58 protein-coding genes and 4 tRNA genes (1 of these 62 cut by a window edge) are annotated in these 53800 nt (G+C 66.9%); 44 read left to right on the top strand and 18 right to left on the bottom strand.

Going from position 1 to position 53800, the window contains the following annotated elements:
• The 7 genes from ACFPME_RS09455 to ACFPME_RS09425 all read left to right on the top strand — a co-directional run.
• Nucleotides 1–54 carry the 3' end of a protein phosphatase CheZ gene (locus tag ACFPME_RS09455; protein WP_377304530.1) on the top strand. 588 nt of this gene lie to the left of the window's left edge, so only the last 54 of its 642 coding nucleotides appear in the window; its start codon lies off the left edge, out of view; it ends in the stop codon at nt 52–54.
• A 276-nt stretch (nt 55–330) separates the two neighbouring features.
• Nucleotides 331–2202: a chemotaxis protein CheA gene (locus tag ACFPME_RS09450; RefSeq protein ID WP_377304528.1), complete on the top strand. Its 1872-nt coding sequence runs from the start codon at nt 331–333 to the stop codon at nt 2200–2202.
• An 8-nt stretch (nt 2203–2210) separates the two neighbouring features.
• Entirely contained in the window at nt 2211–2951 is a 741-nt protein-coding gene (locus tag ACFPME_RS09445) for a flagellar motor protein (protein WP_377304526.1), read from the top strand.
• Nucleotides 2948–3952 (top strand): flagellar motor protein MotD, encoded by a 1005-nt coding sequence (gene motD / locus ACFPME_RS09440; protein ID WP_377304524.1) that lies wholly within the window; start codon nt 2948–2950, stop codon nt 3950–3952. The genes ACFPME_RS09445 and motD overlap by 4 nt, the downstream gene beginning before the upstream one ends.
• Nucleotides 3953–3991: 39 nt before the next feature.
• The gene (locus ACFPME_RS09435) at nt 3992–4468 is read left to right on the top strand and encodes a chemotaxis protein CheW (protein ID WP_377304522.1); all 477 of its coding nucleotides are present in this window, start codon (nt 3992–3994) and stop codon (nt 4466–4468) included.
• The gene (locus ACFPME_RS09430; RefSeq protein ID WP_377304520.1) at nt 4461–4811 is read left to right on the top strand and encodes a DUF2802 domain-containing protein; all 351 of its coding nucleotides are present in this window, start codon (nt 4461–4463) and stop codon (nt 4809–4811) included. The genes ACFPME_RS09435 and ACFPME_RS09430 overlap by 8 nt, the downstream gene beginning before the upstream one ends.
• Nucleotides 4812–5109: 298 nt before the next feature.
• The gene (locus tag ACFPME_RS09425) at nt 5110–6231 is read left to right on the top strand and encodes a sugar-transfer associated ATP-grasp domain-containing protein (RefSeq protein WP_377304518.1); all 1122 of its coding nucleotides are present in this window, start codon (nt 5110–5112) and stop codon (nt 6229–6231) included.
• Nucleotides 6232–6266: 35 nt separating this feature from the next.
• Here the strand turns inward: ACFPME_RS09425 and ACFPME_RS09420 are convergent, their stop codons facing one another.
• A complete protein-coding gene (locus ACFPME_RS09420; protein ID WP_377304516.1) occupies nt 6267–6521 on the bottom strand; it encodes a flagellar biosynthesis protein in 255 nt (84 codons plus the stop codon).
• A complete protein-coding gene (gene fliK / locus ACFPME_RS09415; RefSeq protein WP_377304514.1) occupies nt 6518–7660 on the bottom strand; it encodes a flagellar hook-length control protein FliK in 1143 nt (380 codons plus the stop codon). Before fliK ends, ACFPME_RS09420 begins: the two co-directional genes overlap by 4 nt.
• A gap of 230 nt (nt 7661–7890) precedes the next feature.
• Between fliK and ACFPME_RS09410 the strand changes: the two genes are divergently transcribed.
• From ACFPME_RS09410 to ACFPME_RS09360, 11 genes are all read left to right on the top strand, one after another.
• On the top strand, nt 7891–8259 hold the full coding sequence (locus ACFPME_RS09410; RefSeq protein ID WP_377304512.1) for an STAS domain-containing protein: 369 nt from the start codon (nt 7891–7893) through the stop codon (nt 8257–8259).
• 13 nt (nt 8260–8272) lie between these two features.
• A complete protein-coding gene (locus tag ACFPME_RS09405; RefSeq protein ID WP_377304510.1) occupies nt 8273–8635 on the top strand; it encodes a response regulator in 363 nt (120 codons plus the stop codon).
• A gap of 8 nt (nt 8636–8643) precedes the next feature.
• Nucleotides 8644–10638, top strand: a complete 1995-nt coding sequence (locus ACFPME_RS09400; RefSeq protein WP_377304508.1) for a chemotaxis protein CheA — start codon at nt 8644–8646, stop codon at nt 10636–10638.
• A gap of 49 nt (nt 10639–10687) precedes the next feature.
• Nucleotides 10688–12397 (top strand): methyl-accepting chemotaxis protein, encoded by a 1710-nt coding sequence (locus ACFPME_RS09395; RefSeq protein WP_377304505.1) that lies wholly within the window; start codon nt 10688–10690, stop codon nt 12395–12397.
• Between the two features lie 217 nt (nt 12398–12614).
• On the top strand, nt 12615–13118 hold the full coding sequence (locus ACFPME_RS09390) for a chemotaxis protein CheW (RefSeq protein ID WP_377304503.1): 504 nt from the start codon (nt 12615–12617) through the stop codon (nt 13116–13118).
• A 13-nt stretch (nt 13119–13131) separates the two neighbouring features.
• The gene (locus tag ACFPME_RS09385; protein ID WP_377304501.1) at nt 13132–14874 is read left to right on the top strand and encodes a methyl-accepting chemotaxis protein; all 1743 of its coding nucleotides are present in this window, start codon (nt 13132–13134) and stop codon (nt 14872–14874) included.
• A 1-nt stretch (nt 14875) separates the two neighbouring features.
• Nucleotides 14876–15760, top strand: coding sequence for a CheR family methyltransferase (locus ACFPME_RS09380; protein ID WP_377304498.1), 885 nt, complete (start codon nt 14876–14878; stop codon nt 15758–15760).
• Complete coding sequence (gene cheD, locus ACFPME_RS09375) at nt 15757–16407, top strand: chemoreceptor glutamine deamidase CheD (RefSeq protein WP_377304496.1); 651 nt, start codon at nt 15757–15759, stop codon at nt 16405–16407. The genes ACFPME_RS09380 and cheD overlap by 4 nt, the downstream gene beginning before the upstream one ends.
• An 81-nt stretch (nt 16408–16488) precedes the next feature.
• The gene (locus ACFPME_RS09370; RefSeq protein ID WP_377304494.1) at nt 16489–17580 is read left to right on the top strand and encodes a protein-glutamate methylesterase/protein-glutamine glutaminase; all 1092 of its coding nucleotides are present in this window, start codon (nt 16489–16491) and stop codon (nt 17578–17580) included.
• Between the two features lie 16 nt (nt 17581–17596).
• On the top strand, nt 17597–18784 hold the full coding sequence (locus tag ACFPME_RS09365; RefSeq protein WP_377304492.1) for a methyl-accepting chemotaxis protein: 1188 nt from the start codon (nt 17597–17599) through the stop codon (nt 18782–18784).
• Nucleotides 18785–18794: 10 nt separating this feature from the next.
• Entirely contained in the window at nt 18795–19094 is a 300-nt protein-coding gene (locus tag ACFPME_RS09360; RefSeq protein ID WP_377304490.1) for an STAS domain-containing protein, read from the top strand.
• A gap of 234 nt (nt 19095–19328) precedes the next feature.
• On the opposite strand, the gene ACFPME_RS09355 is transcribed toward ACFPME_RS09360, so the two are convergent.
• The 4 genes from ACFPME_RS09355 to ACFPME_RS09340 all read right to left on the bottom strand — a co-directional run bounded on the left by ACFPME_RS09355 (nt 19329) and on the right by ACFPME_RS09340 (nt 22015).
• The gene (locus ACFPME_RS09355; RefSeq protein ID WP_377304488.1) at nt 19329–19691 is read right to left on the bottom strand and encodes a hypothetical protein; all 363 of its coding nucleotides are present in this window, start codon (nt 19689–19691) and stop codon (nt 19329–19331) included.
• Nucleotides 19692–19851: 160 nt separating this feature from the next.
• Nucleotides 19852–20430, bottom strand: coding sequence for an NUDIX hydrolase (locus tag ACFPME_RS09350; protein WP_377304486.1), 579 nt, complete (start codon nt 20428–20430; stop codon nt 19852–19854).
• A 113-nt stretch (nt 20431–20543) separates the two neighbouring features.
• The gene (locus ACFPME_RS09345; protein WP_377304484.1) at nt 20544–21449 is read right to left on the bottom strand and encodes a 5'-3' exonuclease; all 906 of its coding nucleotides are present in this window, start codon (nt 21447–21449) and stop codon (nt 20544–20546) included.
• Nucleotides 21446–22015, bottom strand: coding sequence for a nitroreductase family protein (locus tag ACFPME_RS09340; RefSeq protein WP_377304482.1), 570 nt, complete (start codon nt 22013–22015; stop codon nt 21446–21448). Before ACFPME_RS09340 ends, ACFPME_RS09345 begins: the two co-directional genes overlap by 4 nt.
• Before the next feature lie 133 nt (nt 22016–22148).
• Here ACFPME_RS09340 and ACFPME_RS09335 point away from each other — a divergent pair, with 133 nt between their 5' ends.
• Nucleotides 22149–23084 (top strand): alpha/beta fold hydrolase, encoded by a 936-nt coding sequence (locus ACFPME_RS09335; RefSeq protein WP_377304480.1) that lies wholly within the window; start codon nt 22149–22151, stop codon nt 23082–23084.
• Here ACFPME_RS09335 and cdd read toward each other — a convergent pair.
• A complete protein-coding gene (cdd, locus tag ACFPME_RS09330) occupies nt 23079–23483 on the bottom strand; it encodes a cytidine deaminase (RefSeq protein WP_377304478.1) in 405 nt (134 codons plus the stop codon). The genes ACFPME_RS09335 and cdd overlap by 6 nt on opposite strands.
• Nucleotides 23484–23617: 134 nt before the next feature.
• On the opposite strand from cdd, the gene ACFPME_RS09325 reads away from it, so the two are divergent.
• Nucleotides 23618–24718, top strand: coding sequence for an NAD(P) transhydrogenase subunit alpha (locus tag ACFPME_RS09325; protein ID WP_377304476.1), 1101 nt, complete (start codon nt 23618–23620; stop codon nt 24716–24718).
• A gap of 30 nt (nt 24719–24748) precedes the next feature.
• On the opposite strand, the gene ACFPME_RS09320 is transcribed toward ACFPME_RS09325, so the two are convergent.
• Genes ACFPME_RS09320 through ACFPME_RS09310 form a run of 3 tightly spaced genes read right to left on the bottom strand, consistent with a single transcriptional unit; the run spans nt 24749 to nt 26226 of the window.
• Nucleotides 24749–25246: a DUF3106 domain-containing protein gene (locus ACFPME_RS09320; RefSeq protein ID WP_377304474.1), complete on the bottom strand. Its 498-nt coding sequence runs from the start codon at nt 25244–25246 to the stop codon at nt 24749–24751.
• A 3-nt stretch (nt 25247–25249) separates the two neighbouring features.
• Nucleotides 25250–25645, bottom strand: a complete 396-nt coding sequence (locus ACFPME_RS09315) for a hypothetical protein (protein ID WP_377304472.1) — start codon at nt 25643–25645, stop codon at nt 25250–25252.
• Entirely contained in the window at nt 25642–26226 is a 585-nt protein-coding gene (locus ACFPME_RS09310; RefSeq protein WP_377304469.1) for an RNA polymerase sigma factor, read from the bottom strand. The genes ACFPME_RS09315 and ACFPME_RS09310 overlap by 4 nt, the downstream gene beginning before the upstream one ends.
• 204 nt (nt 26227–26430) lie before the next feature.
• Between ACFPME_RS09310 and ACFPME_RS09305 the strand changes: the two genes are divergently transcribed.
• Nucleotides 26431–26751, top strand: coding sequence for an NAD(P) transhydrogenase subunit alpha part 2 (locus ACFPME_RS09305; RefSeq protein ID WP_377304467.1), 321 nt, complete (start codon nt 26431–26433; stop codon nt 26749–26751).
• Nucleotides 26751–28208 carry an NAD(P)(+) transhydrogenase (Re/Si-specific) subunit beta gene (locus ACFPME_RS09300; RefSeq protein ID WP_377304465.1) on the top strand — a complete coding sequence of 486 codons (1458 nt, stop codon included), beginning with the start codon at nt 26751–26753 and terminating at the stop codon, nt 28206–28208. The genes ACFPME_RS09305 and ACFPME_RS09300 overlap by 1 nt, the downstream gene beginning before the upstream one ends.
• A 34-nt stretch (nt 28209–28242) precedes the next feature.
• On the opposite strand, the gene ACFPME_RS09295 is transcribed toward ACFPME_RS09300, so the two are convergent.
• Nucleotides 28243–28671 carry a hypothetical protein gene (locus ACFPME_RS09295; protein WP_377304463.1) on the bottom strand — a complete coding sequence of 143 codons (429 nt, stop codon included), beginning with the start codon at nt 28669–28671 and terminating at the stop codon, nt 28243–28245.
• A gap of 224 nt (nt 28672–28895) precedes the next feature.
• Between ACFPME_RS09295 and sufT the strand changes: the two genes are divergently transcribed.
• Both sufT and ACFPME_RS09285 read left to right on the top strand, forming a co-directional pair.
• The gene (sufT, locus tag ACFPME_RS09290; protein ID WP_377304461.1) at nt 28896–29453 is read left to right on the top strand and encodes a putative Fe-S cluster assembly protein SufT; all 558 of its coding nucleotides are present in this window, start codon (nt 28896–28898) and stop codon (nt 29451–29453) included.
• 465 nt (nt 29454–29918) lie between these two features.
• Nucleotides 29919–32066 carry a M4 family metallopeptidase gene (locus ACFPME_RS09285; protein WP_377304459.1) on the top strand — a complete coding sequence of 716 codons (2148 nt, stop codon included), beginning with the start codon at nt 29919–29921 and terminating at the stop codon, nt 32064–32066.
• Nucleotides 32067–32184: 118 nt separating this feature from the next.
• Here the strand turns inward: ACFPME_RS09285 and ACFPME_RS09280 are convergent, their stop codons facing one another.
• Together ACFPME_RS09280 and ACFPME_RS09275 are read right to left on the bottom strand one after the other, a co-directional pair.
• Nucleotides 32185–32676: an asparaginase domain-containing protein gene (locus ACFPME_RS09280; RefSeq protein ID WP_377304457.1), complete on the bottom strand. Its 492-nt coding sequence runs from the start codon at nt 32674–32676 to the stop codon at nt 32185–32187.
• Between the two features lie 137 nt (nt 32677–32813).
• A complete protein-coding gene (locus ACFPME_RS09275) occupies nt 32814–34457 on the bottom strand; it encodes an acyl-CoA dehydrogenase family protein (protein ID WP_377304455.1) in 1644 nt (547 codons plus the stop codon).
• Nucleotides 34458–34559: 102 nt separating this feature from the next.
• Here ACFPME_RS09275 and ACFPME_RS09270 point away from each other — a divergent pair, with 102 nt between their 5' ends.
• From ACFPME_RS09270 to ACFPME_RS09255, 4 genes are all read left to right on the top strand, one after another.
• Complete coding sequence (locus tag ACFPME_RS09270) at nt 34560–35345, top strand: acyl-CoA thioesterase (RefSeq protein ID WP_377304453.1); 786 nt, start codon at nt 34560–34562, stop codon at nt 35343–35345.
• Between the two features lie 470 nt (nt 35346–35815).
• A complete protein-coding gene (locus ACFPME_RS09265; RefSeq protein ID WP_377304451.1) occupies nt 35816–36574 on the top strand; it encodes a hypothetical protein in 759 nt (252 codons plus the stop codon).
• A 204-nt stretch (nt 36575–36778) separates the two neighbouring features.
• Nucleotides 36779–37264: a hypothetical protein gene (locus ACFPME_RS09260; RefSeq protein ID WP_377304448.1), complete on the top strand. Its 486-nt coding sequence runs from the start codon at nt 36779–36781 to the stop codon at nt 37262–37264.
• A 446-nt stretch (nt 37265–37710) separates the two neighbouring features.
• A complete protein-coding gene (locus tag ACFPME_RS09255) occupies nt 37711–37953 on the top strand; it encodes a hypothetical protein (RefSeq protein ID WP_377304446.1) in 243 nt (80 codons plus the stop codon).
• 39 nt (nt 37954–37992) lie between these two features.
• Here ACFPME_RS09255 and ACFPME_RS09250 read toward each other — a convergent pair whose 3' ends face one another.
• Together ACFPME_RS09250 and wrbA are read right to left on the bottom strand one after the other, a co-directional pair.
• A complete protein-coding gene (locus ACFPME_RS09250) occupies nt 37993–38367 on the bottom strand; it encodes a DUF2069 domain-containing protein (protein WP_377304444.1) in 375 nt (124 codons plus the stop codon).
• A complete protein-coding gene (wrbA, locus tag ACFPME_RS09245) occupies nt 38364–38966 on the bottom strand; it encodes an NAD(P)H:quinone oxidoreductase (RefSeq protein ID WP_377304442.1) in 603 nt (200 codons plus the stop codon). The genes ACFPME_RS09250 and wrbA overlap by 4 nt, the downstream gene beginning before the upstream one ends.
• Before the next feature lie 104 nt (nt 38967–39070).
• Between wrbA and ACFPME_RS09240 the strand changes: the two genes are divergently transcribed.
• Genes ACFPME_RS09240 through ACFPME_RS09230 form a run of 3 tightly spaced genes read left to right on the top strand, consistent with a single transcriptional unit; the run spans nt 39071 to nt 41104 of the window.
• Nucleotides 39071–40348 (top strand): YihY family inner membrane protein, encoded by a 1278-nt coding sequence (locus ACFPME_RS09240; RefSeq protein ID WP_377304440.1) that lies wholly within the window; start codon nt 39071–39073, stop codon nt 40346–40348.
• Complete coding sequence (locus tag ACFPME_RS09235) at nt 40345–40824, top strand: TlpA family protein disulfide reductase (protein WP_377304438.1); 480 nt, start codon at nt 40345–40347, stop codon at nt 40822–40824. The genes ACFPME_RS09240 and ACFPME_RS09235 overlap by 4 nt, the downstream gene beginning before the upstream one ends.
• Nucleotides 40825–40837: 13 nt before the next feature.
• Nucleotides 40838–41104, top strand: a complete 267-nt coding sequence (locus tag ACFPME_RS09230) for an acylphosphatase (protein ID WP_377304436.1) — start codon at nt 40838–40840, stop codon at nt 41102–41104.
• 3 nt (nt 41105–41107) lie between these two features.
• On the opposite strand, the gene ppk2 is transcribed toward ACFPME_RS09230, so the two are convergent.
• From ppk2 to hemA, 3 genes are all read right to left on the bottom strand, one after another.
• Nucleotides 41108–41872, bottom strand: coding sequence for a polyphosphate kinase 2 (gene ppk2 / locus ACFPME_RS09225; RefSeq protein ID WP_377304433.1), 765 nt, complete (start codon nt 41870–41872; stop codon nt 41108–41110).
• Nucleotides 41873–41974: 102 nt separating this feature from the next.
• The gene (prfA, locus tag ACFPME_RS09220; protein WP_377304431.1) at nt 41975–43054 is read right to left on the bottom strand and encodes a peptide chain release factor 1; all 1080 of its coding nucleotides are present in this window, start codon (nt 43052–43054) and stop codon (nt 41975–41977) included.
• A gap of 92 nt (nt 43055–43146) precedes the next feature.
• On the bottom strand, nt 43147–44421 hold the full coding sequence (hemA, locus tag ACFPME_RS09215; RefSeq protein WP_377304429.1) for a glutamyl-tRNA reductase: 1275 nt from the start codon (nt 44419–44421) through the stop codon (nt 43147–43149).
• A gap of 96 nt (nt 44422–44517) precedes the next feature.
• Here hemA and ACFPME_RS09210 point away from each other — a divergent pair, with 96 nt between their 5' ends.
• The 13 genes from ACFPME_RS09210 to ACFPME_RS09150 all read left to right on the top strand — a co-directional run.
• Nucleotides 44518–46269, top strand: coding sequence for a tetratricopeptide repeat protein (locus tag ACFPME_RS09210; protein ID WP_377304427.1), 1752 nt, complete (start codon nt 44518–44520; stop codon nt 46267–46269).
• A complete protein-coding gene (lolB, locus tag ACFPME_RS09205; protein WP_377304425.1) occupies nt 46266–46868 on the top strand; it encodes a lipoprotein insertase outer membrane protein LolB in 603 nt (200 codons plus the stop codon). Before ACFPME_RS09210 ends, lolB begins: the two co-directional genes overlap by 4 nt.
• A gap of 71 nt (nt 46869–46939) precedes the next feature.
• A complete protein-coding gene (ispE, locus tag ACFPME_RS09200) occupies nt 46940–48340 on the top strand; it encodes a 4-(cytidine 5'-diphospho)-2-C-methyl-D-erythritol kinase (RefSeq protein WP_377304423.1) in 1401 nt (466 codons plus the stop codon).
• A 56-nt stretch (nt 48341–48396) separates the two neighbouring features.
• Nucleotides 48397–48473, top strand: a tRNA-Gln gene (locus ACFPME_RS09195).
• A 51-nt stretch (nt 48474–48524) separates the two neighbouring features.
• The gene (locus ACFPME_RS09190; RefSeq protein ID WP_377305403.1) at nt 48525–49466 is read left to right on the top strand and encodes a ribose-phosphate diphosphokinase; all 942 of its coding nucleotides are present in this window, start codon (nt 48525–48527) and stop codon (nt 49464–49466) included.
• A 114-nt stretch (nt 49467–49580) separates the two neighbouring features.
• Nucleotides 49581–50276 carry a 50S ribosomal protein L25/general stress protein Ctc gene (locus tag ACFPME_RS09185; protein ID WP_377304421.1) on the top strand — a complete coding sequence of 232 codons (696 nt, stop codon included), beginning with the start codon at nt 49581–49583 and terminating at the stop codon, nt 50274–50276.
• A 53-nt stretch (nt 50277–50329) separates the two neighbouring features.
• Nucleotides 50330–50932 (top strand): aminoacyl-tRNA hydrolase, encoded by a 603-nt coding sequence (gene pth / locus ACFPME_RS09180; protein WP_377304419.1) that lies wholly within the window; start codon nt 50330–50332, stop codon nt 50930–50932.
• A gap of 91 nt (nt 50933–51023) precedes the next feature.
• Nucleotides 51024–52112, top strand: a complete 1089-nt coding sequence (ychF, locus tag ACFPME_RS09175) for a redox-regulated ATPase YchF (protein WP_377304417.1) — start codon at nt 51024–51026, stop codon at nt 52110–52112.
• A gap of 527 nt (nt 52113–52639) precedes the next feature.
• On the top strand, nt 52640–53128 hold the full coding sequence (locus ACFPME_RS09170) for an acyl-CoA thioesterase (protein WP_377304415.1): 489 nt from the start codon (nt 52640–52642) through the stop codon (nt 53126–53128).
• Between the two features lie 93 nt (nt 53129–53221).
• Nucleotides 53222–53307 (top strand) — tRNA-Tyr (locus ACFPME_RS09165).
• A gap of 18 nt (nt 53308–53325) precedes the next feature.
• A tRNA-Gly gene (locus ACFPME_RS09160) sits at nt 53326–53399 on the top strand.
• 121 nt (nt 53400–53520) lie between these two features.
• Nucleotides 53521–53596: transfer RNA gene (locus ACFPME_RS09155), tRNA-Thr, on the top strand.
• Nucleotides 53597–53674: 78 nt separating this feature from the next.
• On the top strand, nt 53675–53800 hold a 126-nt coding region (locus ACFPME_RS09150), incomplete at its 3' end, for a GTP-binding protein (protein WP_229730253.1).

Genomic DNA, 53800 nt, shown 5'->3' with positions numbered 1-53800 from the left:
AAGGTATCCAGCCAGGAAGATGCCGATCGCCTGCTCAGCGAATTCGGGTTTTGACGAGAGCCTGGTCATGGTCCCCAAGCCCCCCGCGTTGTCATCGAGTGGACGTCAGGTGGTAGTGCGTGGCGCAACGCCTGACTGGCCGTCGGGTCGAGCCGCGCGCTGCCGCATGGCAGCCACCCGATGGCGACCCGAAGGGCCGGGTCGATTTGCGCGCGGGCCGGCGTCATTACTCCGTCGTGGACCGACGTCGGCTCCTTCGTTCTTCCCTGGCCTGCGCGCGGACAGCTCGCGGCGCAGGGTGCCTGGGGAGCATAACCAGGCTCTGGCCCGATGAATGCGGAATTCGATCTGGAGCTTCGCCAGGATTTCCTTGTCGAGGCGGGCGAACTGCTGCAGCGCCTTGGCGAGCAGCTCGTCGGGCTGGAAACGGCGCCGCGCGACAGTGAGCTGCTGAATGCCGTGTTCCGCGCGTTTCACACCGTCAAGGGCGGCGCCGGATTCCTGGCGCTGGAGCCGATGGTTGTGCTGTGCCATCACGCCGAGGATCTGCTCAACGAGGCCCGCAACGGCAACGTGCTAATCGGCGCCAGCCATATGGACGCCTTGCTTGAGGCGCTCGACCTGCTCAACGCCATGATGGCCGCGGTGAGCGCCGATGCGCCGCTGAGCGTGCCGCCGGCGGCCTTGCTGGCCTCGCTGTTGCCACGGACCACACCTGTTCCGGCCCCGACGGCTCCCGCGGTGGCCGCCATGCCCGCCGCCGAAGGCGCTCCGATCGACGACAGCGAATTCGAAGCCTTGCTGGACAGCATGTACGGCACGGCCGCGCCAGGCACCGTCGCGCCGGCGTCGGTGCCCGCGGCAGCCCCGGCGACGGGCATCGACGACGACGAATTCGAAGCCTTGCTCGATGCCTTGCACGGCAAGGCCGGCCAGCCTGCCGCCGCGCCCGCGCCCGCTGCCGTCCCGCCCCCGGTCGGGGCCACGCCGGAAGCTGCAGCCGCCCCGACGGCGCGTCATGCCGTCCCGGTGGAGAACACCGTGCGCGTGGATACCGCCCGGCTCGACGTGCTGGTCAACCACGCCGGCGAACTGGTGCTGGTGCGCAACCGCCTGTTGAGCCTCGCGGCGCGCGACGGCAGCGAAGCGCTGGTCACCGCCGCCGGCGAGCTCGACCGGATCGCCGATGAACTGCAAACCGCGGTGATGGGCATGCGCATGCAGCCGGTGGGACGCCTGTTTCAGCGCTTTCCCCGCATCGTGCGCGATCTGGCCCGCCAGCTGGGCAAGGACGTGGAGCTGGTGCTGGAAGGCGAAGGGACCGACCTCGACCGCGGCTTGGTCGAGGCGCTGGCCGACCCGCTGGTGCACCTGCTGCGCAACGCGCTCGACCACGGCGTGGAAATGCCCGCCGATCGCGAGCTCGCCGGCAAGCCGCGCAAGGGTCGGATCTGCCTGTCGGCCAGCCAGCGCGGCGAACGCATCGTCATCTCGGTGAGCGACGACGGCCGCGGCATGGACCCTGAAGTCCTGCGTCGCAAGGCGGTGGAGAAGGGTGTGATCGATGCGGGGCAGGCGGCGCGGCTCACCGAAAGCGATTGCTACGAACTGATTTTCCGCCCCGGTTTCAGCACCGCCGCGACGGTCTCGGACATCTCCGGCCGCGGCGTCGGCATGGACGTGGTGAAGACGCGCGTGGCCGAACTGGGCGGCACCTTGCAGGTGCGTTCCCGCCGCGGCCATGGCAGCGAGCTGGAATTGACCGTGCCGCTGACCCTGGCAGTGCTGCGCGTGCTGATGGTGCGTGTGGAGACGCGTCTGCTGGCGCTGCCGCTGGGCAATGTGGAAGAGGTCTTTGAACTCGCCGACGGCCAGGACCGCCTGCTCGATGGCCGCCTGGTCGCCCAGCATCGCGGCCGCGCGCTGCCGCTGGCCGATCTCGCCGGCTGGGTCGGCGCCTCCGCGTCGGCGGGTCGCCACGTGGTGGTGCTGCACATCGGTCATCAGCGGCTGGGCTGCCTGGTGCACGACGTGATCGGCCGCGAGGACGTCATCGTCAAGCCGCTCGGTCCGCTGTTCGCCGATGTCTCCGGCATCGCCGGCGCCACTGTCACCGGCGATGGCCGGCTGGCGCTGGTGATGGATCTGGCGGGCCTGGCCGGCGGCGCCGGGCAACTGTTCGCTTCGCTGCAACCGGGTTGACTCATCGCATGGACATGATAAGCATCATCGGCACGATCCTGGGTTTCCTGGTGATCATCCTCGGCACCGTGCTGAAGGGGTCCACGGTCGGCGCGCTGTGGAATCCGGCAGCGTTCGTCATCGTGTTCTTCGGCACGCTTGCTGCCTTGCTGGTGCAGAACCAGGGCAGGGTGCTCAAGCATGCGCTGTCGATGATGAGGATGGTCTACCGGCCGCCGCAGCACCGCCCCAGCGACCTGATCAGCCGCATCGTCGGCTGGAGCGAGATCTCCCGGCGGCAGGGTCTGCTGGGGCTGGAGCCGCAGATCGAGGCGGAAACCGATCCGTTCGTCAGCAAGGGTCTGCAGCTGCTGGTCGATGGCGGCGAACCTGACGCCATCCGCAGCGTGCTGGAGGTCGACCTCGACACGCGCGAGGCGATCGACCTGGCCGGCGCCAAGGTCTACGAGAACGCCGGCATCTACTCGCCCACACTGGGCATCATCGGCGCGGTGATGGGCTTGATGGCGGTGATGCAGAACCTTGCCGATCCGAGCAAGCTCGGCCACGGCATCGCCGCCGCCTTCGTGGCTACCATCTACGGCGTCGCGCTGGCCAACCTGTTCATGCTGCCGATGGCGGCGCGGCTGAAAGGCTTGATAAGCAAGCAGTCGCAGATGCGCGAAATCCTGATCGAGGGCCTGGTGTCGATTGCACAGGGTGACAACCCGCGGCAGATCGAATCGCGCCTGCAGGGCTACGTCGAATGAGGAAACACAAGCACGAGGAGCACACCAATCACGAGGCGTGGGCGATCCCCTATGCCGACCTGATGACCTTGCTGCTCGCGTTTTTCGTGGTGATGTATGCCGTGTCGGTGGTCAACGAAGGCAAGTTCCGGGTCATGTCCGAATCGCTGATCGAGGCGTTCAACGGCTCCAGCCATGCGATTGCGCCGCTGCCTCCGACGCAGGTACGGCCGCACAACATCAGCCCGTCGATCGCCGCGCCGGCCGGCCAGCCCGGTTCGTCGATCGTGCCGATCGCGGTGCCGATCCCGCCGCACCCGGTGCCGAGGGACGGCGGCAAGGGCCGCGATGCCGGCCATCCGCCGAACCCGCAGGAAAACCTGGGACGCATCGAAGATCAGGTGCGCAAGGCGCTGCAGCCGCTGATCGATCGCAAGCAGGTGATCGTGCGGCTCCAGCCGGACTGGCTGGAAATCGAGATCCGCACCGACATCCTGTTTCCCAGCGGCGTGGCACAGCTGTCGGCGCCCGCCAACGCGGTGCTGCGTGATCTGGCGACGATCCTGGCGCGCTTCCCCAATCCCTTGCGGGTGGAAGGTTTCACCGACGACGTGCCGATCAATACCCCGCAGTATCCATCGAACTGGGAACTGTCGGCGGCCCGTGCCGCCAGCGTAGCGCGCCTGTTCGCCCTGAGCGGCGTCGTGGCGGACCGGCTGGGCATCATCGGCTGGGGCGAAGTGCGGCCCAAGGCCGACAACGCCACCGTCGATGGTCGCAACCAGAACCGGCGTGTGCTGGTGGTGGTGATGAGCAATCGCACGACGCCGAAACGCGAGCAGGCCGATCCCCGGCACGCCGCCGAAATCGCGACGCTGGAAAGGCCGCCATCACCGGCGGTCGACATGCTGCCCACCATGCGCGTGCAGGGCATCGCGCCGCCGGTCCGCGTCGGGTCGGCGCCGACCACGAAAGCACCTGCTTCCGAAAGAAACGCCGACACCGCCGCCGCGCCACTTTGACCGGGCCTGTTCGATGATCCCTTCAGCTGGAAACCGCACATGAGCGCCATGGCCTCCGCGACTGATCAAGGCGGTCAGCATTGGCTGACCTTCCGCATCGCCACGCAGCTGTATGCGGCGCCGCTGATCGACGTGAGCGAAGTCATCCGCGATGGCGACATCACGCCCGTGCCCGGTGCAGCCGACGACCTGCTGGGCGTGCGCCACCTGCGCGGACGGATCGTGCCGGTGCTGGATGGCCGCCAGCGGCTGGGATTGCCGGCCTTGCCGCCGAGCGACCCGGCACTGGTGCGCATCGTGATGCTGGCGCAGGCCGGCCAGCGCGTCGGCGTGCGGGTGGATGCGGTAGGCGAATTGCTGTGCAGCGATGGCATCGATATCGCACCGCCGCCGCCCGGCCGGGCCAGCCGCCGCGATGATCCGGTCAGCGGCGTGCTCTCCTGGCAGGGCGGCTTCGTGGCCTTGCTCGACGTGCGCCGGCTGTGCCGGCTGGGTGGAGAAGACGATCATGCTTGAAGCCGGCCTGGTGGTCCTGCTGCTGCTGAGCCTGGCGCAATCGGCCGTGCTGTTCTTCTCGTGGCGGCAGTCGCGCCGGTTGCAGCAGCGCATCGACGCGCTGGCGCATGGCGCGCTGCACGCGTACACCGATGTGCCGACCTCGATGCTGGTGGCGGCGCTGGGCCGGCTGGAGCGGCAGATGGGCCAGATCGAACAGCAGCCGCCGCCGACGCGACAGTCGTACGAACTGGCCCAGCAACTCGCCCGCGAAGGCGCCGATGTCGAACAGTTGATCATCCGCTGCGGGTTGTCCCGCGACGAGGCGAAACTGGTGCTGCAGATGCACCCGGCCAATCCGTAGGGCGGCGGCTCGGCGAACGCCGCCGCCAGCGAATCCTTCGCCCTGCCATCGCCAGGCGTACCCGATGGTTTCACGAATCATTGATTGGTGACGGCGTATCTCCACGCAGGACCGGCGGAGCTTGGCGCTGCCGTGGGGGGAGGTTTTCACGATGCTGCGGAGCCGGATCGACTTCGGCTGCGCACCCGGGAGACCACCGCCTGCACACGGCAACTCCATGGCTAGCGCGTGCCGGCTCACATCGGTGCCGGTTGCGCGCCACCGATCTGCGCCAAGCCCGTCACCGCCAGCGGCACGCATGCCGCGGCAACCGGGAGTAACTGCCATTCCACCACGGAGCGCCGCCATGAGCCTGTCAGCAGAATCACTGAAGAACGTCACCACCGCAGCGGGATCGCGAGTCTACAGCGAGCTGCGTCAGGTGAGCTCCAACTACCGGGCGAGGTCGGTGCTGCGGTCGATAGAAAGCCAGCAGGGTCCGACCGACCGGAAGCTGTTCAGGCTCGCCAACGAGTACTCGCAGGAAGTACTTGGCAGCGCCAAGTACGCACCATGGATGCACGTCTATACCGCCATCAGCGGCGGGTTCAAGGAGGGCTGGATCCCGGACAACTACTACGGACTGGTCGTCGAACCCCTGAAATCCGGCGGAGCGGCCAAGGTGGTGAACCTGAAATCCTTCACCAACCGGATTCTCCATACCGAAGCCCTGCCGGATCTCGCCTATGTCATCGACGGCATCTACTACGACAGGGACTTCAAGCCGATAAGCGAAACGAATCTGATCGAGCTCCTGTTCGCCCAGGACGGGCGCGTTTTCTTCAAGAGCGACAACTCCTGCCAGGGGCGGGACGTGGTGATCATGACTCGCGAGGACTTCCCCCGGGCTGGCCATGACCGGCTTGTCGACGGCGTCTTTCAGGCGCCGATAAAGCAGCATGAATTCTTCGCGGCCATCAGCGCCGGATCCACCGCCACCGTGCGCATAACCACGGCGAGGGAACTCGATGGCACCGTGGCGGTAAAGGCGGCCTATCTCAGGGTGGGGCGGGCGGCCGACGAGATCGTGCGCTGCCGCAGCCACGTGAGGGTCGCCGCCGACATCCGGACAGGCGCGCTGAATGACACCGCGTACCTGCACAACTGGCGCCGGACCGAGGAACACCCGGATACGCAGTTTCGTTTCGCCGGGCATGCCATCCCCCATTTCAGCGCTGCCGCGGAGTTGTGCCGATCCTTGCACGCCAGCTGCCCGCACATGCCTTGCGTCGGCTGGGATGTCTGCATCGATCAGGACAACCAGACCAAGATCATGGAGTGGAACGCCAGATACAACGACATCAAGTTCTCGGAGGCGACCGCGGGCCCGTGCTTTCGCGGGCTGGGCTGGGAAAGCCTGTGGAAACGCGCAGCGGCGTGAGCGTCGCGCATTTCGCCTTTCGATGATCTGGCCGTCTATTCCTCCGCCGCGTCATAGACTGCGGCAAGCACCGAGGCGGCGGCTGCATAGAGCAGCACAGGCACGTCGTCGCGCAGCCGCAGCGCGGCCAGCAGGGCGGCAATCTGGGGATCATGATGCAGCGGAACACCGAGTGCCTGCGCGCGTGCCAGCAGGGTCTCCAGTGATTCGGGCGGCATCGCGGCCACCTCGCCGCTGCCGCTGGCCAGTCGCAGACTGACCCGGCGCAACGCTGCCGGTGGCGTATTCATGCGGTAGCCTGCAGCAGCACGGCGCTGTGCCGGCCAGGCGCCTGCGGCAGGCCGACCTGGCAGCTCAGCTGGTCGAGCAGCACGCCGCACGCGGCCAGTCGCTGGCGCAACGGAGTGAACTGGCGTTCGAGCCGCTGGGCGGTATCGGCCCGCTCGGCCCACAGGCGCACCGACAGCCGCGGCTCGCGCAATTGCAGCTCGCCCTGCACCGGGCCCAGTGCCGGCAAGTCCAAGGCGAAACCCAGCGTCCAGCCGTGGCCACCCTCGGCCGCCTCGCTGAGGTATTCCAACTGCACCTGCAACACGTCGCGGCCGCCGTCGCCTTGCAGCGGAATCTCGATGATCCAGGCCGACAGCTGGCTGGCGCTGGCTTCCAGCTGGGCCACTTCCACCCGCGCCAGCGCAGCCTTCACGTCACCATGCAGCCGGTCCAGCAGAAGCTCCACGCCGTCCTCGGCCAGAACGGGCGGCAACGGCATGCGCGGTTGCGCCTGCAGGCCGCGCTGCAGCAGCGGGGGTTCGGTGTCGCTGCGGTTCGGGGGCGCCGGCGCGGCGGCGCGCCGATCGAGCAACCCGGCCAGACGCAGCAATGCACCCTTCCAGTCGTCACCGGTCAGCGCAAGCGTGTTGGCATGCGGGCTGAGCAGCTTGGACTCGAAGAACAGGCCGCTGCGGCTGATCGCCTCGCGCAGGCCCTCGCCCCGGGTGATCTCCGCGGGTGTGCGCAGGGATTGTTCCAGCAAGGCCAACGTCGTGCGCAGCTCCGGCGGCAGCTGACGCAACACCGGCCGCTGGGCGAGTGCACCCAGCGTGGCCAGCAAGGGCGCGTAGCCGTTCTGCTGCGGCAGCCGCTCGCGCAGGACGCGCTGGAAGGTCGGGTCGGCCGGGTGCGACAGTATCTCCAGCTGCGGTTGCGCGCCCAGGCTCAGTACCCGCACCTGGAACTGCGCCGGCAGCTGGCCTTGTGCAACATCCGCCTCGACGGTCAGCGCGCCGATCTGCAGTATCAGCAGACCCAGCGGGTTCACTCCCAGCGGCCGTGCCGACAGCACGCTGCCGATACGCCAGCTCTGGGCGGTGGTGCCGGAGGCGGCGCCGGCCCAGGTAAGCGCAGCAAGGCTGATCGGTTGGATGTTCACGTGGATTCCTGCGCCGGGCGCGGGTGCCGGCAGGGGTCGTCCTGAAGGACATCGGCGGCGCGCGGACAAACTTGAGGGGTTTGTCCAGCGCAAACCCGTCGCGTTGCCGTGCAACAGCGTCAAATGCCCGGCGACGTCCTGCGGCGGCCGATCCGTCACGCCACTAAAGCGATCGCCCGGCTGGCCGATAAGGCCTACGTCAGCGCATACAGCGCGGTTGGAGTCGTGACATGGCCGGCAAACCTGCGGCGAGGCACCAAGGCAAGAACGCACCGCCGGCAAAGGCATCCGCCGCCATGCCGGCGAATGCCGGCGAGGCGGCACACCTGCTGCTTCCGGCGGATTGCCGCATGGCAGCCCAGGCTGCCCTGAAGGCGGAGCTGCTGGGTGCGCTGGGAGCGCACGCCATCGTGCTGGATGGCGGCCAGGTGGAGCGTGTCGATACCGCCGCGTTGCAATTGCTGGTGCTTTTCCGGCGCGAGCTGGACGCACGCGGTGGCACGCTGGGCTGGCATGGCACGAGTGATGCTCTGAACGAAGCAGCCGGCCTGCTCGGGCTGGCGCAGTTATTGAACCTGCCGGCGGCAGCGCTGGCCTGAACGAGGTGGTGGCATGGCAAAGATTCTTGCGGTAGACGACTCGGCTTCGATGCGCGGCATGGTGGCGTTCACCCTGCGCGGCGCCGGCCATGAAGTGACCGAGGCCGAGAACGGACAGCTGGCGCTGGATGCGGCGCGCGGCGGCGCCTTCGAGCTGGTGCTGGCCGACGTCAACATGCCGGTGATGGACGGCATCGCAATGGTGCGCCAGTTGCGCGCGATGGATGCGTACAAAGGCGTGCCGATCCTGATGCTGACCACCGAGTCGCACACCGAGAAGAAGATGGAAGGCAAGGCCGCCGGCGCCACCGGCTGGCTGGTCAAGCCGTTCGATCCGGAACAGTTGCTGGCCACCGTCAAGCGCGTGCTGGGTTAAGGAATACCATGAGTGCGGTCGACCTGACTCAGTTCCACAAGACCTTCTTCGAGGAAAGCCGGGAAGGGCTCGATGCGATGGAGGCGGCATTGCTGGCGCTGGATTCGGGTTCGACCGACCACGAGCTGGTGCACACCATCTTCCGCGCCGCGCATTCCATCAAGGGCGGCGCCGCGACATTCGGGTTCGCCGACGTGGCCGCGTTCACCCATGTCGCCGAGTCGCTGCTGGAAGAAGTGCGCAGCGAGCGGCGTGCAGTGGACGCCGGACTGATCGAGGTGTTGCTGCGCTCGGTCGACTGCATGCGCGCGATGCTGGAGCGATCGAGCCAGGGTCGGCCGGTGGCCGACGCCGAGAGCGAGGCGCTGCGCGTCGAGCTGGTGCAGCTGGTCAGCGGCGAAGTTGTCGCGCAGGCAGCGGCTGCCGCGTCGATGGTTGCACCGGTGAGCGGGTGGAACATTGCGTTCACCGCGTTGCCGCACCTGCTGCAGACCGGCAACGATCCCTTGCGGCTGTTCCGCGAACTGCAGCAACTGGGTCGCCTGGAGGTCATCCGCGCGTCCATCACCGACGGCGCGCCGGCACAGCTGGCCGAGCTCGACCCGAGCCAGTGTTATCTGGGCTGGGATTTGCGCCTGCATGGCGCCGTGGCGCGTGCCGACATCGATGCGGTATTCGACTGGCTCGATGGCGACTGCGAGCTGACCATCGCGCCGCTGGCCGAAGTGGCCGCTGCCGACGCCGCGGCACAGACAGCGGGTGACTCGTCGCCGGTGGCCGCGGCCGCGCCGCGCCCGATACGCGAGACGGCCGCCGCGTCCGGCGAGGGCAGCTCGATCCGCGTGGGTATCGACAAGGTCGACGCGCTGATCAACATGATGGGCGAACTGGTGATCACCCAGTCCATGCTCAGCGACATCGGCGAGAAATTCGAACTGTCCCAGCTGGGCCGGCTGCGCGACGGGCTGGTGCAGCTCGAACGCGCCACGCGCGAGTTGCAGGAAAGCGTCATGCGCATCCGCATGCTGCCGATCGCCTCCGTGTTCAACCGCTTTCCGCGCCTGGTGCACGACCTGGAGCGCAAGCTCGACAAGCGGGTCAGGCTGGAGCTGCACGGCGAGCACACCGAGCTGGACAAGACGGTGCTGGAGAAGATCGGCGACCCGCTGGTGCACCTGGTGCGCAACGCGATCGACCATGGGCTGGAGTCGCCGGCGCAGCGCAAGGCCGCGGGCAAATCCGAAACCGGCACGCTCAAGCTCAACGCATACCACGAGGGCGGCAACATCGTGGTGCAGATCAGCGACGACGGCGCCGGCCTCAACCATGCCGCGATCGTGGCCAAGGCGCAGCAGCGCGGCCTGATCGCCGCGGGGCAGGAGCTCAGCGACGCCGAGGTGGCCGAGCTGATCTTCCAGCCGGGCTTTTCCACCGCGGCGCAGGCCACCGACCTTTCCGGCCGCGGCGTGGGCATGGACGTCGTGCGCCGCAATGTGCGCGACCTGGGCGGCAGCGTCGGCGTGCGCAGCGTATCCGGCAAGGGCAGCACGTTCACAATCACCTTGCCGCTGACCCTGGCGATCATCGACGGGCTGGTCACGGCGGTGGGCAGCGAACGCTACATCGTGCCGCTGACCTCGATCGTCGAGTCGCTGCGGCTGCGCGCCGATGCGGTGCGCAAGATCGCCGGTGGCGGCGAAGTGTTCCACTTCCGCGACGAATACCTGCCGGTCATGCGGCTGCATCGAGCCTTCAACTGCAGCGATGCGGTCACCGACATCGAACGCGGCATCGTGGTGGTGATCGAGGAAGACGGCCGGCGTGTGGGCCTGCTGGTCGACGACCTGCTCGGCCAGCAGCAGGCCGTCGTCAAGTCGCTGGAAGCGCACTACCAGCGCGTGCAGGGCATCTCCGGCGCCACCATTCTCAGCGACGGTTCGGTCGCGCTGATCGTCGATGTGGGTGGCGTGGTGCGGCTGGGTCAGCGCAGCAAGGCAGCGTGAAATCCTGTGTGATGCACACCCATTGAGTTTCTCATTTCGAGGTTGAAAGATGTTGTCGTTGAGGAGTTTTTCGCTGAGTCGCCTGAGCCTGAATGCGCGGGTGGCATGGGTGGTCGTGGTGGTGATCGCGGGCCTCGCAAGCCTCACCGTGATGAACGCATTCGAGAGCAGAGCCAGGCAGATGCAGGGGCTGGAGAGCACCCTGCGCAGCGCGATCGAGTCGGCGATATCGGTGGCAGGTGGCTTCCACGAGCGTGCAGTCAAGGGCGAGTTCAGCGAGCCCGAAGCGCAGAAGCTTGCGTTGGCGCAGATTCACGGCATGCAGTGGGACGGCGGCGCCGGTTACATCTTCGCGTTCGACAACGATTACGTGCTGGCCATGCATCCTGTATGGCGGGCCAAACTGGGCAAGAGCGTGCGCGATGAAACGGATCAGCGCGGCAAACTGCTGTTCCAGTCCATGCACGACACCGACGTAAAGGACGGCCACGGCCTGACTTACTACGATTGGCTCAAGCCCGGCACCAAGGCCATCGTGGGCAAGGTCACCTACACCCAGCTTTTCAAGCCGTGGGGATTGCACTTCGGCGCCGGCGCCTATTTCGACGATATCGACGCGCAGTTCCAGCACTCGCTGATGGTGAACCTGGCCAAGGCCGGCCTGGTCGGCCTGCTGGTAATCCTGATGGTGTGGCTTTCGATGCGCAGCATTCGCCGCAGCATCGGTGGCGAGCCGGACTTTGCGGTGGCGATGGCCACGCGCATCGCCAACGGTGACCTGAGCGGCGATGACGGCGGCAGGACGTTCGTCAGCGGCAGCCTGCTGGATGAACTGATGCGCATGCGCGAACGCCTCACCGGCATCGTGGGCCAGGTACAGCACGGTTCGCAGGCGGTCAGTACCGCGGCAAGCCAGATCGCCAAGGGCAACGACGACCTTAGCCAGCGCACACAGGAGCAGGCGTCGAGCCTGGAGGAAACCGCTGCGTCGATGGAGCAGATGACCTCCACCGTCAAGCAGAACGCCGAGAACGCCAGCGAGGCCAGCCAGCTTGCCCTTGGCGCGCGCGAGCAGGCCGAACGCGGCGGTGCGGTGGCTGCGAGGGCGGTGGCGGCGATGGGCGAGATCAACGCTTCGAGCCGGAAGATTGCCGACATTGTGGGGCTGATCGACGAGATCGCGTTCCAGACCAACCTGCTGTCGCTGAATGCTGCCGTGGAAGCTGCGCGCGCCGGCGAGCAAGGGCGCGGCTTTGCCGTGGTCGCCAGCGAAGTACGCAGCCTGTCCCAGCGCAGCGCGGCGGCGGCGAAGGAGATCAAGGCGCTCATCAACGAGAGCGTCGCGCGGGTGCAGGCCGGTAGCGCGCTGGTGGACGAATCCGGCTCGGCGCTGGCCGACATCGTCGACAGTGTGAAGAAGGTCACCGACATCGTGGCCGAGATCGCCGCGGCCAGCCAGGAGCAGTCCAGCGGCATCGATCAGGTGAACCACGCGGTGATGCAGATGGACGAGGTCACCCAGCAGAACGCAGCGCTGGTCGAGGAGGCTTCCGCGGCAGCGCGCGCGATGCAGGAGCAGGCCAACGAACTGCAGAGCCAGATGACGTTTTTCCATCTGAAGCCCAGCAACACCATACCCGCGCCGGCCGTGGCAGCCGCCAACGCGGCGCGCGCCGCAACGCCGCCGCGTCCGCCCGTTGCCCTGTCGCGGACGCAGCGCACCGTGGCCGCGACCGGCGGAGCGTGGACCGAGTTCTGAGGCGATGAAGCGCAATGGCTTGCGGCGCGAGGGCGACGAGCGGCGCAGCGGCAGCGCGTCGGGCGGCTGCAGCGAGTTCGCATTCTGATCGACATCCACCGTTTTGCGGGCGGCGGCCGGGTGCTCAAGTTCCCGCCGCGCGGGCCGACACAGTCAAGGCAGAAGGACGCTCGCAGACGTCCGTTACGAGGTTACCGCTCCCATGTACGAAGACCCCATGCACGAAGACAGACGGGCCACGGCGCCGTCGCAGCAGCTCACTTTCAGCCTGGCCGACGAAGAGTATGGCGTGGACATCCTGGCCGTGCGCGAGATCCGCAGCTGGACGCGTGTCACCCGCATCCCGCAGACGCCGGACTACGTACTGGGCGTGCTGAACCTGCGTGGCGCGATCGTGCCGATCGCGGATCTGCGCCTGCGCTTCGGCCTGCTGCGCGAAAGCTACGGCGACGACACCGTGGTGATCATCGTGGCGATTGCCGAACGCCTGTTCGGCATCGTGGTGGATGCGGTGTCCGACGTGGTCGATATCGATCCGGCGGCGATCAAGCCGGTACCGGACATGGGTGCGGTGGTCGATACGCGTTACCTGAAAGGGCTGGCGACGTATGCCGAACGCATGGTGATGCTGCTGGATGTGGAAAAACTGATGCGTCCGGAAGACGTGGAATCGCTGGACGCCGCGCTGCCGGCCGTCCAGGAAGTTGAAGTTGCCGCCTGACCCGGGAATCGAGATGAAGATGAATAGTCTGCTGGCGCGCCTGTCCCGCCTGACCACGTTGACCGTCAAGGCCCGTCTCATCGGTGTGCTTGGCCTGCTGTGCACCATGTTGCTGGTGGGCGCCTGGATCGGGCTCGGCGGCATGGCCCGGGCGAATGAGAGCGCGCGCATGATCTACCAGGAGGAGCTGATACCGCTGACCAGCATCAACGAGGTGGCGCGCGGCTCGCTGAACAGCTTCATTTCCCTGAGCGAGGCGGCCTTCCACAAGGACGACAAGGCGATCGTCAAGCAGAAGCTCGACGACGTGGCCAAGACCCAGGTCGCCGATGCGGTGCTGCTGAAGAAGCTGGGCGCGACCACGATGTCGCCCGCGGTCAAGAAGCAATGGAGCGCGTTCGAAAGTGCCCGCGGCGACGTCGCCTCGTCGATGTCCGAGATCACCGATGCGCTGAATCAGGCCGACGACGGCGCCAACGCGCTGCTGTATTCGGACGTGCTGCCGAACGTGGCGATCATGGGTTCGGAAATGAACAAGCTGATCGCGATGCAGGTCGACGAAAGCCGCCAGCATTACGAATCCGCGCTGGCCAGCTACCAGCGCATCCGCCTGATGACGTTTGCGGCACTCGGTGGCGGCATGGTGCTGGCGGTACTGATGGCGTTCTTCCTGATCCGCTCCATCGTGGGCACGCTCAACCGGGCCGTGTGGGTGGCCAATGCCATCTCGCAGGGCCAGCTGGGCCACCACATCGTCACCCGTCGCAAGGACGAGCTGGGACGCCTGCTGGAAGCGTTCCGGATGATGGATGACCGGCTCACCCTCACCGTCGGCGAAGTGCGTCGCGGCTCCGATGCGGTCAGTACGGCGGCGCAGCAGATCGCGCACGGCAACGACGACCTCAGCCAGCGCACCCAGGAGCAGGCCTCCAGCCTGGAAGAAACCGCCTCGTCGATGGAGCAGATGACTTCCACCGTCAAGCAGAACGCCGAGAACGCCAGCCACGCCAACCAGCTTGCCCGCGGTGCCCGCGAGCAGGCCGAGCGGGGTGGCGAGGTGGCCGGTCGGGCGATCATCGCGATGAGCGAGATCAACGCCTCCAGCGGCAAAATCGCCGACATCGTGGGCTTGATCCAGGAGATCGCCTTCCAGACCAACCTGCTTGCGCTGAACGCGGCCGTGGAGGCCGCCCGTGCCGGCGAGCAGGGCCGCGGCTTTGCCGTGGTGGCCACCGAAGTGCGCAGCCTGGCGCAGCGAAGCGCCGGCGCGGCGAAAGAGATCAAGGCCCTCATCAACGACAGCGCGGACAAGGTGCGCAGCGGCTCCGAGCTGGTGAACCAGTCGGGCAAGGCGCTGGCCGAAATCGTCGACAGCGTGAAGAAGGTCACCGACATCGTGGCCGAGATCGCCGCCGCCAGCCAGGAGCAGTCGGCCGGCATCGACCAGGTCAACAATGCCGTGATGCAGATGGACGAGATGACCCAGCAGAATGCCGCGCTGGTCGAGGAGGCTGCCGCTGCGGCACGCGCCATGCACGAGCAGGCCGGCGAGCTGACCCGCCAGGTAGGCTTCTTCCAGCTCATCGACGATGGCGCGCCGTCCGTTGCACCGCCCGCGTCGGCGCGGGCGCAGAGCGTGGCGGCAGAAGCCGAGGCGGTGTTCGCCGCCGTGCGCAACACGGCGCCAGCCGCCGCCCGCCCGGTGCGCGCGCCGGCCGAGCCTGCCAGCGCAACTGGTGTGTGGAAGGAGTTCTGAAGTGAATGCGGTGTCTGGCGTGGCCGACGACTACACCCATGCCACGGCCACGCCCGGCCCGCTGCTGGGAAACGCCGAGTTCGAGTACCTTCGGGCGTTCGTGCTGGAGCATTGCGGCATCGCGCTGGGCGAGCAAAAGCATCAGCTGGTGCAGGGCCGTCTGCTGCGCCGGCTGCGTGCGCTGGGCCTGCCGGACTTCGCCAGCTACTGCGAACTGCTGCGCAGCGATCCGTACAGCGAACTGGGCGAACTGGCCAGCGCCATCAGCACCAACGTGACGGCGTTTTTCCGCGAGGTGCACCATTACGACCTGCTGGTCGATGAACTGCTGCCGCGCTGGCTGCAGGAGAAGCGGCGCGAGGGCGATCGACTGCGGATCTGGTCGGCGGGCTGTTCCACCGGCGAGGAGCCTTATGCACTGGCGATGGTGCTGGCCGAGGCGATCGACCAGGGCGGCAGCAAGGTGGATGCAAGAATCCTGGCCACCGACCTGTCGCCACAGGCGCTGGAAACCGCACGAAAGGGTGTGTATCCGCTGGAGCGCCTGGCCGGCATCAGCGCCGAGCGTTGCCGGCGCTGGATGCTGCGCGGCGAGGGTGAGTATGACGGGCTGGCCTGCGTGCACCCGCGCCTGCGCGAGCTGGTCACCATCGAGCCGCTGAACCTGCTGCATCCCTGGCCGATGCGCGGTCCGTTCGACGCGATCTTCTGCCGCAACGTGGTGATCTACTTCGACCAGCCGACCAAGCAGCGGCTCTTTCGCCGCTACGCCGAGCTGCTGCCACCGGGTGGCTACCTGTTTCTCGGCCACTCCGAATCGCTGCACGGCGTCAACGACCAGTTCGAGCTCATCGGTCGCACCGTCTACCGGAAGATCGGCCGATGACCCTGCTGGCCGACCGCCGCGCCAATCCGGCAAGCCACGCTGCGGTGCTGCCGGGCTTCGAGCACCTGCGCCGCTACTGGGACCCGGCGCAGGCCTGCATGACGGTGAAGGTGCTGCCCGGCGAGTTCTACGTCAGCACGCAGGAAGAGCTGATCACCACCGTGCTCGGCTCGTGCGTATCGGCATGCATCCATGATGCGCGCCGCGGCATCGGCGGCATGAACCATTTCATGCTGCCGGAGCCGCGCGGCGAGCGCGACGGCTGGACCGCCACCGTGGGCCGCGCGGCGCGCTACGGCAGCGACGCGATGGAGCAGCTCATCAACGCGATCCTCATTGCCGGCGGCCAGCGCGGCGACCTGCAGGTGAAGATATTCGGCGGCGGCCGCGTACTGGCACAGCTGACCGATATCGGCCAGCGCAACATCGATTTCGTGCAGCACTACATCGCCACCGAAAGGCTGAACCTGCGCGCGTCGGATCTCGGCGACGTATACCCGCGGCAGGTGCAGTTCTTCCCAAGCAGTGGCCGCGCACGGGTGCGGCTGTTGCGCCGGCACGACGACGTGCAACTGGTCGCCGACGAGCCCGGCTACCTCAAGCGTTTGGCAAATGACCCGATAAAGGGTGAGGTCGAGCTTTTCTAGCGGCGGCTTCATCGCAATCACCGGCGAGGTCGCCGGCAATGGCGACGCGGCCTGAGCTTCATGGCAACGAGATGGATGGCAATGGAAAGAGTGCGTGTTCTGGTGGTCGACGATTCGGCGTTGGTTCGCAAGCTGATGACGACGATGCTTGCCTGCGATCCGGAGATCGAGGTGGTCGGCACCGCGGCCGATCCGCTGATCGCCCGCGAAAAGATCAAGCTGCTCAATCCGGACGTCCTGACGCTGGATGTGGAGATGCCGCACATGGACGGCCTGACGTTTCTGGAAAACCTGATGCGGTTGCGGCCGATGCCGGTGGTGATGGTGTCGTCGCTGACGGTGCAGGGTGCCGAAGTGACCCTGCGCGCGCTGGAGCTTGGCGCGGTGGATTTTCTGGCCAAGCCGAGCAGCGACCTGGCCAACAGCTTTGGCCAGAGCGCGCAGGAGATCTGCGCCAAGGTGAAGCAGGCCGCCACGGCCCGGCCGCGCGCGCGGACCGCGGTGCGCAAGCTGGAGGTGCCGCCGCGCCTGTCCGCCGATGCGGTGTTGCCGCGCGTGCAGACCTCGGGCACCCGCGGCGGCAGCCCGATCATCGTCATCGGCGCCTCGACCGGCGGGACCGAGGCCGTGCGTGTGGTCCTCGAATCGATGCCGCCGGATGCACCGCCGATCCTCGTCACCCAGCACATCCCCGAAGCCTTCAGCGGCCCGTTCGCCGCGCGCATGGACCGTTGCTCGGCGATGCGCGTGTGCGAGGCGCAGGATGGCCAGCCGATCCAGACCGGCCACGCCTACATCGCGCCGGGCAGCCACCACCTGCTGGTGATGTGGGACGGCGCCAAGTATGTCTGCCGGCTGCACGATGGCCCGCCGGTCAACCGGCACAAGCCCAGCGTGGACGTGCTGTTCCGCTCGATGGCGGCCAGCGCCGGCGTGGGCACCATCGCCGTGCTGCTGACCGGCATGGGCGACGACGGCGCGCGCGGCCTGCTCGAACTGAAGCAGGCCGGTGCCGCGACGCTGGTGCAGGACGAGGCCAGCTCGGTGGTATGGGGCATGCCCGGTGCTGCCTGGAAACTGGGCGCGGCCGCAGAGATGCTTTCGCTTGACCACATTGCCGCGCGCCTGCTTGCACTGGCGCGCCAACCCCACGACGGTGTTTCGCGCACCTGACCTTGGATATCGGCTCATGGCTGTCCTTTCCCACATTGTCCGGCTCTTCGCCACCCGCCCGCTCTACGGCTGGATCGCCAGTACGCTCGCGTTGCTGCTGGCGCTGCTGTGGCATCCGACGTGGCTGGCGCCGCTGCTGATCGTGGTGCTCACCGCGGTATGGATCGTCGAGAGCCGGCGTCCCCCGCCGGTCGCCGCAACAGTGGCAGTACCCGGCAACAACGCCCCCGTGCGCGAGGCGCTGGAGGACGTGCGCGGCGCCCTGGTCGACGAACTCGGCCACGCCACCCGCGAACTGCACCAGGGCCTCGACCTGCTGCGCGATGCGGTCTCCGAACTGGGCGGCGGTTTCGATGGCCTGTCGCACAAGACCGGGCTGCAGCAGTCGCTGCTGAAGCAGATCATCGACGCCCAGAACGGTGGCGTCTCGGTGCAGGATTTCGCGGCCCGCACCGGCGACCTGCTGCAGCACTTCGTGGGCATGATCGTGCAGATGTCGCGCGAGAGCCTTCGTATCGTCTATCGCATCGACGGCATGGCGAAGGAGATGGATGCCGTGTTCGGGCTGCTGAAGAACGTCAACACGATCGCCGAGGAAACCAATCTGCTGGCGCTCAACGCCGCGATCGAGGCGGCGCGCGCGGGTGAATCCGGTCGCGGCTTTGCCGTGGTCGCCGGCGAGATCCGCAACCTCGCCAGCAACTCCAACCAGTTCAACGAGCAGATCGGCAGCCACGTCGAACGCGCCCGCACCGCGATGGAGCAGTTGCGCGGCCTGGTCGGCACGATGGCTTCGCAGGATCTGAACGTGGCGCTGTCAGCCAAGGGCGGCATCGACGCGATGATGGCGCACGTCACCGAGAGCGACGCGCGCACCAGCGCGGTCGCCGACCAGGTAGTCGAGATCAATCGCGGCCTCGGCAGCGATGTATCCACCACGATCAGGTCCCTGCAGTTCGAGGACATCCTCAGCCAGTTGCTGCGGCAGACCCGCACCCGGCTGGTCGAGCTGCAGGAAGTGGTCGGCGAATGCACACGCGACATCGAGGAGCTGGCGTGTGCGCCGGTCGACGCCGACAACCTGGCCGAACGTGCGCAGCGGGTGCGTGGCCGGCTGGCCATTCAGCGCGAAAAGGCGCGCCTGCGCTCCCGTGGCCCGGCATTGCAGAGTTCCATGGATGCCGGCGAGATCGAATTGTTTTGAGGAGTGCAGCATGATCGTCCACCACGACAGCGAACACGATTGCCTGACCCTGCAGCTGGGCGAGCGTTTCGATTTCAGCATCCATCGCGATTTTCACGAGGCCTGCCTCGGCGGTGGCGGCGCGGCGCGCAGCTACGTCATCGACCTGGGCGAAGTGACCAGCATGGACAGTTCCGCGCTGGGCATGCTGCTGCTGCTGCGCGAACACGCCGGCGCCGACCGCGCCGAGATCCGCATCGTCAACGCCGGCACCGAATTGCGCAGCACCCTGCGCGTGGCGGGCTTCGACAAGTTGTTCGTGCTGCACTGAGGCCGCCGCTGGCCGGCGCGCCGTAGCGCAGCGCGAAGGATGGGAGAACATCCGATCGACGTCGATGGCCGCCGGTGTCGGGGGCACTTCGCCCTCGTTCGCTCACGCGACCGCGCCGGCGCGAGCCGGGCGCGTTGCGCGAGGTGAATAATCGGGGCCGATCGGTCGGACATGCGGAGCAGCAAAAAGGCCCCTCGCGGGGCCTCGTTTTGTGTACGTGCCGGCGGGGTCGGGTTACCAGGCGCGTACGGCAATCACGCTGACGGTGTAGGTCGCCATGTCGGACTGAAAGCGGAAGCGCCGGCCCAGATCGAACTTGGCGGCCGAGCCGGGGGCGATGTTGGTGGTGCCGGCCGGCCAGCCTTCCTTGCTCTGGACCACCTTGCCGTCGGTGTCCTTCGCGTCGATGCGGATCTGGGCGGCCGACGGATCGGTGCAGTTGTTGACCAGCTCGCCGGCGAGCATGATGCGCGCGGAGCCGCCGGCGCCGCTGATGGAAGTCTTGAAATCCTTGATGGCGAAGTCGGTGGGCGCGCAGGCGGCGTGGCCGGCCAACGGGAGAAGCAGCAGCGAAGCGAGAAGGAGTGTGGTTTTCATGGGCAGGGATCCATCGATACGGGGAAAGCCAAGGAACCAGCCGATGGGGCAACACCGGCCGACACCCAGCAAATCGGCCGCAACGCCGAAACCTTTAGGCCCCCGGGGGAGGGAAGCGCCGCTGGCGATGCGGCCGGCGCAGCCGGTGCTATCGGCGGCCCTAGCGCGCTGCCGGGCAGGGCTGGGCGTGCTCGATGAACCAGAGTCCCGCGAACAGTTTCGGGTCGATCGAGTAGCCGTCGGCGGCGCGGCCGAACAGCCACGCCCCGGCCTCGCTGCGGGGAACTTCGTGAACCACGATGTTCTCGGTTTCATCGCCGCCGCCAGGGCCGACCTTCTCCAGCTGCCATGCCCGCACGAAGGTGATCATCTCGGTACTCATGCCCGATGACGATGGCCCGCGATGGACGAATTCGACACGCTGGCAGCGGTAACCCGTTTCTTCCTCCAGTTCGCGCTGGGCGGCGAGCAGGGCGCTTTCGTCGGCCTGCCCGGCGAGGTCGCCGACCAGGCCGGCCGGCATCTCGATGGTGTTCTGCAGGATCGATACGCGGTACTGCTCGACGAACAGCACGTTGTCCTCCGGCGTCACCGCCAGGATGATCACCGCGCCGCCGGGATGGTTGCGCTCGGCGTACTCCCAGCGGCCGCGCTTGCGCAGGCTCAGCCAGCGGCCTTCGCAAAGGGTTTCGACGGGTGCGTCGGCGTCGGCAGGAATGCGGTCGGCGGAATCGTTCATCGGTGGCCACGCGCTGCGGAAAAAACAGCAGCCATGTTGACCTTTCCCGGCAACGCCGACAACCGCATGTCGTTCCTCCTGCGGGCAGGGAGGCGGCTTTCGAGCGCGCGGGTTCAGCGCAGCAACGCGCGCAGCCGGCTGCGGGTGAAGGCGCCGAAGCGCAATTGTTCGCACAGGTTGTCGAGCTGCTCCGGCTGCTGGCGGCCGCGCAGCAGGGTCTCGACGGCAACGGCGCCCGGCGCGTCCAGCGCAATGCGGGTGAGGCGCCGGTACAGCCGCACCTGTTCCGCATGCTCGCGCAACTTCGCGGCACATGCGGCCGCGCCGCGCAGGCGCAGAAACGCCACTTCATCGACGCGATCGAGCAGGATGTCGAGGCTGCCGAAGTGGCTCAGCAGGGCAGCGGCGGTCTTTGCGCCGACGCCGGGCACGCCGGGGATGTTGTCCACCGCATCGCCGCACAATGCGAGGTAGTCCGCCACCTGGTGCGGATGCACACCAAGCTTTTCGTGCACGCCCGCCGGCCCCCAGCGCAGGCCGCGTGCGTAATCCCATTGCTCGTCGTGCTCACCCAGCAACTGGCCGAAGTCCTTGTCGGCGGACACGATCACGCTGCGCCAGCCGTGCGCGCGCAGATTCCACACGGTGCTGCCGATGAGGTCGTCGGCCTCGAAGCTGTGATCGATCATCAGGTGGATGCCGAGCGCCTCGGTGATCGCGCGGCATTGCACGAACTGGCGTTCCAGATCCGGTGGCGGCAGCTCGCGGTTGGCTTTGTAAGCCGGATAGATCGCGTTGCGGAACGAGCTTGTCAGCGAGGCATCGAATGCCACCGCGATGTGCTCGGGCTGCGCGCGCTCCAGCAGCTCGCACAGGAAGCGGGCGTAGCCATGCACCGCGTTGGTCGGGTGGCCGTCTGCGTCGAAGAACTCGTCCGGCATCGAATGCCAGGCGCGGAACACATACAGGCTGCCATCGACCAGGTGGACGGCTGGACGTCCATTCCCCGGGGTGCTCATGGTGTCCACGTGGTCAACAGGTCGGCCAGCGCCGGCCGGTCGCGGTCAGGCACCTCGATCTGCGGCGTGCCCAGGTGCACGAAGCCGACCACGTGTTCGTGCGCGGCCAAGCCGAGGATCGCCGCCACGTCGCGGTCATAGGCGGCCCAGCCGGTCAGCCACTGGGCGCCCAAGCCCAGCGCGTACGCACCGAGCAGGATGTTGTAGGCGACATTGCCCGCGCACAGCTTCTGTTCGATCTCCGGCACCTTGCTGTCGGGGTGCAGGCGGGCGACGACCACCATCACCAGCGGCGCGAAGGTATAGCGCAGGCGATCCTTTTCGAGCTTCGCGTCGGACATGCCGGGATGGTTGTGGACAGCGATGGCGGCCAGCCGCTCGCCGAAGCGCAGCTTGGCCTCGCCCTGCAGGCGGATCAGCCGGAACGGCACCAGCTTGCCGTGGTCGGGCACGCGGATCGCCGCTTCCAGCAGCGCCTGCAGCGTCGCCTCATCCGGTGCCGGCTCGCCGAGCTGGCGCGATGGCACGGAATGGCGTTGCTGGAGCAGGGATAGCGCGTCGGGCATGATCAAGAGTCACGGGGAAACCCCAATCCTACAGCTTGCGCGGGTGTCGCCGCGATGATCACCAGTCATGCGGATAGTGATGTTTGTGCCGCTGTAGGATCACAGGACACATGCGATTCCCTGGAGTGCAATCATGAAAATCATGCCGCGCATCGCTGCGTTGGTGGCGTTGGTCCTGTCTGGTTCCGCGGCCTGTGCTGTTCCGCCGGCAATATCGGCAACGGCGGCGATTCGCGATGGCGCATTCACTACCGACGATGGTGCCAGGATTCATTACCTGCAGGCAGGCAAGCCGGGCGCCGCACCAGCACTGGTGTTGATTCCGGGATGGACGCTCACCGCATCCTTGTGGCGCGAGCAGCTCCAACGCTTTTCCACGGATCGCATGGTGCTCGCGATCGACTCGCGCTCGCAGGGCATTTCGTCGAAGATGGAAACGGGCAACACTCCGGAACAGCGGGCGCGGGATTTGCACGCCTTGCTGGGGCAGTTGCACGTCGACCGTTTCGTCATTGTTGGGTGGTCGCAGGGCGCGCAAGACGTTGCAGCGTATGTTCAGCAGTTCGGTACCGGCGCGTTGGCCGGTGTCGTGTTCGTGGATTCACCGGTGTCGGCTGGCACGGCCGAGTTGGATATCCGCAAGGCATTCAGCAAGGTCATCCTTTCCGGTCTGGCCGTATATGCGAATCATCCAGCGGAATACAGCGAAGGCATGGTGCGCTCGATTTTCAAGCGACCGCATCCTGATCTCGACATCGATGCGGTGATCGCCCAGGCGCGGCAGACGCCGCCGGCGATAGGTGCCGTCATGCTGGTGTCGGACATCTTTGGTGCGGATCGGCGGCCAGCGCTGAAGAAGATCGATTGCCCCACACTGGTTATTGCATCCGCCGATTCGCCCCTTCTCGATGCGCAGAAGGCGATGGCTGCAGAGATCGCCGGGTCGCAGCTGGTGGTGGTGTCGAACACGGGGCATGCCGTTTTTGTTGACGATCCATCGGTCTTTGACGACGCCTTGGCGAAACTTCTGCTTCGCTCGGCATCGCCGCATCCGGACCCGCGTCTATAGCCGAAAAGCGTTGGGCAGCAAGGCAGCCACGCTGATTTCCTGGCGCGCACCACGCAGATTTGCCAGCAGTACCGGCATGTCGGCGTTGCAGAGTTCCACCATCACTTGGCGACAGGCGCCGCAGGGACTGACCGGGCCGTCGGTATCGGCGGTCACCGCCAGCGCGGCGAAATCGCCGGGTCGGCAGCCGGCCGCGATCGCGCTGAACAGTGCGGTGCGTTCGGCACAGTTGCACAGACTGTACGAGGCGTTTTCCACGTTGCAGCCGCTGAACTGACGGCCGTCACGGGTCAGCACCGCGGCGCCGACCTGAAAGTGCGAATACGGCGCATAGGCCTGTTCGCGAGCGTCGCGCGCCAGCGCCAGCAAATCATCGAAAGTGTTCGGGGATACGGACATCGGGATCTCCAGCAAACGACCCCGTGCGGCGCCAGTGGCTCGTGCCGGCGGGCCAGCTTACTCTTTTGGGCTCGGCGGAATCAAAACCTGCGAGTCCCGCTAAGATGTCCAGACCACTTGAAGGGGATTGCACCATGCCGATCACCGTAGCTGCTTTGCGCGAGACCGCCGCCGGGGAGCGGCGCGTGGCGATCACGCCCGAGATGGCGAAGAAGCTGCGCGGCAAGGGCCTGCGCGTGTTGCTGGAACACGACGCCGGCCGTGCCGCCGGCTTTCCCGACAGCAGTTATGCCGAGGCCGAATTTGCCGATGCCGCCGCCGTGCTGGCGCAGGCCGATCTGCTGGCCTGCGTGTTGCCGCCGGACGCGGCGGTGTTCGCCGGGTTGCGCGAAGGCACGGTGGTGGTTGGCCAGCTGCGCCCCTACGGTGCCGCCGATCGCGTCGCTGCGCTGACCGCGCACAAGTTGACCGCGTTCTCGCTGGAGCTGCTGCCGCGCACCACGCGGGCACAGGCCATGGATGTGCTCAGTTCGCAGGCCGCGGTGGCCGGCTATCGCGCCATGCTGATCGCGGCCGAGGCATCACCGAAATTCTTTCCGATGCTGACCACCGCTGCCGGCACGATCCGCCCGTCGAAGGTGCTGGTGATCGGCGCCGGCGTGGCCGGCCTGCAGGCGATCGCCACCGCCCGCCGGCTTGGCGCGCAGACCGAAGGCTACGACGTGCGCCCGGAAACGCGCGAGCAGGTCGAGTCGCTGGGTGCGAAGTTTCTCGAGCTGGGTGTCAGTGCGGCCGGTAGCGGTGGCTACGCGCGCGAACTGTCGCCGGAAGAGCGCGCGGCGCAGCAGCAGGCGCTGGGCGAACACCTGAAGTCGATCGACGTGATCGTCACCACCGCCGCGGTGCCGGGCCGGCCGGCGCCGAAGATCCTCACCGCGGCGATGGTCGGGGGCATGAAGCCGGGTGCGCTGATCGTCGACCTGGCCGCAGAGAGCGGCGGCAACTGCGAGCTGACGAAACCGGGTGAGCGGGTCGAGCACGGCGGCGTGGTGATCCTGGGGCCGCTGAACCTGCCGGCTGGCGCACCGCTGCACGCGTCGGAAATGTACGCGCGCAACGTGTTCAATTTCATCGAGCTGCTCGTGCACGACGGCGAGCTGCGGCCGGATTTCGGCGACGAACTGGTGGCCAAGAGCTGCCTGAGCCACGCCGGCGAGATGCGTTTTACCGGCTGAGCGGATTGCCGTGTCGCTGGCGCCCGTGGCTTACCGCTGGCCGCGCGGCGGCGAAGGCGCGCGACCGTGGTCGTGGTGCTCGTCCCGTTGCAGGCGTTCCGCCGGAGGCAGCTCGTGCCATTCGCGGATCAGCTTTTCGCGCTGTGCCGGCGGCAACTGCTGGAAGCGTTCGTAGGTGCTGTGCAACTGCTCGCGTTGTTGCGGCGGCAGCTGCTGGAACTTGCGCCTGTTTTCGCGGGCCTGCCGGCGCTCATCCGGCGTCATCAGCTGCCAGCGCTCGATATGCTGGCGCACTTCCTCGCGCCTCTGCGGCGGCAGGGTGACCCAGTACTCGGCGCGCTTGAGCATGTGCGCCTGCTTGCGCGGCGACATGCTGTTCCAGCGCTGTTGCAGCGGAGCCAGTACTTCGCGCTGGGCGGCATCCAGGCTGTTCCACGGGCGCGGCGCGTCCTGCGCATGCAGCGGCATGACGCCGCCGAGCAGGATGGCCAGCAGCAGAAGCAGGGTCGGTCGGAGGATTCGGGCCATGGCTCAGCGGCTTGCCGGACGACGGTTGCTGGCGGCCAGCCAGCCATAGAAGTCGAGGTTCTGGTAGAGGTTGGGGTCGGCCTTGTCGGCGTCCGGCGGCAACTCGTTGTCGAACTCCCCGCCGGCATCGGTCGCGCTGCTGGCCTGTGCAGGCCTGGCGGATGGATGCGGCGGCCGCCACACCATGAGCGTGGCCAGCACGATGACGGCGAACGCGCCAGTCGGGATCAGCCAGCGGGCGGTGCGGTGGGCGGGCGCCGGCGGCGGGTGCAGCGCCCGCCGGCGGGCTGCGCGCAACCGCTCGACGGTGGCCGGATCGATGCGCTGGGCAGCCTCGTGCCAGAGCTCGCGCGCGCGCTGCTCGGCAGGTTGTCCGGGTCGATTGTCAGACGAGTTCATCGCCAGTCCTCCAGTTGGTCGCGCAGGTGATGCATGGCGCGCGACAGATGAGTTTTCACGCTGCCTTCGGAGCAGCCCATGGCACGCGCGGTTTCCGCCACGTCCAGCCCTTCCAGCATGCGCAGCATGAAGGCCTCGCGCTGGCGTTGCGGCAATTGCCTTACTGCCACGGCCATGTCCGCGTACGACTGCAGGTCGTGCAACCGGTCGAGCGGGCCGGGGCCGCGGTCGGCCGGCTCCCACACGGGCAGTTCGTCGCCATCGTCGTCGCGGTCGCCGCCGAACCACCCCACCACGATCGAGCGCACCTTGCGGCGGCGCTGCAGATCGACGATGCGCCGGCGCAGGATGCCCCAGAACAGTGGCGACCATTCCGCAGCGGGCTTGTCGCGGTAGTGCCTGACCAGCCGCAGCATGGCATCCTGCACGGCGTCCATCGCGTCCTCGCGCTGGCGCAGTTGCAGCTCGGCCATGCGAAACGCGCGCCGCTCGACCTGCGCCAGGAACGCGTCCAGCGTGGCGGGCGTTTCGCGGACGTGCTCGAGCATGTCCGTGCCGAGCGTACCGGTCAGGCTGTTCATGGCGGCCTCGTCCGCTTCGTCGGGTGGCGCATCCTCAGGCTCCAGCGGTTCGATTCCCGTATTCAACGCGGTGGGCCCGCACGGGTTGACGCGCACGCGTGCACGCCTGCCACGCAAGAGCTCATGCGGGCCGTGGCGCAGCCGCGAAGTTGGGCGAGGTTCCCGTATGATGCAGCCACAACTGAGTCCTGGCGGGGTGGGGTCATGATCGACGGTTTTCTGGCGCTGTACATCTTCATGCTGGCAGCTTTCACCGGCTACGAAATCATCGCGCGGGTGCCGGTGATCCTGCACACGCCGCTGATGTCAGGCTCCAACTTCGTGCACGGCATTGTGCTGGTCGGCGCGATGATCGCGCTAGGCCATGCGCAGACGCCGTTCGAGATCGCGGTCGGGTTCATCGGCGTGCTGCTGGGCGCGGGCAACGCCGCCGGCGGCTACGTGGTGACCGAGCGGATGCTGGAGATGTTCAAGTCCAGCAAGCCGGATGCCGGCAAGCCAAACCTCAGCGAGGTGACCAAGTGATGGCCTGGTTGCCGGTGTTGATCAAGTCCTGTTATTTCCTCGCCGCACTGCTGTTCATCCTGGGCCTCAAACGCATGAGTTCGCCGCGCACCGCGCGGGGCGGCATCGTGTGGGCCGGCTACGGCATGCTGCTGGCGGTGCTGGCCACGTTCTTCCTGCCGGACATGCACAATCGCGGCCTGATCATCGCCGCGGTGCTGATCGGCGTCAGCGCGGCGTGGTGGAGCGGCAAGCGGGTGGCGATGACCGCGATGCCGCAGATGGTGGCGCTGTACAACGGCATGGGCGGCGGTGCGGCGGCGGCGATCGGCGCGGTCGAGCTGATCGGTTACGTGCGCGAACTCGGGTTGCTGCATGCGCTGCCGGATACCTCGCCGCTGCGGCCCGAAGCCTGGGCGGTGAACGGCCTGCCGCCCACGCTGACACCGGTCGAGCTGGCGCTGGGCGTGCTCGGCGCGCTGATCGGCGCGGTGAGTTTTTCCGGCTCGCTGATCGCGTTCGCCAAGCTGCAGGGTTGGCTGGACAAGCGCTTCGTGTTTGCCGGTCAGCGCGCGGTCAACCTGTTGCTGCTGGCGGCAGCGGTGGTGGTCGGCATCATGCTGGCGAGCGGTCACGCCAGCGTGCCGCTGATCGTGGCGTTCTTCGCGCTGGCGCTGCTGTTCGGCTTGCTGATGACGCTGCCGATCGGCGGCGCCGACATGCCGGTGGTGATCTCGCTGTACAACGCGTTCACCGGACTGGCGGTGGCGTTCGAGGGTTTCGTGCTGGGCAACGAGGCGATGATCATCGCCGGCATGGTGGTCGGCGCGGCCGGCACGCTGCTGACCCAGCTGATGGCCAAGGCGATGAACCGCTCGATCGGCAACGTGCTGTTCGGCAGCTTCGGCGCCGCTGCGGGCGAAGCGCAGGCGATCGAAGGCGCGCAGAAGCCGATCGATGCTTCCGACGCGGCGGTGATGATGGCCTACGCCGAACGCGTGGTGATCGTGCCCGGCTATGGCCTAGCAGTGGCGCAGGCGCAGCACAAGGTGTGGGAGTTCGCGCAATTGCTGATCAAGCGCGGCGTGAAGGTGAAGTTCGCGATCCATCCGGTAGCCGGCCGCATGCCCGGCCACATGAACGTGCTGCTGGCCGAGGCCGGCGTGCCGTACGACCTGATCGCCGATATGGACGACATCAACCCGGAGTTTCCGTCCACCGACGTGGCGCTGGTGATCGGCGCGAACGACGTGGTCAATCCGCTGGCGAAGACCGATCCGGCCTCGCCGATCTATGGCATGCCGATCCTCGACGTGGGCAACGCGAAGCATGTGATCGTGATCAAGCGCGGCCGCGGCACCGGCTTTGCCGGCATCGAGAACGCGCTGTTCTACGCCGACAATACCCGCATGCTGTACGGCGACGGGCAGGCGGCCGTGGGCGAGCTGGTGACGGCGGTAAAGGACATCGACGCCTGATCGCCTGCGCGCTGAGCCCTGGCTTGGGCCGCCGTCAGCGCCTGGGCGGCGCGCGCCAGGCCAGCCATGCCGCCAGCAGTATGGCCAGCACGGTCCAGCCCAGGTCAGCCGGCGACAGCGCCATGCAGGCCAGTTGCCACAGCATGCCGGCACCCGCGGTGCGCAGCGCATCGACCAGGCCGAGCCCCATGTTGCCGGCGATCAGCACGCCGGCAATCAGCATGTTGACGTAGATCGCCGCCAGTGCCGTGGCGCACGCGGACAAGACGGCCGCGCCGATGCCGGCGGGACGCACGAGGCTGCGCATGGTCCAAGCCAGCAACGCGCCGACCGGCAGCGCCAGCCATGGCAGCGCATGACGCAAGTACAACGACACGACCATCCATACGGCACCGGCGGCGAGCCCCAGCATCGCAGCGCTGAACAGGGCAAATGCAAACAGCAAACCGGCGCGTGCGCTCATCGTCGACGACACGACAGGGCATGGGTGATCATGGGTTCATCCATCGGGCAAAGCGGCGATCATAACGTGACGCAGGCGGTTGACGACGGCGGCGCGGCGCCGTGGTGCTTGAGTTCGACGGCCGCGCCCTGATCTGGGACAAGCGGTTCCGCGTCGCGGACGGCATAATGGACAACCTGGGTTCGGCGCATCGTCGCGCCTGCAGATACGGGATTGGCGTTGGCATGAGTGGTTTCAGTCTGAGCAGCGAGCCCTTCACCCTGTCGCGTGATTGCAACGCCGTGATGGTGCCCCAGGGCGACGTGGTGAGCCTTCCCGCCGGCCAGATCGGCTACATCACCCAGGCGCTGGGCGGCAGTTTCACCGTGTATGTGGAAGGCAACCTTTTCCGCATCGCCGGCAACGATGCCGATGCGCTGGGCAAGCCGCAACCGGCGCCGCTCGAGGTGCCCGATGACGCCACCAACGCGGATGTGGAGAAGCTGGCGTGGGACCAGCTGCGCACCGTGTTCGATCCGGAGATTCCGGTGAACGTGGTCGAGCTGGGCCTGGTCTACGATCTCAGTCTGGAGCAGACCGAATCGGGCCAGCGCAAGGTCTACGTGAAGCTCACTCTGACCGCGCCCGGTTGCGGCATGGGCGACATCCTGGTGGATGACGCCCGCACCAAGCTGGAGATGATTCCCACGGTGAGCGAGGCGGACGTGGACCTGGTGTTCGATCCGCCGTGGAGCCACTCGATGATGTCCGATGCGGCCAAGCTCGAAACCGGCATGCTCTGAGTTTCCGGGCAGCAAGTCGGTTGCGCATGATTTCTGTGCATCTCTTCGGGCTGCGACATCCAGCTGCACGCAGATCGCTTGTCCAAAACAGTTTGATCACCTCACCAACACGCGCAGCTCACGTTCGTGAACGCGCAATCGTGCGGGTTGTGACTGCGATCACCCAGCGTAGGAAAAAATCAGATAGTTAGCCCGCGTCGCAAAGACTAACGTAACCCAATCCGTCATCGGGGAGGTTGACGGATGATCCTTTGACGGCAAGACGCCGTTTTGCAGTTACGCGTCCGCGCGCTGCCCTTGCAGGGATGCCAGGGGGAAGGCAGCCGAATCCGGGCGTATTTTGGGATCGCCAGACAGCAAACCAACTAAGGAGTCGTGCCCTGCACGGCAGTTCTTGCATGGGGTCCACGTGGCCGCATCAGGCCCGTTTGTCCCGAAAAAAATAATGTCCAGGAGATTTCCCTTATGTCCGATCATTTCCGTCTGAAATTGCTGGTGGCCGCCATCGGCATGGCCACCGCCTCGCTGGCCACCGCCGCCACCACGCAAACCCTGCGTGCGCAGAATCTCGGTGCGGTACCCGCCGGTTCGCTGGCCGCGCATCTGAACCTCGGCCAGAACATGTCGCTTGCCCCGCTCAGCTCGGTGGCCATCGCCGGTGGTCATCACGTCGTGCGCCAGCAGCAGATGTTCCGTGGCGTGCCGGTGTATGGCCGCAGCATCGCCGTGGTGCAGGACGCCCAGGGCAACGCGCTGCGCGCCACTGGCGAACTGATGCAGAACGCGCAGCTGGATCTCGCCTCGGTCGCGCCGAAGCTGACGCCGGCCAAGGCGCTGGCGGCACTGCAGGCGCATGCGCACACCACGCTGATCGGTGGCGCCCAGCTCAGCAATCAGAAGGCCGATTTGTTCGTGTACCCGCAGGACAATGGTTCGGCGCGTCTGGTCTACCGCACCTCGTATTTCGTCAACAGCACGAGCCCGACCCGTCCGACCGCCATCATCGATGCCAACACCGGCGCCGTGATCAAGAGCTGGGACGGCCTGACCGACGCATCGGCCACAGGCCCTGGCGGCAACACCAAGACCGGCAAGTACATCTACGGCACCGACTACGCCGCGCTCGACGTGACCCAGTCGGGGAGCACCTGCACCCTGGTCAACACCAACGTCAAGACCTACAACCTCAACCATGGCACCAGTGGCGGCACGGTGGTCAGCTTTACCTGCCCGAACAGCGACACCGATGCGATCAATGGCGCCTATTCGCCGGTCAATGATGCGCACCATTTCGGTGGCGTGGTGCACGACATGTACAACGCCTACACCGGGGCGCCGCCGCTGAGCATGCAGCTGGTGATGAAGGTGCACTACAAGAGCAACTACGAGAATGCGTTCTGGGACGGCACCGCCATGAACTTCGGCGACGGCGCCAGCACGTTCTACCCGCTGGTGTCGCTGGACGTGACCAGCCATGAGATCAGCCATGGCTACACCGAGCAGAACTCGGGCCTGGAGTACACCGGCCAGTCCGGCGGCATGAACGAAGCGTATTCGGACATCGCAGGCGAAGCGGCCGAGTTCTTCGATCGCGGCGCGGCGGATTTCCTGGTCGGGCGCGATATCGTCAAGACCAGCGCCGGCATCGGCGACGCGCTGCGCTACATGTGCAACCCGCCGCAGGACGGTGGCTCGATCGACAATGCGGCCAATTACACCTCCAGCCTCGACGTGCATTACTCCAGCGGCGTGTACAACAAGTCGTTCTGCCTGCTGGCCAAGACCAGCGGCTGGGACGTCAAGAAGGCCTTCCAGGTCTACGCGCTGGCGAACAAGGCGTACTGGACCACGACCTCGACCTTCAACTCCGGCGCCTGCGGCGTGGAGTCGGCGGCGACCGACCTGGGTTACACCAAGGCCGACGTCACCGCGGCCTTCAGCGGCGTGGGCGTGAGCTGCTCGGGCGGCGGCGGCGGTGGTGGCACCACCACCGAACTGCAGAACAACGTGGGCGTCACCGGCGTGGCGGCGGCCACGGGCGGCGACAACGACTACTTCATCACGGTGCCGACCGGCGCCAGCAACCTGGTGATGTCGATCTCCGGCGGTACCGGCGATGCCGATTTGTACACCAAGGCCGGCAGCGCGCCGACCACCAGCAGCTACGACTGCCGTCCGTATGTGAGCGGCAACGCCGAGAGCTGTACGGTGGCCGCGCCGGTCGCCGGCAAGTACTACCTCAAGGTGCACGCCTACGCGGCGTACTCCGGCGTCACGGTCAAGGCGGCGTACAGCACCGGCGGCGGTGGTAGCGGCGGCCTGCAGAATGGCGTGCCGGTGACCGGTCTGGCCGGTTCGGCGAGCCAGGAACTGAGCTACACGGTGACGGTGCCGTCGGGCAGCAATCTGGCCATCGCGATCTCCGGCGGCACGGGCGATGCCGATTTGTACGTGAAGAAGGGTTCCGCCCCGACCACTAGCAGCTACGACTGCCGTCCGTATGTGAGCGGCAACGCCGAGACCTGCTCGTTCAGTGCGGCCTCGGGCACGTACTACATCAAGCTGCGTGGCTACACCGCGTTCTCCGGGGTGTCGCTGAAAGCCACCTGGTAAGCCCACGACGGGTCATGGATGACCCGTCGTGCCATGACATCGCAACTGCCATGCGGAAGGCCCGGTCGATTCGACCGGGCCTTCTCTTTTTGCGACGATGCGATGGGCGGCCGGCGGCCTAGCCAGCGGCTTCCTCGAACCGGTTCGCGTCGCGGTTCTTGCGCACCTTGGCCGGGTCCCACACGCGACCGTTCATGGTGATGTAGACGCCGTCCGGCAGGGTCTGCACCGCGGCCACCGCGCAGCCGATGTTGAACACCGCGTCGGAGCCCTGGAAGCGCGCGGGGTTCAGCGCGCCGGTCAGCACGATCACCTTGCCCTTGATGCCGGTCAGTTCGCGGGCCGTGTCCACCATCGAATCGGTACCGTGCGTCACCAGCACATGGCGATGCGGCTGCGCCTCGATGGTGGAGCGCACCAGCGCGCGATCGACATCGTCCATGTGCAGGCTGTCCTTGCGCAGGATCGGGATCACCTCGAACTGGAACGCCACGCCGAGCTGGCCGAGGATCTCGCCGATCTGCGGCGCACCGATCTTGTAGTCCGACTTGTCGTCGAAGTAGATCTTGTCGATGGTGCCGCCGGTGGTGACGATGGTCAGGTGCTGCATGTCGGTGGGCCGTGGAAGGGATTGCGGCATTTTAGCCCGTGCCGGCACATGCGTGCCCGCAGGAGCCCGCTCGCGGGCGATGCTCTTCCGATGGGTGACAAAAGCATCGCCCGCGAGCGGCCTATGCCAAGAGCCGTTTACCCCAGCAGCAACGCGGTATTGTCCGCGTCCGGCGCGACCAGCCGGTCGAGGCCCAGCGCGACGAAGCGGTGCCGCGCCGCGGCCGGGCGTCGGTCGCCGTGGCGGCTCGACCAGGTGGCCTGGCGTGCCAGCAGCGCCGCCGCGGCGCAGCGCGCCAGGGTGAAGGCGAGGCCGCGCGCGCCGGCTTCCAGCGTGTCGCGCGCGGCCGCATGCTGGTCGAGCCAGCGCGCGGCGGCGTCCAGCGTCTGCCGGATCGCGCTGGCCGCGTGCATGTCGTCGTTGCCGTCCAGCCAGCTCGCGCAGGCCGTGCGCAGCGCGCCGAGGCTGTCGCCGGCCAGCGCGCGCAGGCTGTCCAGCGACAGCACGTTGGTGGTGCCTTCCCAGATCGGGTACACCTGCGCGTCGCGCAGCAGCTGCGGCAGGCCGGTGTCCTCGATGTAGCCGGCGCCGCCGAAGCATTCCAGCGCCTCCGAGCACATCTGCACCGCCAGCTTGCCGGTCCACAGCTTGGCCAGCGGCGTGAGCAGGCGCAGCAGCGCGGCCTCGTGCGGCTGCGCCGCGCCGTGCTCGACCCGGCCCAACAAGTGCGCGATCTCGAACGCCAGCGCGAACGCGCCCTCGAACTCGGCCTGCATGTCGGCCAGCGTCTGCGCGTGCAGCGGTTGCTCGATCAATGGACGGCCAAACGCGCGCCGGCGCCCGGCGAAGTCGCGCGCCAGCGCGATCGCGCGGGCCATGCTGGCGACCGCGCAGACCGCGTTCCAGGTGCGCGTGACGTTGAGCATCGGCGCCACCTGGCGCACGCCGTGGGCAAGCTCGCCCAGCGGCCAGGCGGGCAGGCCGTCCAGATGGATTTCCGCGGTGGGCAATTCCTGCGTGCCGAGCTTGTCCTTCAGGCGGTCGATCACCAGTTCGCTCTTGCGCCGCGCGCCGTCCATCGTCTCTACGTAGAACAGCGCCAGCGCCGCGGTGCCCGCGGCCGCCGCGCCTTCGGGCCTCGCCAGCGCCAGCGCCGCCTCGCCGACCACCGCCGAGCTGAACCACTTGCGCCCGTACAGGCGCCATTGCCCGGCGGCATCCTGCCGCGCGACGGTTTCGGTGTGGCCGACGTCGGAGCCGCCGGCGGTCTCGGTCATCCACTGGCCGCTGAGCCAGAACGTGGCCGGATCGCGGCTGAGAAAATGCGGCAGCACACGCTCGATCAGTTCGCGGTTGCCGGAGGCCTTGATCGCGGTGGCGGCGCCGTCGGTCATCGCCAGCGGGCAGGTGTAGAACTCGCTGGCGAGGTGGTACAGGTAGACGCGGGCGAATTCCTCCAGCCGCCCGTGCGCGCTGTCGCCGTGGCCGGCGGCCAGCACCGCGTGCCGCGTCGTCAGCGCCGCGCCTTCCTGCCACGCCGGCGTCAGCTCGATGCGATCCACCCGCCGGCCCCAGGCATCCCATTGCGTCAGCACCGGCTTGCGCCGCGTCGTGGTGCATGCGCGCTGCCACGCCATCTGCGCGTAGTCGCCGAGCGCGCCGAGGTCGGCGTCCAGCGCCGCGCGGCGCTCGGCCGGCAGCGCCCGGTCGAGCAGGGCCAGCAGCGCACGGTCGCTGCGATACGGGTGCGGTAGTTGCGCGGGATCCTGCAGGAAGGCCATGGCGCGCTCCGTCCAGAGTCGAGGTGTCGAGTATAGGCACGCGGGCATTCGGCGCGTGGCGCTGGCATCATCGAAAGCCACTCCCCGGCGCAGGCACCACCCATGCGATTTTCCGAAGCGATGCAGACGGTCGCGCGTCATGGCGACGGCTGGCAGGCCACCGTGAGCGAGGACTGGCTGCAGGGGCGCAGCGCCTTCGGCGGACTGCAGGCGGCACTGGCACTGCGCGCCATGCGCGAACGGGTACCGGCGGACATGCCGCTGCGCACCCTGCAGGTGACGTTCATCGCGCCGGTGCCGGCCGGCAGCGTGGCCATCCGCGCGCGGCTGCTGCGCGCAGGGCGCAGCGTCATCCAGGTCGAGGCCAGCCTGTGCGACGGCGAACAGACGCTGTGCCGGCTGCTCGGCGTATTCGGCAGCGCGCGCCCCTCGGCGCTGGACTTCCAGCCCGAACAACCGCCCGTCGTGGCGGCGACGCCGCAGGAGCTGCGCTACGTCGAAGGCCGCATGCCCGCCTTCACCCAACACTTCCGCGCCCGCTGGCTGCGCGGCGACCTGCCATTCAGCGGCGGCCGCCAGCGCGACAGCGTGCTGCAGCTTTCCCTGCGCGACGACGGCCCCGTCGACGAAACCCACGTGCTCGCCTTCGCCGACTTCATCCCGCCGATCGCCCTGTCGATGTTCGCCGCGCCCATCCCCGGCAGCTCGCTCACCTGGATGCTCGAACTGCTGCGCGACCGCTACGACGATCTGGGCCTGGACGACTGGCGCGTCGACGCCGAACTGATCGCCGCCCGCGACGGCTACACCAACCAGAGCGTGATGCTGTGGGGGCCACGCGGCGAGCCGGTGGCGTTGAGCCGGCAGAGTATGGTGGTGTTCGGGTGAGGCGGTTGGAGTTTCTCGCGTACGGCATTTGCGCTGTGACGCACGTAGAAAAACTACGAGACTGGAGGGCGGGGCCGGTTGCATCAAGAGGATCAAGTCGTTGATTCGACTTGATTGCCATTAGAGTGTCTGAGTAATGGTGCGAGATAGGCTGCGGGATTAGACTGCAGCTTGGAATCTATATGGCGTTAGACGTTGTTATGGACCATCTAATCGGCCCGAAGAAGACTCTGCCGCGGCACGAAGCCGGGTCCACTGAACTCATTGGTGGGACCGGCCCAATCACAGCAATGTGTTCTATCGGGAGCTTCTTGGAGATATATAAGCAAGACAAAACCTTTCATGTCCAAACACCTGAGTCCATCGATCCCGAGGAAACGAACCCAAACGCACCTTGGGTCACTGCGCCAGTATCTGATGTGGGTTCCTCAAGCTTGTCCGTGGCGAGAGTGCTGCTGCAGTCTCGAGACATGCTCAACGTCGCAATGATCCGCGGCTCAATTGATAAGCCAGCAGTTATTTCGGCGCTTCACGCCTGCAAAGAATCACTTGTTTCGTGCGAGCAGTATGTGCAAAAGGTCACGGATGGAATTAACTCCATCGCCAAAACCATCACTGCTTCCGGGATACCTCGAGACAATGGCGGGCGTGGTCTAAACCCCTTCCCGCAGGTACCCTCGCTTGACCTGGAATGCGGCAATTTTCTAGGTCAAGTTAATCGCGTCATAAAGTTGGTTTGCGAGCTGCCGCTGCAGTTCCTCCCGCTATCCCGGAAAGATAGCAATTTCGAGCATCTTGCTCGCAGGCTTCGCGGCGAGTACAGCGCCGGACATGCACTGATTGACTTCGTTGAGGCAAATGCCGCAGGCGTGCGGTATCTCATAGACTTGCGCAATTTTCACGAGCACCCCGGAAAGACAAAGACCATCATCCGAAACTTTCATGTCTTGCCGGAGGGCAGCGTGGGTCCACCCTACTGGCACCTCCAAGGCGAGAAGTCTAGCGAGCCGCGTGCAATTGCATGGGAGATGCCTGCTGTCGTGGAATTCATGCGCGACATGGCGGAGGCCATGTTCATACACTTACTCATGTGTCGTCTTGAAACAAACTTACCGTTCTTCGTCGAGCAGGTGCCTGAGACAGAGATCAATGCTTCACTGCCAATTCGCTACCGGCTCTCAATTGATTTCTCGCGCCTTCAAGCAGCTGCCGCGGACGACAACGTCTAACATTCGTCCAAGCCGACACCGCCTCGCGGCGCTGCTTAATTTCAGCGTTGAATACTCGCCTGACTAAACCGCCGGGATCGGCACACACCTACACCCCATCCTCCTCCCCCTACATCGCCTATCACCCCAACCCCACGCCCCCTCATTGCTACGCTCCCTTCGCCGCCGACTTGGCGGCTTTTTCTTGATGCGAAGGAGCGTTTCATGAGCCATGACAACCGTATTTCCGCCGTGCTGTCGGATGAGGATGTGGCGACGGTGCAGGGGGCGTTGACGGCGATCCGCGGGGTGCTGCCGTTTCTGGTGACGCTGTCGGCGCAGGAGCGGCGCGAGTTGCCGAAGATGGGGCCGAAGTCGATCGGCTTCGACGAGAAGTGCACGACCTACATGGGCAACCGGGCGGAGTTCGTGCCGGGTTTCGTGGAGCTGGCCGAGGTGCAGAAGGATCGCACCCTGCGCGCCCAGCTGCTGCGTTTTGCGGCGGAGCTGCAGACGCTGGCGACCAGCGTGGACGACACGGTGCAACTGGTGTCCAGCGAGGTATGGATGGCCGACCTGGCCTACTACCAGAGCGTGCGCGAGGCGGCGCACCGCAGCCGCGCCGGCGCGCAGGATATCTATGACGACCTGCGCCAGCGCTTCCCCGGCACGCGTGCCGGTCAGGCCACACCGGAGCCGGCAACCGCCTGAGCAGCCAGGCCCGGCGGGCGGCGCCAGCCGTTTCCCGCCGGGTGTCGGATGCCCGACGCCGGGTATCGGAGCGTCGGCGCCGGGTATCGCGCCATCCCAGCCGACGGCGCGGCAGTCTCCGCCGAGGCTTCGCTTATCCCCGCCGATGGCGGCGCACCCGGCGCCGGCAGTTCAACACTCCCCGCCGGGTATCGGCACATCCCCGTCGAGGGTTTTTGCCTCCCCGCCGACTGGCGCGACATCGGCGCCGACCATGGGCCTGTTGGCGCCGGACATCATGCTATCGGCGCCGGGTGCTGGATAGTCGGTGCCGACTGCCGCCGCACTCGACGTCGAGTGGCGTTTCAATCGACGCCGACCGAAATCGGGCGAGGGCGGCGCCGGATTGATCCCGCTTCCAAGGTGCGCAGAAGCACCGCCATCCCACTCCAGCCGCGAGACCCTCCATGACCGATCCCATCGAGCCGGTGACCAACGACAAGATCTACGGAATGATGGCCGCCCTGCAGGTATCGCTGCGGGCGCTGACCAAGTCGCACCCGAATCCGGCGGCGCTGATCTACGAGTTTCACCTGGAGCATGAGGAGACCTACGCGCTGCTGGTGGCGCAGGACATCCCCGACAGCGTGATCGAGTCGTATCGCAGCATGCTGCACGCCATCTCGCCGAACACCGACATCGCGCCCTGACTCCCGTGCGGTAAGCGCCAGCCGGCGCGACGCCGCGGCTCAGCCGTGCGTTGGCGGCGTGGGCGGGCGCCGCTTCACCCCGGCGCCCAGCGCCGCGATCAGCAGCACGGTCAGCGCGATTTCCGCGATCGCCAGCCAGCGCTCGCCCGCCGAGCTCCATGCCTCGGACACGCCGTGGCAGAAGTAGAACAGGCTGAGGATGCCGACCCAGAGCAGGGCGCGGCGCACGTCGCGCAGGGCGAACAGGGGCAGCAGCAACGGGACGACGGTGATCGCGAGTACCAGGGTCAGCGGCAGGCTCTGCGGCGGCACCAGCCACGCGTGCCAGGCGAGTTGCAGCACGACCAGCAAGGCCCAGGCGGCCAGGCCGATGCGGTAGACGGGCAGGATGGGCGCGCGCGTGGCGGCCGTCATGATCTGTCCGCCAGTCGACGGGCCACGTCGGCCAGCCGCCGGCCGAGTGCGCGGGCCAGTTCGCGTTCGTGCTCGCTGATCGGGTTGTCGCCGCCGGCGCCGGCGACATGGCTGGCGCCATACGGCGTGCCGCCGCTCTGCGTGCTGGTCAGCGCCGGCTCGGTGTAGGGCAGGCCGACGATCAGCATGCCGTGATGCAGCAGCGGCAGGGCCATCGAGAGCAGGGTGGATTCCTGGCCGCCGTGCATGGTGCTGGTGGACGTGAACAGCGCCGCCGGCTTGCCGGCCAGCGTACCGCTGGCCCATTCGGCGCCGGTGGTGTCGAGAAAATATTTCAGCGGCGCGGCCATGTTGCCGAAGCGGGTGGGGCTGCCCATCGCCAGGCCCGCGCAGTCGAGCAGGTCCTGTCGGGTCACATAGGGCGCGCCGTCCTCCGGCTCGGGTGGCTGGGCGATCTCGGTGACGGGCGCCACCGGCGGCACCTGGCGCAGGCGCGCAAGCACGCCGGGGACCTCCTCGACGCCGCGCGCGACCAGCCGCGCCATCTGCGCGGTGTGGCCGCTGCGGCTGTAGTAGAGGACGAGGATTTCCAGGGTCATGCGGCGGCGCTCACGGCTTTGGGACATTCATCGGCAATACGCTAGTGTACCGACCGATGCCCGCCAAGTTGGCGCGGGGTGGTGCCGCCAACGCAAGGATAACGATGGTCAGACGCTTCAATCGCGAACGCACGCTGAGCTTCAGCCGCTTCATCTGGCAGCGCTTCGTCGACGACAAGTGCTTCGAGACGGCGGGTGCGCTGTCGTACACCACCCTGGTCTCGCTGGTGCCGCTGACGGTGGCGGTGTTCGCCATGTTCTCGGCGTTCCCGGTGTTCCAGCCGGCGCGCGACACGCTGATCAATTTCGTGTTCAACAATTTCGTGCCGTCGACCGGCGAGGCGGTGCAGGCGACCATGCTGGGTTTCGCCGCCAATGCCAGCAAGCTCACCGGCATCAGCATCCTGGTGATGCTGTTCAGTGCGCTGGCGATGATGATCAGCATCGAGGACCGGCTGAACCGGATCTGGCGCGTGCACCAGCCGCGCGGCTGGGGCTCGCGCCTGCTGCTGTACTGGGCGGCGCTGACGCTGGGGCCGATCCTGGTGGTGGGCGGCATCGCGGTGACGTCGTACGTGACCGCCGCACCGCTGCTGCACAGCGCCGCCGACCAGTTGGGCGGCATCGCGCGCAGCCTGCTGAGCACGCTGCCGTTCCTGGTGACGTTTTTCACGTTGTGGCTGATGTACTCGGTGATCCCGAACTGCAAGGTGTCGCGCCGCGATGCGGCCATTGGCGCGCTGCTTGGCGCGGTGCTGTTCGAGATCGCGCGCTGGGGCTTCACCGTGTTCGTGCAGCAGGCGCAGACCTATCAGCAGATCTACGGCGTGCTGGCGGCGATCCCGATCTTCCTGCTGTGGATCTACATGTCGTGGGTGATCGTGATCCTGGCCGCGTCGATCGCCGCCTCGGCCTCCGCGTTCGAATATCACCCGCCGATGGAAACGCTGCCCGAGGGCGCCGAGTTCCTCGGCCTGCTGGTGGTGCTGCGGCATTTCGTCGACGCCCAGCGCGCAGGCGGATGCGTCGACCCGGCCACGGTGCGGCTGAAGGAGCCGTACCTGCGCAGCGCGCTGATCGCCGCCTATTTCGATGATCTGCAACAGGCCGACCTGATCCAGCGGGGCGAGGCTGGCGGCTGGCTGCTCTGCCGCAGCCTGGACAGCACCGACCTGCTGCGCGTTTACCGCCACACCGACTATCGCCTGCCGCTGCAGCCGGTGCAGGAGGTTGCCGCGCTGGGCATGGACTTGCCGCCCGAATTGCTGGCGATGCTGGCGGAGCTGGCATCGGCGCTGCAGGCCAGGCTCGGTGTGCGGCTCGACCAGATCTATCCCCCGACGGCCGATCCCGCCGCCGACACCAAGGAGCTCTTCCCATGAACCTGTCCGCAACCGGCCCGGCCATCGCCCTGGTCCTGGGGCTCGCGTGCATCGCGCCCGCGCGGGCGGCGATGCCGGCCCGGCCGACGCTGCACGTCACCACGCTGGACGGCAAGACCTTCGACCTTGCCGCGCAGCGCGGCAAGTGGGTGATCGTCAACTACTGGGCGACCTGGTGCGTGCCGTGCATCAAGGAAATGCCGGGCATCTCGCGCTTCGTCGCCGCGCACAAGAACGTGGTGGCGATCGGGCTGGCGTACGAGGACAGCGAGCCGGCCGACATCAAGGCGTTCCTCGTCAAGCACCCGGTGGTGTACCCGGTCGCGCAGGTGACGCTGGACCAGCCGCCGAAGGATTTCGACGAGCCGCGCGGCCTGCCGACCACCTATCTGATCAGGCCGGACGGCAAGGTGACCAAGCCCATCGTCGGCCCGGTCACCGAGACGTCGCTGGCGGCGCTGATCGGCCAGCCGTGATGGGTACGCCGTGATGGCGAGCGCGTGTTTCATCGTCAGCGGCCGCGTGCAGGGCGTGTTCTATCGCGCCAGTACCCGCGAGCAGGCGTTGCGCCTGGGCCTGGCCGGACACGCGAGGAACCGGCCGGATGGCCGGGTCGAAGTCGTGGCCTGCGGGCCGGCGGATGCGCTCGATGCGCTGGAGCGCTGGCTGCGGCAGGGGCCGCCGGCGGCGCGGGTCGAGGCGGTCAGTCGCGAAGCGTTGCCCGAGCAGGATCTGCGCGGGTTCCATACCGGCTGAAGGTCAGAACGTATCCGGCACGCGCGCCACCTGCGCGGTGACGTGCTCGGTTTCAGGCTTGCCCTTGAGCTTGGGCAGCTTCGGCTTGGGGATCGGCTCGTCGTGCAGCGGCACCTGCTGCAGCAGGTGGCGGATCAGGTTGACCTGGCCTCGCTTCTGGTCGTTGAAATCAACCACGAACCACGGTGCATGCTCGCGCTGGGTGCGTTCGATCATCACGTCGCGCAGCTTGCCCAGTTCGACGTACTTCTGGCGGGCGACCAGGTCGACCGGCGAGAGCTTCCAGCGTTTCAGCGGATCGTCGGCGCGTTCAGCGAAGCGCTTTTCCTGCTCGGCCTGATCGACCGTCAGCCAGTACTTGAGCACGATGATGCCGTCGTCGGTGAGCAGCTTCTCGAAGGCGGGCACGGCGTCGAGGAAGGCCTCGTACTGCGCTGTGCTGCAAAAGCCCATTGCCGGTTCCACCACGGCGCGGTTGTACCAGCTGCGGTCGAACAGCACGAGCTCGCCGGCACTGGGGAGGTGGGCGACGTAGCGCTGGAAATACCATTGCGTGGTCTCCTGCGCGCTCGGCTTCGGCAACGCGGCGATGCGGTAGCCGCGCGTGTCCAGGCTCTGCGTGATGGCCTTGATGGTGCCGCCCTTGCCGGCGGCGTCACGGCCTTCGAAGATCACCAGCAGCCGTTTGCCGCTGCAGTGCAAGCCATGCTGCAGCCGGATCAGTTCGAGCTGCAGTTCCTTCATCGCCTTGCGGTAGCGCTTGCCCATGGGATCTCCAGCTGCTGCAGGTTCCAGAATCTCGGGACTCATCTTGTCGACTGCCGCCAGAGGATGCCGGACAGGTTATCCCGCTCCGCCGTGACGGCGCTGTCAGTGGTCGCCGAGCGCCTGCAACTGGTCGGCCTGGTGCTCGCGGGTCAGCGTGCCGATCAACTCGCCGAGGTCGCCCTGCATGATCTCGGCGAGGCTGTAGAGGTTCAGGCCGATCCGGTGGTCGGTGACCAGATTGTCCTTGTAGCGATACGTCCGGATGCGCTGGCTGCGATCGCCGGTGCCGACCTGCAGCCGGCGGGTCTCGGCCTGCTCGGCACTCTGCTTGCTGCGTTCGGCGTCGAGCAGGCGGGCTTTCAGCAGGCTCATCGCGCGGGCACGGTTCTTGTGCTGGCTGCGCTCCTCCTGGCACTCGACCACCGTGCCGGTCGGCAGATGGGTGATGCGGATCGCCGAATCGGTCTTGTTGACGTGCTGGCCACCCGCACCGGAGGCGCGGAAGGTGTCCACCTTCAGGTCGGCCGGATTGATCGGTACGTCCTCGATCTCGTCCAGCTCCGGCAGCACCGCCACGGTGGCGGTGGAGGTATGCACGCGCCCCTGCGACTCGGTGACCGGCACCCGTTTCACGCAGTGCGTGCCGGACTCGAATTTCAGCTGCGAGTACGCGCCGCCACCCTCGACGCGGGCCACGATTTCCTTGTAGCCGCCATGCTCGCCGGCATGCTCGCTGAGTATCTCGACGTGCCAGCGGCGACCCTCGGCGTAGCGCAGGTACATGCGGAACAGGTCGCCGGCGAAGATCGCCGCCTCGTCGCCGCCGCTGCCGGCGCGCACCTCCAGGTAGAGGTTGGCCTGGTCGCGCGGGTCCTTCGGCAACAGCAGCAACTGCAACTGGCCGTCCAGATCGAGCAGGCGCTGTTCCAGCCGCAGCAGGTCGTCGGCGGCCATCTCGCGCAGTTCGGGGTCGTCCAGCATGGCGCGGGTTTCCGCCAGCTCGCGCTCGACCTGCTCATGCTCGCGCAGCGAGCCGGTGACAGGTTCGAGCTGGGCATACTCCTGCGAGAGCGCGCGGAAACGGCTGTTGTCGGCGTGCACGTCCGGTTGCGACAGCAGCCGGCCGATTTCCTCGTGGCGCTCGGCCAGTGCTTCGAGCTTGCGGCGGATCGATGGGGTCATGGGGGCAGCAACGGTGGGCGAGGGAGGCGCGGCGGGCAGGCGAACCTTGCCGCGGCGAATGACGATGGGACAGCGGCAGCCAGCCGCCCTCGCTATGCGTCCCGCTTCGCTTGCTCTTCATCCAGCCCGTACAGCCGGCCGGCGGCGTGCAGCAGGTCGAGGTCGCCGCTCAGCGCGGCCTCGCGCAGCCTTGCGCTGGGATGATGCAGCAGCTTGTTGGTGAGCGTGTTGGCGAGGAACGCCAGCGCCTCTTCCGGCGACCTGCCGTGAGCCAGCATCGCGCGGGCCTTGCCCAGCACTTCGTCGCGGTAACCCTCGGCATGCTGGCGCATGTCCAGTGCGGGGTTCCTCACGGTCAGCGCGCGGCGCCAGGCCATGTACCGATCCACCTGCAGGTCGATGATCGCCTCGGCGTCGTGCGCGGCGGCGGCGCGCGAGCGGCGGTTGTCGTCGATCACCTGGTGCAGGTCGTCGATGCCGTAAAGGTAGACGTCCGGCAGGTCGCGCACGGCATCTTCGATGTCGCGCGGCATCGCGATGTCGACCATGAACATCGGCTTGCGTTTGCGCGTGGCCATCGCCTGCTCGACCATGGCGCGCGTCACGACCGGCTGCCGCGCGGCGGTGGAGGAAATCACGATGTCGGCCTCGGCCAGGTGCTGCGGCAGCTCGGCCAGCGATATCGCATAGCCGCCATAGCGGCCGGCCAGCTCCTGTGCGCTTTCCAGGGTGCGATTGGCCACGATGAGCCGCCGCGCCTGTTTCTCCGCCAGGTGGCGGGCGGCCAGTTCGATGGTGTCGCCGGCACCGATCAGCAGTACGCAAGCCTGCTTGATGTCGGCAAAGACCTGCTCGGCCAGGCGCACGGCGGTGAACGCGACGGAAACGGTATGAGCGCCGATGCGCGTGTCGGTGCGAACGCGTTTGGCCACCGCAAAGGTGTGCTGCAGCAGCCGGTCCAGCGGTGCCTTCAACGACTGCGCGTCACGCGCCTGCTGGTAGGCGTCCTTCACCTGGCCGAGGATCTGCGGCTCGCCCAGTACCATCGAATCCAGCCCGGTGGCGACGCGGAACATGTGGCGCACGGCATCGCCCTCGTCGTGCCGATACAGGAACTCATCCAGTTTGCCCGGGGTCAGACGATGATGACGGCTCAACCACACGCGCGGGATGTCCTCGGCCCCGGCCGTCACGCCGACATACAGCTCGGTGCGATTGCATGTGGACAGGATCATCGCCTCCTCGACCCCCGGCTCGCGGCTCAGTTCGAGCAGCGCCTCGCCGGCGGCGTCCATGTCGAACGCCACCTGCTCGCGCAGGCTGACCGGCGCGGTGAGGTGATTGAGCCCGAGGGCGATCAGCGGCATGGTGTGGGAGGCATCTCGGCGGCAGGGGGCGGGCGACGTAGGCTAAGCTTGGCGGCGCGTGCCGGTGAGGACAGGTGCGGTCGAAACGGGCAACGTATGGAGAGTAGTGTGCGCAGCGGGTCAGCCAAGTTCAAGCAAGTGCGGCATTTTACGGCAGTAGCGCTGCTGGCGCTGGGACTGGGTGCCTGTGCCGCCGCAGCGCGGCGCCCGGCGCCGCAGGCCACGGCCACGCCGCAGCCGCTGGCGCGGCTGGTGGTAGCCACGCCGGATGCCGACCACGACGCCATGGCCCAGCTGATGGCCGGCGAGATGGCGCTGAACCATTCCGACCTGAAGGCGGCATCGGAGCACTACGGCAAGGCGATGGCGTTGAGCGGCGACCCCAAGGTGGCCGAACGCGCCGCCGGCCTGGCCATCGCCATCCACGACAGTGCGGCAGCCCAGCGTGCGCTGGATCGCTGGCAGGTGCTGGGCGCGAAGCCGGCTGAGATGGCGAAGGCGCGCGCCGAACTGGCGCTGGATCATGGCGATGCCGACGCGGCCCGCCAGCAACTGGAACTGCTGACGGCCAGTGGCGCCAAAGATGCGTGGCGCCAGTTTGGCCGCGTGCTGGTGGGCGCACGCGACCAGGCCCAGGCCGGCCGCCTGCTGGAGGCGCTGGCCACCCCGCAACGGTTGCCGGGCGACGCGCAGGCGTGGCTGGCGATGAGCGAGCTGGGCGACAAGTTCGGCCGCCACGGCTACGCCGTGCGGATCGCCGACGCGGCGGTGCAGCGCTTTAAGAGTGCCGAGACCTACGTCTGGGCGGCGCAGATGAAGTTCACGGACGGCGATCGCGACGGTGCCCGCGCGCTGCTGCAGAAGGCGCTCGCCCGGCAGCCGAAGAACGCGCGCCTGCGGCTGGCCTATGCCGGCATGCTGAGCGAGGCCGGTGACTATGCGGGCGCGTCCAGGCTGCTTGAGCGGGGCCCGCAGGATGCCGAGACCTACGCGCTGCGGGCGGGGCTTGCCGCCCACAACAAGGACGGCAAGGCGTTGGCGGCGCTTTATCGGAACTTGCAGAACGCATCGCCCGAGGTGCGCGAAAAAAGCGCGTATCTGCTCGGCCAGCTGGCCGAGATGCAACATCGCGACGCCGAGGCGCTGGGATGGTATGGCCAGGTGGGTGACAGTGATCCGCATGCGTTCGATGCCGACCTGCGCAGCGCGGTGATCCTGCATACGCAAGGCAAACTCGCCCAATCGCATCGATTGCTGGAACAGCTGCAGATGGATTCGCTGGATCAGCCGGCGCAATTGCGCCAGGCCTGGCAGGCCGACGCCGAGCTGTATCTGGCGGAGCAGCAGTATGCCAAGGCCCAGACGGCGTTCAGCCGCGCCCTGCAGGTGATGCCGAACGACCCGGGCCTGCTGTACGGCCGCGGCCTCGCCTATGCCGACGGCGGCCTGATCGATCTGGCGGTGAAGGATTTCCAGCAATTGCTGAAGATCAAACCCGGCGACGTCGATGCCAGCAATGCGCTGGGCTACACGCTGGCGGATGCGAACCGCGACCTGCCCACGGCCGAGCGATTGATCGGCGCCGCGCGCGCGGCCAAACCGAACGACCCGGCCGTGGCCGACTCGTGGGGCTGGCTGCAATACCGGCTGGGTCACCTGGAAGAAGCCGCGCAAACCCTGCGTGGCGCGTGGGCCGCGCGCCAGGACGCCGATGTCGGCGTGCATCTGGGCGAGGTGCTGTGGAAACTGGGCCGCCGACAGGATGCGCGGAAAGTCTTCGACGACGTGCGCAAGCTCGAGCCGAACAGCCGCAGCCTGCAGGAAACCTTGAAGCGATTGCAGCCATGAAGCCGGTTTTGAGGATCTTCGCAGCCGCGCTGCCGCTGCTGCTCGCCGCCTGCGTGCCGCCCGTGCGCATGAAGGGCGATGCCGGCCTGTTCAACGCGCAGCGGGCGCGCGAGAGGGCGCTGGCCCACGCCGATCATTGGACGCTGCAGGGCCGGCTCGGCGTGTCCGATGGCAAGGATGGCGGCAGCGGCAGCTTCAGCTGGACGCAGAACGGCGACCGCTACGAGTTCGTGCTGCGCGGGCCCATCACCGGCAAAAGCTTCCGGTTGAGTGGCGATGCCGCCGGCGCCATGCTGGAAGGTCTCGATCCAGGCCCGCTGCGCGGGCCGGACGCCGAGGCACTGATGCGCAAGGCGCTGGGCTGGGAAGTGCCGCTGCGCGACCTGCGCGCCTGGGTGCTCGGCTTGCGCGCCGACGGTGGCCCGGCCGAACTGGATTTCGGCGTGAATCGGCTGCCCTCGCTGCTGCAGCAGGACGACTGGACGGTTGATTACCGTGAATGGGACACCACCAGGTCGCCGCCGCTGCCGACGAAGGTGTACGCGCAAAGGCCACCCTACAAGGTGAAGCTGTCCATCGAGTCGTGGCAGTTCCAGTAAACCCGTCGCCCGACCGGTCGTGTCGGCCTTTGCCTCCGGCGGCCGACCCGTCGCGCACCTGCGGAATCACCATGGCGATCCACATCGAACATGCAGATCCGAGTCAGGTCGACGCCCTGTGTGCGATCGAGCGCAAGGCCGTGCAGTTGTTTCGCGGTCATCCGGCATGGGCCAGTTACTCGGCGATGTCGATTCCGCCGGAACTGCTTCAGCAGGCGATCAGTCGCGGCCTGGTCTGGGTGGCCCTGAACGAGGCGTGCCTGCCGGTCGGGTTTGTCTGGCTGGATACCGACGCCGGCGGCGGCGTCATCGGCATCGCCGATATCGACGTATTGCCGGATTACGGTCAGCGCGGCATCGGCGCGGCCCTGCTGGAACACGCCTGCGCGTGGGCGCGGGGCGCCGGTTATCGGCGTGTCGATCTGGGCACGCTGGCCGAGGTGCCCTGGAACGCGCCGTTCTACGCGAAACACGGCTTCGCCATGGTCGACAAGAGCGACCCGGCGTTTGCCTATGCGCGCGAGCGCGATCGCGAGAACGGACTTCCCGAGCACCTGCGGGTTTTCATGAGCCGGTCGTTGTCCGCGCCCGTACGCGACGAATGGACGGTGTGGCCGGCGCCAGCCAAGGTGAACCTGTTCCTGCGCATCGTCGGGCGCCGGCCGGACGGCTACCACGAACTGCAGACGGTGTTTCGCCTGCTCGACTGGGGCGACGAGATCCGCCTGCGCCTGCGCGATGACGGCGAGATCTGCCGCCTGCACGACGTGCCCGGCGTGCCTGCCGACAATGATCTGATGGTGCGTGCGGCGCTGCTGCTGCAGCGGCATGCGGGCGCGGCTGCCGGCGTGGACATCGAGGTGGACAAGCGCATACCGATGGGCGGCGGGCTGGGCGGCGGCAGCTCCGATGCGGCAACCGTGCTGGTGGCACTGAACTGGCTGTGGCAGCTGGATCTGGGCGACGATGCGCTGGCCGAACTGGGCCGTCAGCTCGGTGCCGACGTGCCGGTGTTCGTGCGGGGGCGCTCGGCCTGGGCCGAAGGCATCGGTGAAAAGCTCACGGTGCTGGCCCTGCCGCCACGCCACTATGTGGTGCTGGACCCGCACGAGCCGGTGCCGACCGCCGCGCTTTTTCAAGCGCCTGAATTGACACGAAATGCGCCGCGGGCGACAATTTCATCCTTTGTTTCCGGTGAAACGACGGAAAACGCCTTCACGCCGGTGGTGCGTGCACGGCACCCGCGGGTGGCGGCGGCACTGGACTGGCTCGACGGTTTCGGTCAGGCGCGACTGTCCGGCAGCGGCGGTTGCGTGTTTCTCGAAACCGGTTCGCTCCATCGGGCATGCGCTGTGGCAGCGCAATGTCCGGCGGCATTCACGGCGCGGGTGGCCACGGGTGTCGAGGTTTCACCGCTGCAGGATGCATTGGCGCGCCACCGGGGCGCGGATCGGGCGGCACGCACTACCTGACGGTCGCGGGCATCGCGGCTGTCGACAGAGACAGATACGAGCGAACACACATTTACTGGGGCGTCGCCAAGCTGGTTAAGGCACGGGATTTTGATTCCCGCATACGCAGGTTCGAATCCTGCCGCCCCAGCCATTTCATGATGGTCAAGTTTTCGAGGTAGCTTAAGTGGACACGTCCACCCCGATGATGCTGTTTACCGGTAACGCTCATCGCGCATTGGCCGAGGATGTCGCCCATCGGCTGGGCGTGCCGCTGGGCAAGGCGCTGGTCGGCACGTTCAGTGACGGCGAAGTGCAGATCGAGATCGAGGAGAACGTCCGCAGGCAGGAAGTGTTCGTGCTGCAGCCGACCGGCGCGCCGAGCGCGGTCAACCTGTTCGAACTGCTGGCGCTCACCGATGCGCTCAAGCGCGCCTCGGCCGCGAGCGTCACCGCGGTGATTCCGTATTTTGGCTATGCCAGGCAGGATCGCCGGCCGCGCTCGGCGCGGGTGCCGATCACCGCCAAGCTGGCCGCCCGCATGATTGGCGCCGCCGGGGTCGACCGGGTGTTGACGGTGGACCTGCACGCCGACCAGATCCAGGGCTTCTTCGATATCCCGGTCGACAACGTATATGCCTCGCCGGTGCTGCTGGCCGATATCTGGCGCAGCCACAGCATGGACGACCTGATCGTGGTCAGCCCGGACGTCGGTGGCGTGGTGCGTGCGCGTGCGATCGCCAAGCGCCTGGATGATGCCGATCTGGCCATCATCGACAAACGCCGTCCGCGGGCGAACGTATCCACCGTGATGAACATCATCGGTGACGTGGAAGGCAAGACCTGCGTGATGGTCGACGACATCGTCGACACGGCCGGTACGCTGTGTGCCGCAGCGGCGGCGCTGAAGGAGCGCGGCGCCCGCAAGGTGGTTGCCTACTGTGTGCATCCGGTGCTGTCGGGTGCGGCGGTCAGCAATATCGAAGGCTCCCTGCTCGACCAGCTGGTGGTCACCAACACCTTGCCGCTGCGCCCCGAAGTGCAGGCCTGCGCCAAGATCCGCCAGCTTTCGGTCGCCGAGCTGCTGGCGGAAACCATTCGCCGCATCGCCTTCGGCGAGTCGGTGAGTTCGCTGTACGTGGATTGATCCACTGATTCCCGCCGTGGCGGCCCAGCCGTCCGGCACCACCGGCTTTTCTGGTCGCGGAAAAGTCATGCAACCGCCGCGAGGCGGTTCTTAAAAAACCTAGGTAGCAACGAAATGTCCAAGACTCATGAAATCAAGGCGCAAAGCCGCAAGGACGAGGGGAAAGGTGCGAGCCGCCGCCTGCGTCGTGCCGCTTACGTGCCGGCCGTCGTGTACGGTGGTGACCAGGCTCCGGAGAGCATCCAGATCGAGCACAACACGATCCTGCTCGCCGCCAAGCACGAGTGGTTCTTCTCCTCGGTGCTCGACCTGAACGTCGATGGCAAGGTGCAGAAGGTGCTGGTGCGCGACTGGCAGAAGCACCCGTTCAAGCAACTGATGATGCACATGGATTTCCTGCGCATCGACGAGAACGCGAAGGTTCGCGTGAACGTGCCGCTGCACTTCCTCAACCAGGAAACCTCCTCCGCCGGCAAGACTTCCGGTGTGGTGATCTCGCACAACCTGACCGAGGTGGAAATCCTCTGCCTGCCGCGGGATCTGCCCGAGTTCATCGACCTGGATCTGGGCTCGCTCAAGGCGGGCGACATCATCCACCTGTCGGATCTGAAGTTGCCACCCAAGGTCGAGTTGCCCGCGCTGCAGCTGGGCGAAGCGCACGACATTCCGGTGGTCACGGTGAACGTGGTCAAGGAAAGCGCTGCGGACGCCGCCGAGGACGCCGCTGCCGAGGCCGAGGCCGAGGCGAACAAGGCGGCGGCTGCCAAGCCTGCCACCAAGGCCGCCCCCAAGCCTGCCGACAAGAAGTAAGTCATGCAGTCCCGCGCTCGCATCGAGCGCGGGACTCGCCTGGCTGGCTGCCCATGGCTGGACTGCAACTCATCGTCGGACTGGGCAACCCCGGTGCCGAATATCTCCGAACCCGGCACAATGCCGGGTTCTGGTTTGTGGACGCTCTCGCCAGCGGGCAGGGTGAGCGCTTCGGTTTCGACGGCAAGCTGCACGGCGAAAGCTGCCGCGTGCGCATCGGCAACCAGCAGGTATGGCTGCTCAAGCCGGCCACTTTCATGAACAAGAGCGGCATCGCCGTGGTATCGGCGTTGCGCTATTACAAGATCGAACCGGAACAGTGCCTCGTCGCGCATGACGATCTGGATCTGCCTGCGGGTACCGTACGAATGAAATTCGACGGCGGCCACGGCGGCCAGAACGGTTTGCGCGACATCATGGCCCACCTGGGTCACGGCAAGTTTCATCGCCTGCGCGTAGGCATCGGTCATCCCGGTCATCGCGACCAGGTGACGCCGTGGGTGCTGGGGCGGCCGTCGGCGCAGGACGAGAATGCGATCCTCGACGGTATCGCGCGCGCCATGGACGTGCTGCCGCTGGCGGTGGACGGCCAGTTCGACAAGGCGATGCAGCTGCTGCATACAACGGGAACAGGGAACGGGGAACGGGGAACATAGACGCTCGCTCCATGCTTGCAGCGCTCACGTCTCCCCGGACTTCATTTTCCTCGTTCCCCGCTCCTATTCCCTGTTTCCCCGGAGTTCCATCATGGGCATCAAATGCGGCATCGTCGGACTGCCCAATGTCGGCAAGTCCACCCTGTTCAACGCGCTGACCAAGGCGGGTATTGCGGCGGCGAACTTTCCGTTCTGCACGATCGAGCCGAACGTCGGGGTGGTGCCGGTGCCGGACCCGCGGCTGAATGCTCTGTCCGCGATCGTCAATCCGCAAAAAGTGATCCCGACCGCGGTGGAGTTCGTCGACATCGCCGGGCTGGTTGCCGGGGCATCGAAGGGTGAAGGCCTGGGCAACAAGTTCCTGGCGCACATCCGCGAAGTCGATGCGATCGCCCACGTGGTGCGCTGCTTCGAAGGCGACGTGATCCACGTCGCCGGCAAGGTCGACCCGATCTCCGACATCGAGACCATCGATACCGAACTGGCGCTGGCTGACCTGGAATCGGTGGACAAGGCGTTGAACCGCGCCGAACGCGCGGCCAAGGCCAACGACAAGGAAGCCATGGCGCGCAAGCCGGTGCTGCAGAAACTGTCGGCGGGCCTGAATGAGGGGCGGTCCGCGCGCAGCTTGGGCCTGGACGAGGAGGAGAAAGCGCTGGTGCGCGACCTGTTCCTGCTCACCCTGAAGCCACTGATGTACATCGCCAACGTCGCCGACGACGGCTTCGAGAACAACCCGCTGCTGGATGCCGTGCGCGCTCGCGCCGCCGCCGAAGGCGCCGAAGTGGTGCCGGTGTGCGCCTCGATCGAAGAGGAAATGGCGCAACTGGAAGACGCCGACCGCGACGAGTTCCTCAAGGACATGGGCCTGGACGAGCCGGGCTTGAACCGGGTGATCCGCGCCGGTTACAAGCTGCTCGACCTGCAGACCTATTTCACCGCCGGCGTGAAGGAGGTGCGCGCATGGCAGGTGAAGCGCGGCGCCACCGCGCCGCAGGCCGCCGGGGTGATCCACACCGACTTCGAACGCGGCTTCATCCGCGCCGAGACGGTCGGCTACGACGACTTCATCCAGTACAAGGGCGAGGCCGGCGCGGCAGCGGCAGGCCGGCTGCGCAAAGAGGGCAAGGACTACGTCGTGAAGGACGGCGACGTGCTGCATTTCTTGTTCAACGTCTGAAGTGCTGCCGTCCGAATGGTCTGGCGGTCGGGGTGCCTTGCCCGGTCTCCCGCCGCACGCTGCCGAGGTGGGCATCGAGTTCCTGCGGGCAGAAAGACCTCGTTCGCCGGCACCGCCTTGACGATGTCGAACACCTCGCGAACCTGAAGCTGTGGATTCAGCCACAGGGGTTCCGCCGCGGGCGCGCACGCTCTTGCCGACCTTGGCGAAGCTGCGCAGTCCGCTGCTGACGCATGCCACCTGGCCGGCCGTCGGCTTTCTGCGGCATGCGCTTGCAGCGGTCGAGTGCATCGAACCGGTCCGGCCGCTGATTCTTGACGCAGACCTCGCTGGCCGGGCGCTGGCAAAGTGATGCCATCGGCCTGCGCGGCGTCGGCGAGGTTCGCTGCGCAAGGCCGCTGGCAAATCCCGCTGTTTCCCTCTGGCATCCCGCCATGGGGCAGGCGGGCCGCAAACCGGGTTCCGGTGCGGGCGCGTACGCGCAGTCAGGCATAATTCGCGGTTCGGATTCCGCCCGCGAGACCCCCATGCCCGGAAAACAGCACGAAGTGACATTCCGCTTTCTCGCCCAGCCCACCGACGTCAATTTCGGCGGCAAGGTGCACGGCGGCATGGCGATGAAGTGGATCGATCAGGCGGGTTATGCCTGCGCGGTAGGCTGGAGCGGGGCGTATTGCGTCACCGCCTCGGTCAGCGGGATCCAGTTCGTCGCACCGATCCTGATCGGCGATCTGGTCACCGTGCGCGCGCGGCTTATCCACACCGGCACCAGCAGCATGCACATGGCGGTCGATGTGCTGACGCGCGACCTGCGCAAGGACGAGCAACGCCTGGCAACCAGTTGCGTGATGGTGTTCGTGGCGCTGGACAATCCGGATGGCAAGCCAACCCCGGTACCGCACTGGGAGCCGCGCGACGACAACGAGCGACGGCTGCAGGGGCAGGCGGAACAGCTGCTGAAGTTGTCCAAGGGCATGGAGCAACTGGTCGATCTGCGCGCGGCTTCGCCGGACTGACGATATCCGCGGAAAATCGCTTCCGCGCGGGGAATCGGCGCCGCAAGGTGTTGACAGTTCGGGACCTGATCCACACAATACGCGTTCTTTGTTGGAGGGATACCCAAGCGGCCAACGGGGGCAGACTGTAAATCTGCTGGCTTACGCCTTCGGTGGTTCGAATCCACCTCCCTCCACCAGCAAGTGTTCCGCGCAGGGCGGGAGTAGTTCAATGGTAGAACATCAGTTTTCCAAACTGATTACGCGGGTTCGATTCCCGCCTTCCGCTCCATTGCGCTGCAACTGCCTCACAGGTCGACCATTGCAGACAACGCAGAAGTCGACGCTTTTTGAATTGTCCAGCACGGATGCTGGTCTGTTCGTTGCCGTCATGGAGGACGGCTGAAGTTTCTGCTCATGTAGCTCAGTCGGTAGAGCACTTCCTTGGTAAGGAAGAGGTCACAGGTTCGATTCCTGTTATGAGCACCATTCCACTCGGCCTCACGGTTGACGCCCCCTGAGGGCAGGTTCCTTTCAATTCATTGACTCCATCGGGGTTTAGCGCGCATGGCAAAGGGTAAATTCGAACGCACCAAGCCGCACGTCAACGTCGGCACGATTGGTCACGTGGATCACGGCAAGACGACGCTGACGGCGGCGCTGACGAAGGTCGGTGCGGAACGTTTCGGTGGC

It is taken from the genome of Rhodanobacter umsongensis, from assembly GCF_042654965.1.
GTDB lineage: Bacteria > Pseudomonadota > Gammaproteobacteria > Xanthomonadales > Rhodanobacteraceae > Rhodanobacter > Rhodanobacter umsongensis.
Note: the sequence above shows the minus strand (reverse complement) of the source record. Positions and strands in the feature narration are given on the sequence as shown.

Excerpts from the sequence above, each read along its gene's own strand:
- ACFPME_RS09450 (WP_377304528.1), top strand. The coding sequence starts at position 331 with ATGAATGCGGAATTCGATCTGGAGCTTCGCCAGGATTTCCTTGTCGAG.
- ACFPME_RS09445 (WP_377304526.1), top strand. The coding sequence starts at position 2,211 with ATGGACATGATAAGCATCATCGGCACGATCCTGGGTTTCCTGGTGATC.
- motD (WP_377304524.1), top strand. The coding sequence starts at position 2,948 with ATGAGGAAACACAAGCACGAGGAGCACACCAATCACGAGGCGTGGGCG.
- ACFPME_RS09435 (WP_377304522.1), top strand. The coding sequence starts at position 3,992 with ATGAGCGCCATGGCCTCCGCGACTGATCAAGGCGGTCAGCATTGGCTG.
- ACFPME_RS09430 (WP_377304520.1), top strand. The coding sequence starts at position 4,461 with ATGCTTGAAGCCGGCCTGGTGGTCCTGCTGCTGCTGAGCCTGGCGCAA.
- ACFPME_RS09425 (WP_377304518.1), top strand. The coding sequence starts at position 5,110 with ATGCCGCGGCAACCGGGAGTAACTGCCATTCCACCACGGAGCGCCGCC.
- ACFPME_RS09420 (WP_377304516.1), bottom strand. The coding sequence starts at position 6,521 with ATGAATACGCCACCGGCAGCGTTGCGCCGGGTCAGTCTGCGACTGGCC.
- ACFPME_RS09410 (WP_377304512.1), top strand. The coding sequence starts at position 7,891 with ATGGCCGGCAAACCTGCGGCGAGGCACCAAGGCAAGAACGCACCGCCG.
- ACFPME_RS09405 (WP_377304510.1), top strand. The coding sequence starts at position 8,273 with ATGGCAAAGATTCTTGCGGTAGACGACTCGGCTTCGATGCGCGGCATG.
- ACFPME_RS09400 (WP_377304508.1), top strand. The coding sequence starts at position 8,644 with ATGAGTGCGGTCGACCTGACTCAGTTCCACAAGACCTTCTTCGAGGAA.
- ACFPME_RS09395 (WP_377304505.1), top strand. The coding sequence starts at position 10,688 with ATGTTGTCGTTGAGGAGTTTTTCGCTGAGTCGCCTGAGCCTGAATGCG.
- ACFPME_RS09390 (WP_377304503.1), top strand. The coding sequence starts at position 12,615 with ATGCACGAAGACAGACGGGCCACGGCGCCGTCGCAGCAGCTCACTTTC.
- ACFPME_RS09385 (WP_377304501.1), top strand. The coding sequence starts at position 13,132 with ATGAAGATGAATAGTCTGCTGGCGCGCCTGTCCCGCCTGACCACGTTG.
- cheD (WP_377304496.1), top strand. The coding sequence starts at position 15,757 with ATGACCCTGCTGGCCGACCGCCGCGCCAATCCGGCAAGCCACGCTGCG.
- ACFPME_RS09370 (WP_377304494.1), top strand. The coding sequence starts at position 16,489 with ATGGAAAGAGTGCGTGTTCTGGTGGTCGACGATTCGGCGTTGGTTCGC.
- ACFPME_RS09365 (WP_377304492.1), top strand. The coding sequence starts at position 17,597 with ATGGCTGTCCTTTCCCACATTGTCCGGCTCTTCGCCACCCGCCCGCTC.
- ACFPME_RS09360 (WP_377304490.1), top strand. The coding sequence starts at position 18,795 with ATGATCGTCCACCACGACAGCGAACACGATTGCCTGACCCTGCAGCTG.
- ACFPME_RS09355 (WP_377304488.1), bottom strand. The coding sequence starts at position 19,691 with ATGAAAACCACACTCCTTCTCGCTTCGCTGCTGCTTCTCCCGTTGGCC.
- ACFPME_RS09350 (WP_377304486.1), bottom strand. The coding sequence starts at position 20,430 with ATGAACGATTCCGCCGACCGCATTCCTGCCGACGCCGACGCACCCGTC.
- ACFPME_RS09345 (WP_377304484.1), bottom strand. The coding sequence starts at position 21,449 with ATGAGCACCCCGGGGAATGGACGTCCAGCCGTCCACCTGGTCGATGGC.
- ACFPME_RS09340 (WP_377304482.1), bottom strand. The coding sequence starts at position 22,015 with ATGCCCGACGCGCTATCCCTGCTCCAGCAACGCCATTCCGTGCCATCG.
- ACFPME_RS09335 (WP_377304480.1), top strand. The coding sequence starts at position 22,149 with ATGAAAATCATGCCGCGCATCGCTGCGTTGGTGGCGTTGGTCCTGTCT.
- cdd (WP_377304478.1), bottom strand. The coding sequence starts at position 23,483 with ATGTCCGTATCCCCGAACACTTTCGATGATTTGCTGGCGCTGGCGCGC.
- ACFPME_RS09325 (WP_377304476.1), top strand. The coding sequence starts at position 23,618 with ATGCCGATCACCGTAGCTGCTTTGCGCGAGACCGCCGCCGGGGAGCGG.
- ACFPME_RS09320 (WP_377304474.1), bottom strand. The coding sequence starts at position 25,246 with ATGGCCCGAATCCTCCGACCGACCCTGCTTCTGCTGCTGGCCATCCTG.
- ACFPME_RS09315 (WP_377304472.1), bottom strand. The coding sequence starts at position 25,645 with ATGAACTCGTCTGACAATCGACCCGGACAACCTGCCGAGCAGCGCGCG.
- ACFPME_RS09310 (WP_377304469.1), bottom strand. The coding sequence starts at position 26,226 with ATGAACAGCCTGACCGGTACGCTCGGCACGGACATGCTCGAGCACGTC.
- ACFPME_RS09305 (WP_377304467.1), top strand. The coding sequence starts at position 26,431 with ATGATCGACGGTTTTCTGGCGCTGTACATCTTCATGCTGGCAGCTTTC.
- ACFPME_RS09300 (WP_377304465.1), top strand. The coding sequence starts at position 26,751 with ATGGCCTGGTTGCCGGTGTTGATCAAGTCCTGTTATTTCCTCGCCGCA.
- ACFPME_RS09295 (WP_377304463.1), bottom strand. The coding sequence starts at position 28,671 with ATGAGCGCACGCGCCGGTTTGCTGTTTGCATTTGCCCTGTTCAGCGCT.
- sufT (WP_377304461.1), top strand. The coding sequence starts at position 28,896 with ATGAGTGGTTTCAGTCTGAGCAGCGAGCCCTTCACCCTGTCGCGTGAT.
- ACFPME_RS09285 (WP_377304459.1), top strand. The coding sequence starts at position 29,919 with ATGTCCGATCATTTCCGTCTGAAATTGCTGGTGGCCGCCATCGGCATG.
- ACFPME_RS09280 (WP_377304457.1), bottom strand. The coding sequence starts at position 32,676 with ATGCAGCACCTGACCATCGTCACCACCGGCGGCACCATCGACAAGATC.
- ACFPME_RS09275 (WP_377304455.1), bottom strand. The coding sequence starts at position 34,457 with ATGGCCTTCCTGCAGGATCCCGCGCAACTACCGCACCCGTATCGCAGC.
- ACFPME_RS09270 (WP_377304453.1), top strand. The coding sequence starts at position 34,560 with ATGCGATTTTCCGAAGCGATGCAGACGGTCGCGCGTCATGGCGACGGC.
- ACFPME_RS09265 (WP_377304451.1), top strand. The coding sequence starts at position 35,816 with ATGCTCAACGTCGCAATGATCCGCGGCTCAATTGATAAGCCAGCAGTT.
- ACFPME_RS09260 (WP_377304448.1), top strand. The coding sequence starts at position 36,779 with ATGAGCCATGACAACCGTATTTCCGCCGTGCTGTCGGATGAGGATGTG.
- ACFPME_RS09255 (WP_377304446.1), top strand. The coding sequence starts at position 37,711 with ATGACCGATCCCATCGAGCCGGTGACCAACGACAAGATCTACGGAATG.
- ACFPME_RS09250 (WP_377304444.1), bottom strand. The coding sequence starts at position 38,367 with ATGACGGCCGCCACGCGCGCGCCCATCCTGCCCGTCTACCGCATCGGC.
- wrbA (WP_377304442.1), bottom strand. The coding sequence starts at position 38,966 with ATGACCCTGGAAATCCTCGTCCTCTACTACAGCCGCAGCGGCCACACC.
- ACFPME_RS09240 (WP_377304440.1), top strand. The coding sequence starts at position 39,071 with ATGGTCAGACGCTTCAATCGCGAACGCACGCTGAGCTTCAGCCGCTTC.
- ACFPME_RS09235 (WP_377304438.1), top strand. The coding sequence starts at position 40,345 with ATGAACCTGTCCGCAACCGGCCCGGCCATCGCCCTGGTCCTGGGGCTC.
- ACFPME_RS09230 (WP_377304436.1), top strand. The coding sequence starts at position 40,838 with ATGGCGAGCGCGTGTTTCATCGTCAGCGGCCGCGTGCAGGGCGTGTTC.
- ppk2 (WP_377304433.1), bottom strand. The coding sequence starts at position 41,872 with ATGGGCAAGCGCTACCGCAAGGCGATGAAGGAACTGCAGCTCGAACTG.
- prfA (WP_377304431.1), bottom strand. The coding sequence starts at position 43,054 with ATGACCCCATCGATCCGCCGCAAGCTCGAAGCACTGGCCGAGCGCCAC.
- hemA (WP_377304429.1), bottom strand. The coding sequence starts at position 44,421 with ATGCCGCTGATCGCCCTCGGGCTCAATCACCTCACCGCGCCGGTCAGC.
- ACFPME_RS09210 (WP_377304427.1), top strand. The coding sequence starts at position 44,518 with ATGGAGAGTAGTGTGCGCAGCGGGTCAGCCAAGTTCAAGCAAGTGCGG.
- lolB (WP_377304425.1), top strand. The coding sequence starts at position 46,266 with ATGAAGCCGGTTTTGAGGATCTTCGCAGCCGCGCTGCCGCTGCTGCTC.
- ispE (WP_377304423.1), top strand. The coding sequence starts at position 46,940 with ATGGCGATCCACATCGAACATGCAGATCCGAGTCAGGTCGACGCCCTG.
- ACFPME_RS09190 (WP_377305403.1), top strand. The coding sequence starts at position 48,525 with ATGATGCTGTTTACCGGTAACGCTCATCGCGCATTGGCCGAGGATGTC.
- ACFPME_RS09185 (WP_377304421.1), top strand. The coding sequence starts at position 49,581 with ATGTCCAAGACTCATGAAATCAAGGCGCAAAGCCGCAAGGACGAGGGG.
- pth (WP_377304419.1), top strand. The coding sequence starts at position 50,330 with ATGGCTGGACTGCAACTCATCGTCGGACTGGGCAACCCCGGTGCCGAA.
- ychF (WP_377304417.1), top strand. The coding sequence starts at position 51,024 with ATGGGCATCAAATGCGGCATCGTCGGACTGCCCAATGTCGGCAAGTCC.
- ACFPME_RS09170 (WP_377304415.1), top strand. The coding sequence starts at position 52,640 with ATGCCCGGAAAACAGCACGAAGTGACATTCCGCTTTCTCGCCCAGCCC.